This window comes from Streptomyces sp. NPDC097981 (assembly GCF_040302565.1).
Classification (GTDB): domain Bacteria; phylum Actinomycetota; class Actinomycetes; order Streptomycetales; family Streptomycetaceae; genus Streptomyces.
The window spans coordinates 1-57671 of record NZ_JBEORW010000027.1 but is presented as its reverse complement, the minus strand read 5'-3'; the positions used below and the strand labels follow the sequence as shown (position 1 = coordinate 57671).

The following is a 57671-nucleotide window of genomic DNA, read 5'->3' as shown; positions in this document are numbered from 1 at the left end:
TTGAGGACCGCGAGGAGCGCGACCAGCAGGTCCGCGGAGCGCTCGACGCACACGCCGACCAGGCTCTCGGGGCCGACGCCGGTCTCGGCGAGGGTGGCGGCGAGCAGATTGGCCCGGCCGTCGAGTTCGCCGTACGTCGTGGCCCGGCCGCCCGCCTCGACGGCGACGGCGTCCGGGTCGCGGCGGGCCGCGTCCTCGAAGGCGGCGTGGATCGGCCGCAGGTCCGGGTAGCGCTCGAAGTGCGCGTTGGCCGCGGCCGCGGCCTCGGCCTGGCGGTCCTCGGAGAGGAGGGCCAGCTCGTCCAGCCGGGCCTCCGGGCGGGTCACGGCGTCCGTGAGCAGGGTGAGCAGGGCGTCGGTCCAGCCCGCGGCACCGGCCCCGGACGGCAGTCCGGCGAGCCCCACACTGCCGCGGAGCCCGGTCCCGTCGGCATCGACGAGGCACTGCACGCGTATGCCGTGTTCCGGCCCGGTCCGCACCGCCGTCCCGGCCGCGTCCGCCGGGGCGGCCGCCGCCGACCAGTGGAACAGGATCCGTTCGGCTGTCGTCTGCCGCGCCGCCCCGGCGGCGGTCGCGGTGTCGGAGTCTGAGTCGGCGTCGGCCGGTCGGGCCGAGGGGCCCTCCGCGAGGCCCTTGTCGACCGCGCGCAGCAGTTCGGCGAAGGTGAGGTCTCCGGTGGCCGTCACCGGGATCACCCGCTCCTGGCCGGCCGCGGTGCGGATCTCGGCGTTCTCCCGGCGGGTGTGCCGGAACCGGGTGGCGAGGACCGCGGCGAGCAGTACGGACGGCACGTCCACGCCGTGGCGCCGGGCGGCTTCGGCGAGGGCTCGGCCGGCCGCCGGCCCCACGTGGAACGGCACGTCGGCGGGGGCTGCGGCCCTTGTGTCCGCGGCCTCGTTTCCTGTGGTGGTCACTGAATTCCCCTTTCGGCCCGCGTGCGTCACAGCGAGGCGGCCGGTTGCGTGAGGTGCGTCGAGTCGGTCGAGTGCGTCGAGTCCGTCAGGCCGGACAGGTGCCGGGCCAGTTCGCCCAGGTTCTGCGTGGTGTAGAAGACGATCAGTTCGATCTCCACGCCCAGCCGCTGCTTGATGCGGGCGCTGAGGTGGGTGACGAGCAGCGAGTGCCCACCGAGGGAGAAGAAGTTGTCGAGCAGGCCCACCCGTTCGATGCCGAGGGCGTCCGCCCAGATCTCGGCGAGCTCCTTCTCCAGCGGGGTGGTCGGCGGCACGTGGTCCGTGCCGTCCCGGGCATCGGCGTCCTGCGCTGCGGGCAGGGCGGCCCGGTCGACCTTGCCGTTGACGTTCAGCGGCAGCTCGTCGAGGAGGACGAACGCGGCCGGCACCATGTAGCCGGGCAGCCGCCGCGACAGGTGCTCGCGCAGTTCCCCGGCCGGTACCGGCCGGGTGCAGACCAGGTGGGCGACGAGCCTGCGGTCGCCGCCGCGCTGCTCGACGCCGACCACCGCCTGCTCCACATCGGGGTGCTCCGCGAGGTGTGCCTCGATCTCGCCGGGCTCGATGCGGTGGCCGCGTATCTTGACCTGCTGGTCGGCACGGCCCAGGCAGACCAGCTCGCCGTCCGCGGTCCACCGGACCAGGTCGCCGGTGCGGTACATGCGGGCACCGGCCGGCCCGAAGGGGTCGGGCAGGAAGCGGTCGGCGGTCAGCCCGGGGCGGCCCAGGTACCCCTGCGCGAGGCCCTCTCCGCCGAGGTACAGCTCGCCGACGACGCCGACCGGGACCGGCCGCTGCGCGCCGTCGAGCACGTACGCGCGGGTGTTGCGGATCGGGCGTCCGATCGGCGGGGTCCCGTCGGCTCCCTCGCGGGAGTACCAGGCCGTGGCGTACACGGTGGCCTCGGTCGGGCCGTACAGGTTGCCCAGCAGCCCGGCGCCGACCGCGCGGCCGATGTCGTTGGCCGCCTTCGCGGCGAGCGGTTCGCCCGCCAGGACCAGGGTGTCCGCCTCGGCCCGTACGGCGCCGGTGGCGACGAGCTGGGCCAGCGCCGAGGGGACCCCGCTGAGCAGGGTGGCGCGGTACGGGCCTGCGGCCGGGTCGGCGAGGGCGAGCAGCGACGGCAGGATCTCCACGGAGCCGCCGCAGAGCAGCGGGCCGAACATCTCGAAGACGGAGACGTCGAAGTTGAGCGAGGTGGCGGCCAGTACCCGGTCCAGGGCGCCGCCGCCGAAGGCCTCCCCCGCCCAGGCCGCCAGGTTGGCGACACTGCGGTGGGCCACGACCACGCCCTTGGGGCGGCCGGTGGAGCCGGAGGTGTAGATGGCGTAGGCGGGGAGCAGCGGGTGGAGCGGGGCGGTGCGCTCGGTGTCGGTGAGGGCGTGTGCGGGCCGGGCGGCGACGGCGGCCGCGGTCTCGGGATCGTCCAGGACCAGAAGGGCGGGGGCGGCGCCGTCGGATATCTGGTCGCGTACCTGCTCGCAGGTCAGCACGAGGGCGGGTGCGGAGTCCTCCAGCATGAGCGCGATCCGGTCGGCCGGGTATCCGGGGTCGACGGGGACGTACGCGGCGCCCGACTTCAGCACGGCGAGGACGGCGACCGTCATCAGCTCGGTGCGCGGGAGGGCGATGGCCACGAAGTCCCCGGGCCCGGCGCGGAGTCCGGTCAGGATGCGGGCGAGCCGGTTGGCCTGCGCGTCCAGCTCGGCGTACGTGAGGCAGGCCGCGCCGCAGTACACGGCGGGCACGTCGGGCGTGACGGCGACCCGGGCCTCGAACAGCTCGGGCAGCGTCTGCTCGGGCACCCGGGCGACCGGGCCGGCCCACTCCTCCAGCACCCGTGCGCGCTCTGCGCCGTCGAGCAGCGCCAGCGCGTCCACGGCGGTGTCCGGGTCCTCGGTGACGGCGTGGAGCAGCCGTACGTAGCAGGCGGCGAAGCGTTCGACGGTGGCCCGGTCGAACAGGGCGGTGGAGAACTCCAGTTCGCCGGCCAGGGTGTCGGCCGGGCCGCCGGCCGGACCGCCGCCGGTCTCCCGCAGGTAGAGGCTGAGGTCGAACTTCGACATCCAGGTGTCGGGCTGGTGGGCGGCCGGGGTGATGTGCGGGCCGGAGTCGCCGGGGCTGTCGCCGGCGGCTCCGGCGGCCGCCGGGTAGTAGCCGAAGGCGACCTGGAAGACGGGGTGCCGGGAGACGTCGCGGTCGGGCTGCACCTCGTCGACGAGCAGCTCGAAGGGGAGGTCCCGGTGGGCATGGGCGCCGAGCACCGACTCCCGCACCTGGGCGAGGTGCGCGGTGAAGGTCTGTCCGGCGGTGGTGCGGGAACGGACCGGGAGGGTGTTCACGAAGAGGCCGATGAGCCGCTCGGTCTCGACGCTGGACCGGTTGCCGGAGAAGTAGCCGACGCACAGGTCGTCCTGGCCGCTGAGCCGGTGCAGGAGGGCGCTGTAGGCGGCCATGGCGGTCATGAAGACGGTGGCCCGGCTGCGCTCGGACAGGGCCCGCAGCCGGGCGGTCAGCCCGGCGTCGACGGTGAAGGCGACGGCGTCGCCCGCGAAGTCGGGGACGGGCGGGCGGGTGCGGTCGGTGGGGAGTTCGAGGGCGTGCGGGGTGCCGGCGAGGTACTGCTTCCAGTAGTGGAGGTGGTCGCGCAGGGCGACGCCCTGGAGTTCCTCGCGCTGCCAGGCCGCGTAGTCGGCGTACTGGAGCGGCAGCTCGGGCAGCGGCGAGGGCCGCCCGCGCAGGAAGGCCTCGTAGAGCGCACCGAGTTCACCGATCATGACGTCCACGGACCAGCCGTCGAAGGCTATGTGGTGGACGGTCAGGGCGAGTACGTGGTGGTCCGGCGCGGACCGGACCAGGGTGGCCCGGAGCAGCGGCCCGGTCTCGATGTCGAAGGCGGTCTCGGCGTCGCGGCGGACCAGGGCGGCGGCCTCCGCTGCCGGGTCGGCGGTGTCCGAGGCGTCGACGAGGGCGAAGGGGCAGCGGGCCGCCTCGTCCACCACCGGGACCACCGAGCCGCCGCCCAGCTCGAAGCCGGTGCGCAGGGTCTCGTGGCGGCGGACGATCTCGTCGAGCGCGGCGCGCAGCACGCCGGTGTCCAGCGGACCGTGCAGGTCGAGCGGGACGGCCACGTTGTAGAGCCCGCCCACCGGCTGGAGCAGGTGCAGGAAGACCATCCGCTCCTGGGCGAAGGAGGCCCGGGCCGGCTCGCCTTCGAGGCGGCGGCCGATGGTGCGGGCGCCGCCGGCGGCGGTGGCGATCAGTGCGGCGAGCTGGGCGACGGTCGGCTGGTTGTAGAAGTCGCGTACGGAGACCTCGGCGCCGCAGGCGCGGCCCAGCCGGGCGAGCACCTGGGAGACCAGCAGGGAGTGGCCGCCGAGGGCGAAGAAGTCGTCGAGGGCTCCGACGCGTTCGATGCCCAGCACCTCCTGCCAGATCTCCGCCACCAGGTGTTCGACGCCGGTGCGGGGCCGTACGTACGCGGTGCCGCTGTCCACCGCGGTCGTGTCGGGGGCGGGCAGGGCGCTCCGGTCGGTCTTGCCGTGCCGGGTCAGGGGCAGGGCGTCGAGGGTCAGGAAGACGGAGGGGACGGCGTGGCCGGGCAGCCGGTCCAGCAGGCGGGCGCGCAGTTCGGCGGGGCCCGGCGCCGCGGCCGGGTCGGCGGGGACGACGTAGGCGATGAGCTGCTTGAAGCCCTGGGCGTCGGTGCGCGCGGTGACGACGGACTCGCGGACTCCGGGGGTGCGGCGCAGGGCGGTCTCGATCTCGCCGAGTTCGACGCGCATGCCGCGGATCTTGACCTGGTGGTCGGTGCGGCCGAGGTACTCGACGGCGCCGTCGGGTCGGCGCCGCACCAGGTCCCCCGTCTTGTACATGCGGGAGCCGGGCGGGCCGTACGGATCGGGCAGGAACCGGTCCGCGGTCAGGTCCGGCCGCCCCGCATAGCCGCGCGCCAGGCAGGGACCGGCCGCGTACAACTCCCCGGCGACCCCGTCGGGCACCAGGCCGAGCGCCTCGTCGAGCACGTAGACGCAGGTGTTCCAGACGGGGTGGCCGACGGGGGCCACCGCGGGCCAGGTGCCGGGGTCGGGGTCGACGGGGTGGGCGGTGACGACCTGGATCTCGGTCCCGCCGTAGTGGTTGTGGAGGCGGCGGCCGGGCCGGATCCGGCAGAACTCGCGGATGGCGTCGCTGAGGACGAGTGCCTCGCCGGCCTGGGCGATGTGCGCGAGGGCGGGCAGGGTCCGGCCCTGCTCCAGGGCGGCCCGGCACATCAGCTCGATGACGATGTTCGGCGCGAACAGGTCCGTCACGCCGTGCTCTTCGAGCCAGGGGGCGAACTCCTGCGGACTGCGCCGGACGTCCTCGGGAACGATCGCCAGCGCCGCACCGGCCAGCAGGGTGAAGAGCATCTCCTGGACGGAGACGTCGAAGCTGAGCGCGGTGAACTGGGCGGTGGTCCGGCCGGGTCCGGTGGGGAGGTCGGCGAAGTGCCACTCCATCATGTTGAGCAGCGGGGCGGTGGGCATCAGGACGCCCTTGGGGCGGCCGGTCGAGCCGGAGGTGTACAGGAGGTACACGCCCGAGGCGCCGGTCACCTCCACCGGGGGGTACGCCGCGCCCGGCTCACAGGCGGAGAGTGCCGGGTCCAGCACGAGCAGCGGTGTGCGCGTGCCCGCCAGGCGCTCCGCGCCCGCCGCATCGGTGACGACGACTGCGGGCGCGGCGTCCTCCAGCATCAACAGGATGCGTTCCAGCGGGAGGTCCGGGTCCACCGGCAGGTACACCCCGCCCGCCTTCAGCACTCCGACGAAGGAGGTGACGGCGAGCTCGGAACGCGGCAGCAGCACGGCGACGACCGACTCTGCGCCCGCGCCCCGGGCGGCCAGTGACCGGGCCACCCGGTCCGCCCGCGCGTTCAGCTCCGCGTACGAGAGGTGTGCGGGGCCGTCGATGACGGCGGTTTCCTCTCCCCACGCCCGCACCCCCTCCTCGAACCATCCCGCCAGCGACCTCGTGCGGATCGTGGCGGCCGCTCCCGCGGCGGGCGCCTCGGCGGTGAGGGCGCGGGTCTCTGCGGGAGTCAGGACGGGCAGGTCGAGGATGCGGGTGCCGGGTGCGGCCGCGATGCCTTCGAGCAGGCTGACGTACAGCCGGGACAGCCGCTCCACGGTCCGGGCGTCGAAGAGCCCGGTGGCGTACTCGAAGCTGCCGTACAGGCCCTCGGGGGTGTCCGAGACGAAGAGGGAGAGGTCGAACTTGGCGGTGGTGCTGGGCTGTTCGAGGACGGTGAGGTCGAGGCCGGGAAGTTCGAACTCCTGCTGCCCCTGGTAGGAGAACATCACGTCGAAGAGCGGCTGGCGGGACTGGCTCCGGCTGGGCCGCAGCGCCGCGACCAGCCGGTCGAAGGGCAGGTGGCGGTGGTCGTAGGCGCCGACCACGCTGCCGCGCAGCTGTTCGAGCAGGCCGTCGAAGGTGGGATTGCCGGCGAGGTCGGCGCGGATGACGACGGTGTTGGCGAAGTAGCCGACCATGCGGGCGGCGTCGGGGTGGGCCCGCCCGTCGACGGGGATGCCGACGCAGACGTCGTCCTGGCGGCACCAGCGGCTCATCAGGATGTGGAACCCGGCGAGCAGCACCATGAACGGGGTGGCCGAGCAGGTCGCGGCGACCCGGCGCAGGGCCTCGACGAGTTCGGTGGGGAGGGTGAAGCTGACCGAGCTCCCGGCGAAGTCGGCCTGCTCGCCGCGGGGGCGGTCCAGCGGCATGTCGAGACCTTCGGGGGCGCCGTCGAGCCGGTCGCGCCAGTACGCGACCTGCGAGGCGAGTTCGCCGGTGCCGAAATGGCGGCGCTGCCAGAGCGCGTAGTCGGCGTACTGGGCGGGCGGCTCCGGCAGCGGGCTGGGCCGGCCCTCGTGGAAGGCGCCGTACAGTTCCTTCAGTTCGTCGAAGACGAGCCCGAGGGAGGGCCCGTCGACGATGATGTGCTGGGCGTTGACGGCGAGCACATGGGTGGCGGGGCCGAGCTGCTGGAGCTGGACGACGAACAGCGGGTCGTGCTCCAGGTCGAAGTGGATGTCGAAGTGCCGGTCGAGTTCCCGCTGGGAGCGCTCGGCGCGGTCGGCCTCGGGTACGGCCCTCAGGTCGACGCGTTCCAGCGTGACCCGCTCACCGGCGGCCGGCAGCTGGGCGACCGTGCCCTCGGTGGCCCCGAACCGGGTGCGCAGCACCTCGTGGCGCCGGACGGTCTCGTCGAGCGCGCGGTGCAGTGCGGGGACGTCGAGGGCGCCTTCGATGCGGACGACGACGCCCACGTTGTAGCTGGAGTTCAGACCGAGCCGGTCCAGGAACCACAGGCTCTCCTGTCCGTACGAGAGCGGCAGCAGACCGGAACGCGGCTCGGCGGTCAGCGGCTCGGCCGGCCCGGCTTCCCCGGGGCCGGCGGGGACGGCGCCGGACCCGTCGGTGGCGGGGCGCGACAGCAGCCGGAGGATCTCCTCCTTGTGCGTGCGCAGTTGTGCCAGCCGCTCGGGGGTGAGGGAATCGGCGGGCCGGAAGCGCAGCCGGCCGTCCTGTACCCAGAGCTGTACTCCGTCCGCGGTCAGCCCGTCCAGGAGTTCACGCGCTGCTGTCATGGTGGCCCATCTCCTCTTGTGGCTCTGCGGTCAGTGCGGGCGGAAGGCGAGCGGCAGCGAGGTCAGGCCGCCGAGGATGTGCGAGGCGATGTGCTGCGGCGGCCCGCTGACCTCGATCTCCGCGGGCAGCCGGGCCAGTTCGTCGAGCATGACCCGGATGGTCAGCCGGGCCAGGTTCGCGCCGATGCAGAAGTGGCCGCCGCCGCCGAAGGCGACGTGGTGGTTGGAGGTCCGGTCGAGCAGGAACCGGTCGGGCTGGTCGAAGACCTTCTCGTCCCGGTTGAGGGAGGGCAGCCAGACGGTGACCGCGTCGCCCTCGGCGATGGGAACCCCTTCGAGCACGGTGTCGCGCTGGGCGGTGCGCAGGATGTGGGTCACCGGGGCGGTCCAGCGCAGGAACTCCTCGGCGGCGGTCTTCAGTCTGAGCTCGCCGGCTCGCAGGGCCGCCCACTGCGCAGGGCTCTCCAGCAGGGCCAGCATCCCGGCGCCGACGGCCTGGCGGGTGGTCTCGTTCGCCGCGACGATGACGTTGTCGCAGGTGAGGATGACCTCCTCGTCGGTGATGTCGAGGCCTTCCGCCTGTGCCGCGACGAGAGCCGACACCAGGTCCCGGCCCGGATTGCGCCGCTTCTCCTCGATGATCTCGGAATAGTGCTTGAGGATTTCGAAATGGGCGAGCTGCGCCTCTATCCCGTCGATGTCCGTGGAATTCTCGGCGGCTTCCGTCGTCACCTTGGCCAGCATTTCCACATCGTCCATGGATATGCTGAGCAGTTCAGCGGAGACGGCCAGAGGTATGCGGGCCGCGATGTCCCTGACGAAATCGCAGTGGCCGGTTTCCACCACTCCGCGCAGGGCGCCGCGTACGACGCCGCGGGTGCGCTCCTCCATCGTCGCGATCGCCCGGACGGTGAAGAGGCCCATGATCGCCTTGCGCAGCAGGTCGTGCCGGGGCGGGTCGCTCAGGGCCATCATCGTGCCGGCGCCGGGGTAAGGATCCTTGAAGTTCGGCCGCAGGAAGATCCCCTTGGTCGAGGTGAACCGCTCCCAGTCGGTGAGGACTTCGAGTCCGGCGGCGTGCGTGGTGACCGCCCAGTAGCCGCCGTGGTCGCCGTATTCGTGCCATGACACCGGGCTCTCCCGACGCAGCCTGCGCCACACCGCGTGCGGATCGCCGTGGGAATAGAGCAGTGGGTCGGTGAGCGCAGGCAAATCGGTCAGCACGGTATCCCCCTGAATTCAGCGACGGTGTTTGCTCTGCCTCCGACGAGAGAATATCCAGTGTTCGATGGCGCAACCGGTGCAGTCGAACGCGGGGGTTGTGGCGGACCGTGCGCTGTAGATTGTCCGGGACCCGGCCGTGCCGGGTCTCCCGGACGGGGTTCGTTGCCTGAACTCAGCGACTGAAACGGTTACCAGATGGCCACTCAATTATCGGACCGCATACCAGCCCTGTTGCACCAGGTCGCCTTCCGCAGGTTCTGGACGGCGCAGACGATCTCGTTCCTGGGCGACCAGGTCAGCACGATCGCCCTGCCGCTGACCGCGGTGCTCGCGCTGAACGCGTCCGCCGCGCAGATGGGCTTCCTCGGAGCCCTCGCCTCCCTGCCCAACCTGCTGTTCTCGCTGCACGCCGGCGGATTCGTGGACCGGCACGGCAAGCTGAAGCGGGTCATGGTGCTGTGCGACCTCGGCCGGGCGGCCGCCCTGATCACCGTGCCGGTCGCGTACGCGCTGGACGCGCTGACGCTGGGGCACCTGTGGACGGTGGCCTTCGTGACGGGCACCCTGGCGATGCTGTTCAACGTCGCCAGCAACAGCATGTTCGCCGCCCTGGTGGACCGCGCGGACTACGTCCAGGGCACCTCGCTGACGCGGGGCAGCTTCTCCTTCTCCTGGGTCGCCGGACCGGGGCTCGGCGGCATGCTGGTGCAGGCGGTGTCCGCACCGGTGGCGCTGTTCGCCGACGTGTTCTCGTTCCTCGCGTCGGGCTTGCTGCTGCGCTCGCTGTCGCCGCGGGAGCCGGAGCCCGCGAAGGAGAAGGAGCCCTCGCACATCCGGGAGGGGCTGCGGTTCGTGGCCCGGACCCCAGTGCTCCGCGCCAAGTTCCTCGGCGGAGGCGCCCTCAACCTCTTCTACACGATCTACTTCACCCTCTTCCTGCTGTTCATCGCGCGGGAGCTGAAGCTCACCCCGGGGATGATCGGCCTGGCCCTGGGCCTGGGCGCGATCGGCGCGCTCGCCGGGTCGTTCGTCACCGGCTGGTTCACCCGCCGGATCGGCCTGGGGCTGACCTTCATCGCCGGGTCGGTGCTGTTCCCCGGCGCGCTGGTGCTCGTACCTTTCGCCTCGTCGAACCAGTGGGTGGCCTTCGGGCTGGTCGTCGCCGCCGAGCTGCTGTCCGGCATGGGCCTGATGTTGTGCGACATCGCCGGGTCCTCGATCCAGCAAGCCCTGACGCCGGACCGGTTCCGCTCCCGGGTGCAGGGCGCGTACCTGGCGCTGATCAACGGGGTGCGGACCGCCGGCGCGTTGGTCGCGGGCGGGCTCGGCACCTGGATGGGGCTGCGTCCGGCGCTGTGGCTGGCGGTGATCGGGGGCGTGGCCAGTGTGCTGCCGCTGCTGCTGGCGCCGGTGGCCCGGATGCGGACGCTGCCCGAACAGGCCGACTGACCTCCTCACCCTCCCTCCGTCACCGTCCCGCCGAAGGAGACCCATGTCTTTCCTCGCCGACCAGTTGATGGGCGAAGCCCGCCGCCGCCAGGTGCGGTTGTGGGTGGATACCGCCGGCACCCTCCGGTACGCGGGACCCGCACCCGCCCTCGACGACCGGTTCGTGACCCTGCTGCGCACCCAGGCCGAGCCCATCGCCGACCGGATCGGCCGGGAGCCGCCGGACCGCTGGTTCAAGCGGATCGGCCCGGACGGCGGGGAGGTGCTGCTGTACCTGATCCCGGCAGCGGGCGCCGGGCCCGGCCGCTACCAGCCGTGGGCCGCGGCCGCCCCGGCCGGGCTGCGGATCGAGGCCGTCCTCACGCCGGGCCGGGAGGAGCGCTTCAACGAGGCGCCGTTCACCGAGGTCGGGGTGCTCGCCGACCGGATCGCCGAGCAGATCCTCGGGCATGCGGGCGAGCGGCCGTTCGCCCTGTTCGGGCACAGCACCGGTGCGCTGGTGGCCCGCGAGGTCACCCGGCGCCTCGCCGGCTCCACCGGCGCCCAGCGTGCGCTGTTCGTCGCCGGTGCGCTGCCGCCGCACCTGGTGGGCGGACGCACCTCACCCGAGTCCGACGAGGAGCTGATCGCGAACCTGGCCGCCTGGCAGGGCACCCCGGAGGCGCTGATGGCCGATCCGGGCTTCCTGAAGACGTTCCTGCCGACGCTCCGCGCGGACATGCGGCTGTTCCATTCCTGCGGGAGGGAACTGTCGGAGGACGAGCGGATCGACGTACCGGTGACGGCACTCGGCGGGCTCCAGGACGAGACGGCGCCCGCCGGGCACTGCGCGGCGTGGGAGCCCTGGACGCGCGGACGGTTCTCCGTGCACATGTTCGAGGGCGGGCACTTCTTCCCGGTCAGCGCGGCCCGCGAGGTCCTGGAGACGGTGATGCGGGCACTCGCGGCCCGGCCGGCCCCGGCCTGACCGCCGCCACCTGCAGGAAACGGGGCCCCGGCATTGCGCCGGGGCCCCATCCGCATGTCCGCGGCCTGCGGCTAGAACGCCGCCCGCTCCAGGGTCGCCGTCAGGCCGTCGGTCAGGCCGCGGGCGGTGGCGGGGTCGAAGACGTCGGTGGCGTACTCCAGGACTCCCTCGATCCCGGCGGCCTCGCCGTCGGGCGTGAACCGTTCGACGACCTTGAAGCACAGGTCGAACTTGGCGACGCCCAGCTCCACCGGCTCGAAGCGGGCGGTCAGCCCGGCCGGCTGCGGCGGCTGCGCCTCCTCGACCTGGAAGGCCAGCATCACCTGGGCCAGCGGGTGGTGCGCCAGCGAGCGGGGCGGGTTGACCAGGTCGACGACGTACTCGAACGGCAGGTCCTGGTGGGCGAACGCGGCCAGGTCAGCCTCCCGCACCCGGTCCAGCAGCCCCTCGAATCCGGGATCCCCGGAGGCGTCGACGCGCAGCACCAGGGTGCTGACGAAGAAGCCGACCAGTTCGTCCAGGGCCGGGTCGCCCCGGTCGGAGACCACGGCGGCCACCACGACGTCCTCCCCCGCCCCCCGCTCGGCCAGCAACTGTGCAAGCGCCGCGTGCACCACCGTGAACGTGGTCGTCCGCCGGCTCTGCGCCAGGGCCCGCAGCGCGCGGTGCGCGGCGGGGCCGACCGCGAACGGCACCGCCGCCCCCTCGCCCGAGCGAACCGGCGGCCTCGGCCGGTCCAGCGGCAGCGGGATCGCGTCGGGCAGCCCCGCGAGCCGCTCCTCCCAGTACCGGTACTGCTTGCGCAGCAAGCCGGACGGATCGCGGTCGGCACGGCCGAACAGTTCGCGCTGCCAGGCGGCGTAGTCGGCGTACTGCACCGGGAGCGGCCGCCAGTGCGGGGCGGCGCCGCCGGTGCGGGCCTCGTACGCGGTGGTGAGGTCGCGCAGCAGCGGGTGCAGGGAGACACCGTCGCAGGCGACGTGGTGGGTGACGACGAGGAGCAGGTGCTCGTCGTGGTCCAGGTCGAAGAGGGTGGCCCGGATGGGGAGGTCGGCGGCCAGGTCGAAGGGGATGCGGGCCTCGGCGCGGACTGCGGCGTCGAGGTCCTCGGGGGCGATCCGCACCTGGTCCAGGCGCGGGGCGGCCGCTTCTCCCTCCCGGACCCGCTGGACGATCTGCCCGTCCTCCATGACCAGTACGGTGCGCAGGACGTGGTGGCGGTCCGCCACATCGGCCAGGGCCCGGCGCAGCGCCGGTACGTCGACCCGGCCGGTCAGGCGCAGGGCGACGGGCTCGTTGTAGCCGGGCCCCGGTCCTTCGAGCTGGTCGAGGACCCACAGGCTCTGCTGGGCGAAGGAGGCCGGGGCCGGTCCGCGGCCGGCGCGGGCGGTGAGCGGCGGCCGGGCCGGTTCCACCTGGCGGAGCAGGGCCGCCAGTTCCGCGACCGTGGGGTTGCCGAGAACGTCGCCGAGGCTGAGCTCGACCCGGAAGGCCTTGCGGACGCGGGCCGTGAGGTCGCCGCCGAGCAGTGAGTTCCCGCCGATGTCGTAGAAGCTGTCGTGGATGCCCACCGAGGGCAGTGCGAGCACCTCGGCGAAGATCCGGGCCAGCCGCTCCTCGTCCTCGGTGCGGGGCAGGCCGGCGGGGTCGGCCGGGTCGGCGCCCGCGAAGACGGGCGCGGGCAGTGCGCGGCGGTCCACCTTGCCGTTGGAGTTGAGCGGGAAGCGGGGCACCACGGTGAAGGAGGCGGGGACCATGGCGGGCGGCAGCGTACGGCGCAGCTCCGCACGGACGGCGGCGCCGAGCGTGGCGGGATCGGCGCCCGGGGCCGGGACCAGGTAGGCGTCGATGCGGCGCAGGCCCGCCTCGCCCGCGGTGACCAGGACGGTGTCGCGGACTCCGGGGGTACGGCGCAGGGCGGTCTCGATCTCGCCGAGTTCGACGCGCATGCCGCGGATCTTGACCTGGTGGTCGGTGCGGCCGAGGTACTCGACGGCGCCGTCGGGCCGGCGCCGCACCAGGTCCCCCGTCTTGTACATGCGGGAGCCGGGCGGGCCGTACGGATCGGGCAGGAACCGGTCCGCGGTCAGGTCCGGCCGCCCCGCATAGCCGCGCGCCAGGCAGGGGCCGGCCGCGTACAACTCCCCGGCCACGCCGTCCGGTACGAGCCGCAGCGCCTCGTCGAGCACGTACACGGACGTGTTCCAGACGGGGTGGCCGACCGGCGCCGCGGCGGGCCACTGCGCCACCGGGGCGGGCAGGACGTACGAGGTGACGGCGTGGGTCTCGGTGGGTCCGTAGTGGTTGTGGAGGCGGCGGCCGGGCCGGATCCGGCAGAACTCGCGGATGGCGTCGCTGAGGACGAGTGCCTCGCCGGCCTGGGCGATGTGTGCGAGGGCGGGCAGGGTCCGGCCCTGCTCCAGGGCGGCCCGGCACATCAGCTCGATGACGATGTTCGGCGCGAACAGGTCCGTCACGCCGTGCTCTTCGAGCCAGGGGGCGAACTCCTGCGGACTGCGCCGGACGTCCTCGGGAACGATCGCCAGCGCCGCACCCGAGAGGAGGGTGGAGAGCATCTCCTGGATGGAGATGTCGAAGCTGACGGAGGTGAACTGGACGGTGACGCGGCCGGGCCGGCTCGGCAGCTCGTCGAGGTGCCAGGCGAGGAGGTTCATGACGGCGGCGACGGTCATCAGGACGCCCTTGGGGCGGCCGGTCGAACCGGAGGTGTACAGCAGATAGGCGCCTGAGGCGCCGGTCGTCTCCGCCACCGGAACCACCGGGCCCTGCGCGCAGGCGGACAGCTCCGGGTCCAGCACGAGCAGCGGTGTTCGCGTGCCCGCCAGCCGCTCCGCGCCCGCCGCATCCGTCAGGACTGCGGCGGGCGCGGCATCCTGCAGCATCAACCGTACGCGTTCCCAGGGAAGTTCGGGATCGATCGGCAGGTAGACCCCGCCCGCCTTCAGCACCCCGACGAAGGAGGTCACCGCCAGCTCCGAGCGGGGCAGCAGCACCGCCACCACCGACTCCGCGCGGACTCCCCGGGCGGCCAGCGCCCGGGCCACCCGGTCCGCCCGCGCGTTCAGCTCCGCGTACGAGAGGTGTGCGGGGCCGTCGATGACGGCGGTCTCCTCTCCCCACACCGCCACCCCCTCCTCGAACCACCGCGCGGGCGAGTCGGTGCGTACGGGCCCGTGGGGGCCTTCGGAGATCAGGCCGGCCGCCTCGCCGGGCAGCAGGATGCCGATCTCGCCGAGGGGGGTGTCGGGCTCGCGTACCGCACGGGTGAGGAACCGGGCCAGGCGGTCGCAGAGGCTCTGGGCCAGGGTGTGGGCGAGCGCGGACACGGGGTGGGTCAGCTCGATGCGCAGGGCCGGTTCGGTGCGGAGGGTGAACCACAGTTCGTCCGGGCGCGCGGGGGTTTCGTCCACGGCCGCGCCGATCCGGAAGAGCGGGCGGCCGGGGGTGCCGCGCAACGCGTTGACGGCGTCCGCCACCACGTCGTGGGGGACGCCGTCCTGGGCCGCCGCTGCGGCCTGTTCCGCGCGGTGGACCGCGGCCGCCAGCGGTCGCAGTCCGGCCGCGGCGGAGACGGCCACGCGCAGGACCCGCACCTCGCCGGGGCTGCTCGGCGCCGCGCCGCCGAGCGGCAGGTCGGTGCCCGCCCGCAGTGCGGTGAGCAGGCCCGCCACGCAGGCGGTGAAGACGGTGGCGAGGCTGCCGCCGGCCCCGGTGGCGAGGCGGGCCAGCTGCCCGCCGAGCCCCGGGTCGAGCCGGCAGCCGACGGTGGCCGCCCGCCCGCTGCCGCCGGCCTCGCGCAGGCCGGGCAGGTCGATGTGCTCCGGCAGCTCGGCCAGGGCCTCGTACGAGGGGTGGGGCCGACTCGGCTGGGTCGCCATGGTGTTCTTCTCTCGTTCCGGGCCGCGGCACCGCGGCCACAGGGGTGGGCTGCGTGGAGGTGTGCGGTCCGGTACGGGCCGGCTCAGCTGACGAGCACGGCCTTCATGACGGCTCCGGCGGCGACGTCCGCCAGGGCCTGCGCGTTCTCCTCCAGTGCGTACGGGGTCACCAGCCGGGCCAGGTCGAACCGGGCGGTCAGCGCGGGCAGTAGGGAGACGTATTCGACGAGGTGGGCGCCGGTGAAGGCCCAGGAGCCGACCACGTCGAGCTGCCGGTAGACGATCTGGTGCGGATTGACGGTGGTGTCGCCGCTGTCGGTGTACTGGCCGACCACCAGGTACGAGCCGCCGCGCCGGGCGAGGCGCAGGCCCTGGTCGATCGCGCCCGGCGCCCCCGTCGCCTCGATGACGAGGTCGGCGCCGCGGCCGCCGGTCAGGTCGAGCACCTCGGCGAGGGCCGCGTCCTGGTCGGCCGCCTCGACCACGTTGACGTGGTGGTCGGCGATCCCGGCCTCGGCGGCGGTCGCCAGTCGCGGTCCGGGGCCGCCCGCCAGGATCACCCGGCCGGCGCCGGAGAGCTGGGCGAGGGCGGCGGCGGCCAGTCCGACGGGTCCGCTGCCCTGGACCACCACGGTTTCGCCGAGCCGGACGGGCCGCCGCTCGAAGAGGGCGTGCACCATGGTCGGTCCGGCGCAGGCGAAGGCCATGGCGGCCATCGGGTCGATACCTTCGGGCATCTTCACGACCGTGGTGCCGGGGCGCAGCGCGATGTACTCCGCCCAGGAGCCGGACAGGCCGGGTTCCTGGTCCACGGGCCGGTTGACCCCGTACGTGCGGCGCTGCTCGCACAGGGTGGGTTCGCGGTGGATCCGGCAGGGCACACAGGTGCCGCAGGCGATGGAGGAGGCCCACATCACCTGGTCCCCGACGTGCAGCGGGGTGCCGTGGACGTCGGCGGCGGCGCGCGCGCCGATCTCATGGACGACGCCGAGCCCCTCATGGCCGAGGACCAGCGGGGTCGGCACTTCGAGGTGGCCCTGCTGGAGGTGGAGGTCCGTGCCGCACACCCCGCCGTAGCGGCAGGCGACGATCAGGCCGCCGTCGGGCGCCGGCGGGACGGGCAGCTTCTGCAGTTCCAGCGGGTGGCCGAACTCGGTGAGCACGACGGCTCGTGCGACGGCGTTCACACCATCACCTCCAGCTCCGCGGCGAGGTCCTGGTGGGTGATCTCCAGGGGGGCGGTGTCGCGGCCGACGACGTGGGCGGGGCGTGGCTCGCCCAGCGGCCGGGGCACGTTGGCGACGTCGTTGTACGTGACGATCAGCAGACGGCGCGGGAAGGGCGCCATGTTGGGAGCCGAGCCGTGCACGATCTCGGGGTCGAAGAGGACGACCGTCCCCGCGGCCCCCTTGGCGCTGACCAGCCCGTGGCGGTCGACCAGCCCGGTCATCTCGCCGGGGGTGAGGGCGATGTCCTCGGGGTCGACGTGCTGTTCGGAGACGGCCGGGCCCTCGCCTCGGCCCTTCTTGACCAGGCCGTCGCGGTGGGAGCCCGGGCAGAAGATGACCGGCCCGTTGAACTCGTCGATGTCGTCGAAGAAGACGCCGACGTTGACCAGGCGTGGCTCGGCGAGGTTGTCGGCCATCTGCCAGGCGGTGAAGTCCTGGTGCCAGGACCAGCCGGAGCCGGAGAACGGGGCCTTGGCATTTATCTTGAACTGGTAGATGTAGGCGTCGGCGTCGAGGAGCTGGCGCACCGGACCGAGGATCCTCGGGGTGCGGATCAGGCCGGCGAACTCGGGCTGGCGCAGGTGGGAGGCGTAGACGGCGCGGATCTCGGCGCTCTCGCGCTCCACGACGCGCTGCTCGCCCGGTATCGCGCTGTCCCGCAGGAAGGCGGCGCGCAGGGCGTCGACCTCCTCCTGGCCGAACAGCTGGTCGAGGATCAGGAAACCCTGACTCCGGTATGTCCGTATCTGCTCGTGACTGAGCTGCATATGATCACTCTGCTCATGGATGGGGTGTGTCAGGACCAGATTTCGAGCGGACCGCGGCCGGTCACGCCCATGAAGAACGAGAGGCTGACCCGGCGGCCGGCGCCTGCGATCCGATTGACCGCGTGCAGGTTGCGCGAGTCGAAGATGACCGCGTCACCGGCGCGCGGGCTCACCACGGCCACCGGCTCGCCCTCCACGACCTTCTCGTCGTAGCCGTAGCCGTCCCGGTAGGTCTCGTCGGCCGGCCGCCAGCGGCGCCGGTACACCCGCGTCTCACCGCCCGACTCGGGCATGGACAGGTACCAGTTGAGGGTCAGGAAGCTGGCGGGCGTCTCGTCGAGGATGCCGGGGAACTCCCGGACGATCTCGTCGAAGTGCAGTTTCGCGCCGCTCGGGATCTCGCGGATCATGCCCGCGAACAGCTCGCGGCCCCGCGACCGGGCGGGCACCACCTCGCCGCCCCAGGCACGGGAGACGCGGTCGACGGCCAGGTCCAGCGGATCGGAGCCCCGGTGCAGCCGGCCGCGCAGGCGCACGGCCTCGTCGGCGATCCGCCAGTACTCCTCGGTCAGGGTGTGCGCCCCGTAGAAGTCGTACGCGGCCGGCCCGATCTTGGCGATTGGCGGGAAGATCAGGTTCTCGTCGTAGGCGCTGAACTCCCGGTGGTCCAGGCCCTCCATGATCGCCGCGCACTCCTCGGTCGAGGAGAAACCCCGGATCCGGACGGTGCCCAGGGTGCCGACCGCGAGCCGCAGGATGTGGTCCCGGGTCAGCCCGTCGACGGTCTCGGCGTCGAACAGGGTGAAGATCGGGGAGGCGTTGGTGCTGACGTCGAGCAGGTCAGGCATCGTGTTCCTCCATGAACCGGCGCAGGCTCAGCGGGCGCATGTCCGTCCAGAGCTCCTCGATCCGGCTCAGGCACGCCTCCTTGGGCGCGGGGTCGCCGACGGCCTCCCAGCCCGGCGGCACCTCCCTGCCGGCGCGCCACACCGAGTACTGCTCCTCGTGGTTGCGGACCACCAGGTACAGCTCCGCCGCGGTCAGGGTCTCGTTACTCATGAACGCCTCCAATGGCGATCGGGATCAGGGGGCCGCCGGTGAGGTCGCGCCGATCGTCCTCGGTGATCAGGCTCAGGCCGACCGCGTACTCGATGAACTCGCGCTCTCCCCGCTCGGTGGAGCGGGCCAGTTCGACGGCCGCGCGCCGGCGGTCGCTCTCGTCGCGGTCCTGGGAGAGCTTGAACCGGCCCACGAGCTCGTCGATCTCCAGCTCGAAGCCGACGATGCCGCCGATGATGCGATCGATGCGCGGGTCCTCCGGGCGCAGCCGGTTGTCGGTCTGGGAGTGCTCGGCGATGCCGATCAGGCCGCGGACCAGTTCGTCGCGGTCCTCGATCACCCGGACCCGGCCGCGGGCGTGCACGGACATGGAGTTCCAGGTCGGCAGCGGGTCACCGGCGAACACGCCTGGTGCCATGTACGCGTTGGGGCCGTGGAAGACGGCCAGCATGCGGCGGCCGTCGAGCAGCGCGGCGTGTTCGTTGGCGCGGTCGAGGTGGCCGAAGAGCACGCCCTTGGGGCCGCGCGAGGGGTCGAGGACGAGCGGGAGGTGGGTGGCGTACGGCTCGTCGCCGGAGCGGGCGGAGATCAGGGTGGCGAAGCGGAAGCGCTCCATCAGTGCCTGGAGCTTGTCCTGGTCGTGCTCCAGGTACCAGCGGGGCGGATAGCCGACCCCGGCCTGCGCGGCCGTCCCGGCCCCGGCTGCACCGGCCTTGGCGGCACCGGCTCCGGCTGCACCGCTCCGGGCGGCAGCGGCCTCGGCGGCGCGTGCCGAGAGCACCGGGCAGCCGCCGATGTCCAGGGCGGGCAGCCGGTCCGCGATTCCGTCCACGATCTCCTTCGCGCGGAACGGCAGCAGCGACAGCAGGGTGTCTCCGAGGCCGAACTGGGACTCGCCGAAGCCCTGGAGGTACAGTCCGGCCCGCAGCCGCGGGCTCGTGCGGGCGCGGTAGTCCCGGGCGAGCGAGACGTCCTCACCGCTTTCCCCCATGACCAGGTGGGGCAGTACGTCCCCGAAGATCGCCGGGTCGAGGGTGCGGTCGTAGCCGGTGGCGAGGACCACCCCGTCGCACTCCAGGCGTTCGTCGGGGCGGCTGCCGAGCCGGCCCTCGATGGTGGCGACCAGCCCGTCGCCGTCCTCGTGCACGGCCGCGAACCGGGAGAACGGGTGGATGTGCAGCCGGCGGCGGCCCTTGACCTCGTCGAGGTAGTCGGTGTTGAAGAGCCGCTCCAGCAGATCCTCGCGCACCACCCCGTAGTTGGCGTCGCGCAGCTGCCCGGCGACGACCGCGCGGTGCCCGGGGTCCATGCGGTAGAAGGCGTCCGCGCTGCCGGAGTAGAACTGCTCGTTGACGAACGGACTGTTGTCGGTGGGCTGGAGCGTGTAGCCCGAGACGATCAGGTGTACCTCGGCCCGGTCGTACTGGGCCAGCAGGTACTCGGCGATCTCGCCCGCGCTCTGGCCGCCGCCGGCCACGAGGAAGCGGAGCGTCTGGTCGTGGTCCTTGAACTGGGCGGGGAACCGGGTCAGGAACTCGCTGGAGTGCACCACGGTCGGCACCTTGGCGACATCGGCCGGCTGCCGGCCGGGCCGGCCGCCGCCCGCGTGCACCACGTTGCGCGCCCAGACCGTGGTCCGGCGCCCGCTGGCGACGTCCTCGGTCTCCACCCGGAACAGGGTCAGGTCGGTGCCGCCCGGGGCCGCCTCGGGGGTCACCCGGTTCACCTGGGCGCCGAAGCGGACCTGATCGGTGAAGTCCCTCGCGACCCACTTCAGGTAGTCGTCGTACTCGATGCGCGTGGGCCGGAATTCACCGAGGTTGACGAACCGCTCCAGCCGCCCCTTCGCCTTGGTGTACTGGAGGAAGGAATAGGGGCTGGACGGGTTCCGCAGGGACACCAGGTCCTTCAGGAACGATATCTGCATCCGGGCCCCGTCGATCAGCATGCCCGGGTGCCATTCGACTCCCGGCCTGCGTTCGACGAAAAGGCAGGAGAGCGGAATATTCTGTTCCCGCGCGCATACGGCGAGGGCCAGATTGGAGGGCCCGAACCCGATGCCCACCACGTCGTACGGTTTGTCGGCGGCCGTACCCACGGCGGCTGGCCCGTGGTTGCCGGTCGTCTCGCCATCGTTTCTCACGAAAACTCCTCCAGGGTTTTTTCCGCTCTTGCCCGGGGCGATGACCCGAGAATGCCGTATCGCCCGGCGGAAGCGATCGACTGTTCTGCACGGTCGAACACGCGCCGGAGGAACTCCTAGACGCCGAGTCGGCTCTTGACCTCCGCGAAGTACGGAATGTGCCGGTAATCGCGGGCTTCCGCGTCGTAGTCCGTGTACTTGTGCGTGAACTCCAGCAGGCGCGCCTTGACCGCCTCGACCGGTTCCCGGTGGATCCGGCTCTCGATGGTCTCGATCGCCGAGAGGAAGTCGCGCAGGACGTCGGGGAGGTCCGGGGTGAGCCGGATGCGGCCGGCGTCGAGGCGGATGCCGCCGTGGCCCTCCAGGTAGTTGAACAGCAGCTGGGAGGCGACCGCGTCGTAGTTCGGGCGCGGAATGCCCTCCACCGCGTACCGCAGCAGGCGCTCGGCGAGGATGAACTCGTACGCCGCCAGGGCCTCTTCGCGCGGCAGTTCCTTGTCGTGGAGGCAGACCAGCATGCCCGAGACGTCGACGCGCAGCTCCTCCAGTCCGGCCAGCGCCTTCGTCTTCTTCGCCGGCAGGAACTCGGGGATGGGCATGTCGCCCTGGCGGTGGTGGTACTCGTGCAGGCGTACCCACCACGAGGAGGCCTGCTCGATCTTCCGGTCCGGGGCGCCCTGGATCAGCGGGAAGCTGCCGGGGGCCATGACCTGGTCGATCAGCAGCCGGGTGATGCGGTTGTGCCGTACCACGAACTTGTCGATGAAGTAGAAGATGAGGTCGTCGGGCTGCTGTATGCCGTCGAGGTGGTTCTCCGGGAACAGCGCCACCACGACGCGCGAACCGAAGCCGCTCGTCTTTCCGGTGATGTTGACGGGCATGGTGTTGCTGTCGTAGCGCTCGGCCAGGTACGGGTCCGTCGGCAGGGTGTCGTACGTGAGGTAGTCGAGGCTCAGCCTCGGGAAGTACGAGGCGTCGAACAGCGAGAACACGTGGTGGTCCCGCCGGCTGTTGATGTGGGCCTTGGTCGCCTCCAGCCGGCTTCCGGGCCGGAACACGTCCAGGTCGTCGAGGAACGCCTGGACGGCGGGCAGCCGTCGCAGGACGCGGCTGGAGCCGATGCGGCGGGAGAGCTCCTTGAGCTCGGTCTCGTCGCGGAGGAATTTTCGCTCGGGGAGGCTCGCGCGGATCTTCTCGACCTCCGCGAACACCTCGGTCATGTCAGCCATGGATTGCCTTTCCGAGACGGGTCCCGGCGGGTACGGCGGACCGCCCCGCGGGAGGGGTGAACGGCGCTGCCGACGGGCGGGTCAGCACGCGGCGCGGTGGCGCTCTTCCAGCGCGGCGGCGAACTCGGACCAGGCGTACGCGTACTCGCGTGCGAGGGTCGCGACCGAGTCGATGTTGTGGGACGGCACGCGCTCCGCGATCTCGGGGCAGGCGGCGACGCCGCGGTGGCACCCGTCCAGCCAGCGGATCAGCCGCCGGCCGATGTTGTTGTAGCGGAGCGAGGGGTCCTTGGTCAGCGCCGCGATGATGGCGGCGGGGTTCGCCGGGGCCTCGCGCTCCGGCTCCGGCCGCACCCGTACGGCGGCCGACGGCTCCGGCTCCGTCTCCTCCTCGGGCTGGACGCGTCGGCGCCGGGGCACCGGTTCCTCGCCGGCCTGGACACGCTTGCGCACGTCGTGGACCGTGGACGGGGAGACGCCGACCTGCTGGGCGATCTCGCGGATGGAGGCGTGCGGATCCCGCATCAGCAGCTCGTACACCTTCATCCGCCCGCTGGACCCGTCGACCGGGCGGACCCGTCCGTCCTTGCCGACCCGGACGCCGGCCGCCCGGCCCGCCGGGGCGGCGAGGGAGCCGCGGACGCGCCCGATGGTCCCGGCCGACAGGCCGGTGAGCGAGGCGATCATGCGGTTCGACCAGTGCGGATGGCTGGCGACCAGCCGTGCGGCGGCGGCCGTGCACTCGGCCCGGGACAGCATCAGGCCCCGGCCGCGCAAGGTGTTCAGGCGTACCGCCAGGACGAACGCGTCGGCGGCGGAGCCGTCGAACATCCGGGCCCCGATCTCGTCGCGGCCCGCCAGGACGGCGGCGCGCACCCGGTGGTTGCCGTCGATGACGCGCATGGTCGGGCGGTGCACGATGATCGGCGGCAGCGTGTCACCGACCGCCGCCAGGGTGCGGCAGTGGTCGTCGTTGGTGCCCCCGGTGCGGGGCGATCCGGCCAGGCGCAGGGCCCGGACGGGGACCGGGGTGACCGGTACGTGGTCCAGGCTCAGCGCTTCCGGGCTGAGGACGTCGAGGGCGGTGTCGACGTCTCCGTGCGTGTGGGTGTGGGTGTGGGGATCGGTGTGGGTGCCGGTGGATTCCGGCGTGTCGAGGGGGATGCTCACTGGTTCCTCCGGGCGATGACGCCGCGGTGCCGTAAACACGGGGAAAGGGGTGCGTTCAGCGCTCGGACAGGCGCACCGCACAGGATTCGATCGAACAGCCGGCCAGGCTCGGGGTGGCCATCACCGTGTGCCAGCACAGCGCGAGTGCGGATTCCGCGACCTCGCCCTCGTTCTTCCCTTTCATGAACAGAACTGCCGAGAAGCCCTCGGCCGAGTCGACGACACGTACGTGTTCGAGTCCGTCGGCCTCTCGGGTATGTGCCCAGAACGCGTCGGTCAGCACAGCTGCGTCGATGTGCCGATTTGCCTTTTCAGGACCCGCGTTGACTACGACAACGGCCGCGTACATAGGGCATCCTTCGGCCGCCGGCGCGGTGACGGTCAGCCCCAGCCGAATCCGTCCCCGTCGGCGTTGGTAGAGGTGGTGGTGGCGCCCAGGTCGGAAACTGCCACCATGACGGGGTTCTCCTCGGAGCGGTTGAATTCTTCGGCCGAACTCGCGACAGGAACGACGACACTGGCGATCGCGGTGATACCGATGAGGGTCCGGGCGATGAGGAGCGGCGCGTTCTTCACGGTTTTCCTTCCGGGATGACCGACCTGCGGAATTCTCCGCCGGGTTCGGTGGGGGGTGTTCCTGCATCTGGAAGAAATACTGGCCCCGGGGATTGTCCGTGTCAGTACGGGTCGCGTTGCACCAACAGGCCAGGCACCTTGGAGACGCCCCGGCCGCCCCGGGCAACGCCTCCGGCCTCGTCAATCGCCCGGGTGTCCGCAACCGGCCATGCAGCAACATGCCATCGCGCGCTCGACCGGTCTTCGAGCGGTTCTCCAGCGGGCTCGGGCGGAGGCCGTCACACGCGGAAGCCGCCCCCGGCGGCTGTTGCCGGGGGCGGCTTCACATTGCTTTCCTGCAGGTCAGGCAGCTCGGACGGGTCAGGCCGGGCAGATGCCGCGTTCGTGGTCGACCGTCGCCGTGGCGCGGGAGTACTGCCACTGCGGGGTCAGGAGACCGGCGTCCAACTGTCCGGCCGCCGCCGGGCTCTCGACCACGTAGCCGAAGTCCTGGAGCCAGGCCGGATAGAGGTTCTTGGAGCCGATGTAGAAGGCCGAGTCGTCCACGGAGACCACCTTGTGGTGCTGTGCGTACGGGTGGCCGTCCGCCCACTTCGGGCTCTGCGCGCTGCGGAACGTGGCCAGCTGGAGGTGGGAGCACATCGTGGCCTTGGCGGTGCCCTGGTCGCCGGTCAGCAGGGCGAGGCGGTCGCGGAGCGTGTCGCTGATCTCCGAGAGCGACTTGATCTGCGAGTACCCTCCGCTGCCCACGGCGCCGCGGTTGGCGGGGTCGCTGACGACGATGCGGACCTTCACGCCGGCGGCCATCCGCGCTGCGAGGGCGTCGTAGACGCGGATGTCGTAGCGGGGCAGCGGCGGGCACGTCGCGTTGAGGTCCTGCTGGGAGATCTCGATGTGGCGGTTCGCGCTGGAGATCAGCGTCCGCAGGGCGCTCTCCTCCGGGTTGACCGTGTCGTAGTCGCGGTCGGCGTTGGTGTTGTCGTGCAGACCGACCACGCACTTGGTGTCGGGGGCGCTGGGCAGGGTGGGCCGGAAGGGCGACGTGGGATCGCTCCGCTTGATCCCGACGCCGAGTCCGCCGACGGCGACGGCCGGTACGTCGCCCGGGGCCGCCGGGGGCGTGGCGGGGGCGGTGTCCTTGGCCAGCGTGGGCGTGCACCCGGCGCCGTTGGAAGACGCGAACCAGACGCTGGCGATGTTGCCCTTGTTCTGACAGGTCCAGGTCCACAGCTCGTCCAGGTAGCGGCCGGCCGAGGCGGCGGCCGGCCCGCGCAAGGCGAGGTCGACGTCGGCGACCGGGTGGGCGCTCTCCAGGTAGTCGCCCTTCCAGTCGTTGATGCCGCCGGTGATCACGGACCGGCCGTCGACCACGAGGATCTTGGAGTGGTTCCACGAGAACGCCGTCTTCGAGGTCGTCATCGAGGCGATGTTGAGGTCGACGTTGCGGGCGTCCGCGCCGAGCCTGGCGACGAGCTCGTCACGGTACTTCGAGGGCAGCACGTTCGCGTGGTAGACCGGCGCGGCCCCGACGAGGACGCGCACCTTGAGCTTGTTCCCGCGCGCGGCCGCGGACTTGAGGCCCGCGACGACGGCGTCCTGGAACGCGCCGTCGGGGAACGGCGCGAGGGTCGATATGTCGACGGTCTGCGTAGCCTGGGAGATGTTCTGCGTCATCTTCGAGAGCAGCTGCTCGGTCCCGGGCCGGGCGGCGCAGGTGTCGTCGCCCCAGCAGCCGGGGGTCTGGAGCAGCCAGTCGGCACCGCCGGGCGTCGAGGCGTCGAGGATGTTGCCGCCGGTGCGCTCCCACACCTGGCCTTCGAGGCCGGGGGAAACCTGGCGGAGGGTCTGCTCCACCGCGTCGAGGTGGGGCGCCGGGGCGGCGGCGGGCCCGGATCCGGGGGCCGGGGCCGCCGAGGCCGGGACGGCGGCGAACAGGGCCAGCAGGGCCGCCGGAGCCATCGCGCGGGTGGCGAGAGCGGACGGGCGGTGAAGGGAATGGCGGTGCAATGTGACTTCCTTGCAAGAGGCATCGCCGTCGCCGCGCGGGGGCGACCGGCTTGATCAACTCGCGGAAGTTACCACCGAGTCACAAGGGTCGGGGATTCGCTGATACCGGATTCGGCCACGACACGGCGTCAGGCGGGCCCGGAGAACCTGGAAGAGGGTCAACATGGCCGGATTGGACAAGTGGTCGATGGAGCGACCACGATGATGCGCGCTAGATCGCGGCAGCTCAGGGGGGCAAACCGGCCAGATGGTGACGTTCCTCCGCTCGATCGGCCACGTCCCCGCTTCCGACACCGGAGAGTTTTCGCCATGAGCTTCGGCGACCCGAACAACCCGTACGGCCAGCAGCCCCCGCAGGGTCAGCCCGGCTACCCGCAGCAGGCCCCCCAGGGTGTGCCTCCGCAGTACGGCTACCCGCAGCAGCCTCCCCAGGGCGTCCCGCCGCAGTACGGCTATCCCCAGCAGACCCCTCCGCCGTACGGCGCCTACCCGCCGCCGGGGATGCCGGGCTCCGGCATGCCGCCGTTCGCCCACTGGGGCCAGCGCGTCGGTGCGTACCTGCTCGACGCCCTGATCATCGCGGGTCCGATGTACGCGCTGGGGTTCATCGACCTCGCCGGCAGCAGCGACCCCGCCACGGCCCAGCCCGGCATCTTCTTCACGATCGGTGTGCTGTACGCGATCGGCATGGGCATCTTCCAGCTCTACAAGGAAGGCAGCACCGGCCAGACGACCGGCAAGAAGGTCCTCGGCATCAGCCTGCGCCGCGAGGCCGACGGCGTCCCGCTCGGCTTCGGCATGGCGTTCGTGCGCAAGCTGGCCCACGTCCTCGACGGCCTGCCCTGCTACCTCGGCTGGCTGTGGCCGCTGTGGGACGAGAAGAAGCAGACCTTCGCCGACAAGGTGTGCAGCACCGTCGTCATCCAGGTCCCCAAGGGCTGAGCCGCCCCTCACCCTTCTCCCCACCCGGCAGCGGAGCCCGTCCGCTGCCGGGTGGGCGTGTCTGCGGCCGCGCCGCCGGGCATGCGCCGCGGCCGGGAAGTCCGGGTCAGCCGGCGTGCGGCGGCCCGGGCGCGCCGGAGCTGCGGCCCGGTATCGGCTTGGCGAACACACGTCCCATCTGAAGACCGGTTGGATCGTGGCACTCTCCGAGAAAGGGCACAAGACACGCGGCCGGCGGAGCTGAGCGAGCGGAGCGGCGTGTCCACCGCGACCATCAAGTACTGCTTGCGGGAAGGGCTGCTGCCGGCCGGACGGCGGTCAGCGCGACGACGGCCGAGTACGACGAGGGCCACGTACGCCGGCTGCGGCTGATCCGTGCACTGCTCCAGGTCGGCAGGATTCCGGTGGCGAGGGCCCGGGAGGTGCTCTGCCACGTCGACGACGACTCCCTGGGCCGGACGATCCGCCTCGGCGCCGCCCTGTGGGCCCTGCCGCACGGGCCCGAACCGGACGACGCGGACGAGGCGGTGGCCACCGCGCGCCTGGAGGTGGACCGGCTGCTCGACATGCTGGGCTGGACGACCGCCCGTGAGCTCGGATCCCTCTCCCCCGTCCACCGGTCGCTGGTGGTGGCGGTGGCCTGGCTCATCCGGCCGGGCTACCCGTGGGGGGGGCGAGGTGATGGCCCCGTACGCGCAGTTGATGCACCGTGCGGCGATCCGCGACATGGACTTCGTGGATGCCTGCCCCTCCGAGGCCGAGAAGGCCGAGACCGCCGTGGCGGCGGCGGTGCTGCCCCAGCCGGTGATGAAGGCGCTGCACCGGCTGGCCCAGGAGGAGGAGTCGGCCCGGCGGTACGGGCTGTGAGCCGGGGGGCGGGCTCCCTGACCCGCCCCCGTCACCGTCACCGGCCCCGCCCCGCCCCGCCCGCGGCCGGCGCCGTTACGGAGCCCCCGTCAGAGCCGACCGCAGCCGTCGGGCCTGGGTGGCCAGTTGCGAGGAGCCGGTCCGCGCGGCGGCCCCGGCCAGCCCCGCCGGGACGGGACCGCACGCACCGCAGCGCTCCACACAGTCCGCGGCCACGGCCAGCAGCTCGCCCGTGCCCCGCGCGACGGCGCCCGCCAGCAACGGCGGCAGCGCCTCCGCGAGCACCGCCCAGGTGGTGGCGTACGCGCCGGTGGCGGCGGCCGTGCGCGCCGCCTCGGCCAGCCGGCTGGGCTTCACCGTGCCCAGGGCGATCAGTTCGGCCAGATCCCGCCCGGCCCTCGGCGCGTCCAGCTCGCCCCGGGCGGCGAGGAGCAGCAGCGCGTCCACCGCTGCGCGGCGGTCCTCGGCGTGGCGTGCGCCGAGGCCCGTGGCCACCGCCAGGTGCAGGGCGGGGCCCGCCGGCCCGCCCAGCTCGGCCAGCCGCGGCAGCGGCGACCCTCCCGCACCACGCGCCCGGGCCGTGGTGCCCGCGGTCACCCCGGGCAGCAGCCAGGCAGCCTGCGTCTCGCGGTCCTCGGGCAGGACGGCCCCCTCGAAGAGGCCGCCCGCGCAGGCGGGGGCGCAGCTCCGGCCCGCCTCGGTGTGGGCCCGGCCCAGCCCGCGGAAGGCCACCGGGAACTCCTCCCGGACCACGCACCGTTCCCCGGTCTCCAGCACGATCCGGCGGGCCGCCGCGCGGACCGGCCGGACCGCGCGGCGGGGGCCGGCCTGCGGGTGCGGTTCCGGATCAGGTGCCGGGTCCCGGAACGGATCCGTCACCCGGCGCCGCACCGCGGGCGGTTCGCCCGCGCCCGTGAGCCAGGCCGCCAGCCGTGCGCCCTCGCGCGTGCCGAGCGCGGCCGCCCCGGGTGCCGCGCCGGCGTCGCGCCGCACCCGCAGCAGCGCCTGGGCGAAGTCGGCCGGGGCGGGGTTCGCGCCGAGCCGCCGGTACGCGGCGAGCCGCGCGACGAGCTCTCCGGGCTCCAGGGACCCCGTCTCCCAGGTGGGGGTGGCGAGGAGGAACGGCAGCGGGTCGGTGAGGGCGCGGTACGCGGCTTCCGCCAGCCGGGAGTCCGTCACGGCGCTCATCGCGGCGTGCACGCAGCCGGGCCGGCAGCCGTCGCCGCCCGCGGCGCGCTCCGGTCGCAGGTCGTGCGCGCGGACCCGGCCGAGGAGGGCCGCCGCCATCAGTTCCAGCCCGGACAGCCGCACCGGGTCGACCGGTCGGCCGCCCTCCGGATGCCACCAGCGGCCGCCGAGGGCCGGCCGGAGGGCGTCGGCCAAGGCGGCGCGGTCGTGGTAGGAGTGGCGGACCAGGCCGTCGAGGGCGGACTCGAACACGGCGGCGGCCGGCTCCCCCGACCCGACGGAGGCCGCCACCAGGGCGACGGTCTCGGCGAGCGTCGGCGCCGCGTCGCCGAGGCGTCGGTGCACGGGCGCCGGGGGCAGCACCTCCTCGTACGCCGGCTCCGCGCAGGTGCCGGCCGGGGAGCCGAGCAGGTCTGCGGCGGCGCGCCGGTGAGCAGGGCTCAATTCCACGGCCTGGAGGGCGAGTTCGCGACGCAGCTCCCGGTCTCCGGGCCGCAGGTGCCTGACGAGGAGCCCGAGGGCACGCTCTTGGAGGGCCGTGTCCTCGTGCCCGAAGGCGGAGGCGACGGCGGGCAGCAGCAGGTGCCGGTCAGCCGGATCCCGCCGCAAGGCCTGTCCGAGGAGCGCCAGTTGGGTCCGTACGAGCTTCTTCTCCGGGCGTCGGAGCACCGCGCGCGACATTTGCGCGAGCCGCTGTGCGGGCAGCTCTCCCGCCTCGTCGAGCCTGACGAGCACCTGCTGGGCGTGTCCGGCGAGCGGCGACGGCGCACCGGCGGCCATCGCGATCCAGTCGGCCGTCCGCTCGCCTTCCTCGGCCGGGGTGAGGTCGAGCCGCTCCAGCATGGCGAGGAAGAACTTCAGCTGGTTCTGCCGGCCGCCGCGCAGCAGGCGCGCGATGCAGCCGTCGACCAGGACGCGGCGCTCGACGATCCGCTCCTGCGCGAGCGCGGCCAGCTCGGACGGCCAGTGGTTCGGGGCCGTCGGATCGCTGCACCAGTGCAGCGCCTCGGGGGACTCGGCCGTCACGAAGAGCAGGGGCACCAGCTCCCGCGCGTACGGGTCCTGGCGCAGGACCACCGACAACGGGCTGTGGGTGGAGCGCGCGCGGTCCATCGTGAAGATGGACCGGACCCAGCCGTGCACGAACGCGTCGGTCGTGGGGACGGGGCAGCCGGCGAGCCGGACCAGCTCCCGGATGAGCGGGTAGTCCTCCTCGGCGGTCGCGGTGCGGTCCGCGAGGTGGTGGGCGAGTTCGCCGAGCCAGTGGGGGTCGCGGTCGGCGAGCAGGTCGAGCAGCAGGCCGGTGGGCGGCTGCCGCCCGTCGCGCAGATCGGACGCGCCGATCCAGGAGGCCGCGTCGGCCGCGCCGGTGTGGCAGCCGGCGCCCGCGACGAGCAGGCCGGAGCGGATGCGGTCGCGCTCCTGCCAGCGGTTCCAGTCCCAGCCGCGTATCTCGCGCCGCAGATCGGCGAGCCGGGCGAGCAGTTCACGGCGTCCGGGCTCCGTCAGCGGCTTGAGCAGACCGGGCAGCAGCCCGGTGCGGCCTTCGCGGACCGCGTCGAGTATCGGGTTCATCGGGCCCTCCGGTGGTGGGTTCGGCGTGGGTGGTGGCGTCGGCCGCCGCGCGCGGCGCCGTGCGGACGGCCCGTGCCCGGTGGATGCACGGACCCCGGCGCCCGGGGCTGCCCGGTCCGGGCCCCGGCCGGCCGAGGCCGGCCACCCGGGGGCGGTGTTCGCCCGGAGCCGACGGGCGGCGGTGGTGTCCGGGGCCGGGGCGACCGCGCCTCTCAGTGAGCGGGGCGCGGGCGGCGAGCCGCCGGGGGTGGTGGCGTTCGGCGCGCCGGGAAGCGTAAGGCAGTTCGCGGGGAAGTACGCGATACCGGCCGCCAGCTCGTCATCTGCCGGCGCCTTTCGGCCGCCGGCACACCGGAAACGACCGAAGAACATCGCCCGCCCACCGAACCCCGCCCCCGTCCCTCCCTCGGGCCGGGCGCCTTCGTTCTGGGGCTGCCGTCCTGCGGGGACGCCGGCCCGGGAGGACACCCGATGCCACGATCCGACGGGCCCCGGCGCCCGGCACTTCGCCTCGCCGGACCGGGCCCTGGTCTCGGGAGGAGACCGACTGGTACGCCGTCGCGGACGCGCTGCCACCTGCCGACGCGCGAATCCTGAAGCCATGTCAGGTTCGTTCCCGTTTCACGGAATTGACCGGCTGTCAGTCCTTCCGGCTGCGGGGGGCGAGCCGGTCGACGACCTCGGCCAGGTCCTCGCACACCTCCTCGATCTTCAGGCGGATGTTGTTCTGCTCGGTGACCAGCGCGGACAGCAGCAGCGCGGTCAGGGCCGCCGAACCGTTGAGCGCCTGGAGGTTGCCCATGATCTCGAAGAGGCTGTGGTCGGCGAACGGTCCGACGCGCTCGGTCGCCGCCACGATCGCCACGACGGACAGGATCAGCACGCAGGGAGCGCTGCCGGCCAGCTGGAAGCGCACCGCCGACCAGATCAGCAGCGGGAAGACGAGGAAGAGCAGCGACAGGGAGTTCCGGGTGGTCACGAGCGCCACGGACCCGGTGGCGACCATCAGTGCCAGCGCCTCGGCGACGCGGTAGGGGTCCCTCGGCACCACCGCCCTGGGCAGGACGAGCAGCAGCGGGGTCACCACGAGCACCCCCATCGCATCGCCGGCCCACCACGCCGACCACACGGGCCAGAACCGGTTCGGCGCCAGGTCCCCGTTGGACACCAGCACGACGGTGCCGATGGTCGCGCTGATCAGCATCGGCAGCAGCCCGCCCAGGAAGACCAGGGCCAGCCCGTCCCGGAGCCGGTCCAGCTCCGTGCGGAAGCCCACGCGGCGCAGCAGCAGGTACGCGCACACCGGTGCGAGGGTGTTTCCGGCGATGATCCCGGCGTCGGGGGCGTGGAAGCCGCTGAGGTGCGCGATGGAGAGGTACGCCCCGAGGGCGATGCCCGGCCAGACCCGCAGGCCGAGCCAGAGCAGGGCGGCGACCGCGATGCCGGTGGGCGGCCACAGGGGCGTGACCACCGCGCCCTCGACAACCACGCGCAGCAGCAGGCCGATCCGCCCTGCGACGTAGTAGGCAACGGTGACGGCGAGGATCTCAACCAGGGTGCGGGTGAGTCGTCGCCATTCCTCGGTGGGCACCACAGCATCAGACAACAACCGCCCCCTCCGGGCGGAGCGTGACACGCGCTACCAGGGCCGGGGTCCTGCCGCGTCATGGCTGAGCACGAGCACCGCGGCGTCGTCCGCGTGGCCGGTGGAATCGGCCACCTTCATGATCTCGGCTGCGATTTCGGCGGGATCGGCGCCCGCCGCCTCCCTGACCACCCGGGCCACCCGGGCCAGCCCGACGTCGATCGGGAACGACGGTCCTTCGACCACGCCGTCGGTGAGCAGGACGATGGAGCCCGCCTGGTCCAGCCGGCGCCGGGTCACCGCGTATCCCACACCGGGCTCCACGCCCAGCGGCGGGCCGCCCTCGTCCTCGGTGATCCCGTAACGGCCGTCTACGGTGGCCCAGACGGACGGCACGTGGCCGGCCCGGGCACTTTCGAGCTCCCAGGTCTCGGGGTCGAAGCGGAGCAGGATGCAGGTCGCGAAGAGCTCGCAGTCCATCGACAACAGGACGTCGTTGGCCCGGCTCAGCATCTCGCCCGGGTCCACAACGACGGTGGACACCGCGCGCAGGCCCACGCGGACCTGCCCCATGAAGGCGGCGGCCTCGACGTCGTGGCCCTGTACGTCGCCGATGGAGAAGGCGAGCGCACCCTCGGTCAGCCGGAAGCCGTCGTACCAGTCGCCGCCGATGTCGAGGCCGTGCCGGGCGGGTACGTAACGGGCCGCGCTGCGCAGCCCGGGCAGTTCGGGCAGTGCGGCCGGCAGCATCTCGCGTTGGAGGGCCTCGGCGAGCTCCACCCGGGCCTGCTGGAGTTCCGCACCGGCCCGCGCCCGGGCGGTGAGCCGTCCCAGCGTGGTCAGCAGGTCGTCGGCGCTCACCGCCTTCGGGGCACGGCGCGGGGTCACGGACCGCTCCCGGGTGCATCCATATGTCCCTGCTCTCGGCTCTCGGCTCTCGCTGCGGACGCTGCGCCAAAGACCCGACCACATCATATTTCCCCGCTCCGGGGGCCGCGACAGATCGGGGCCGCGCGCGCCCGCCCCGCTGCGGCGGCCACCCGTCGGCCGGGTCGGCCGACCACAGGGCGTGAGCTATGTTTGAAGACGAGTGACATGAGAGGGAGGCCCATCGGTGTCATCGGGGCAGCAGGCACGCGCACAGGCGGCTGCGATCACGTCGAGTGGGCAGGCGCCGCCGGTCCATGAGCGCGCCCCCGGCGACCGGGTCCGCGCCCTGTTCGACGGCCACCGGCTGTCCCCGGGGCAGCGGCGGATCGCCCAGTACCTGATCGATCACCTCACCGAGGCCGCGTTCCTCTCGATCACCGAGCTCGCGGAGCGGGTGGGCGTCAGCCAGCCGTCGGTGACACGTTTCGCCACCTCCCTCGGGTTCAGCGGGTACCCGGCCCTGCGCGACGCCCTGCAGCCCATGGCGCTGAGCGCGGTCGCGGGCTCCCCGGAGACCCGGGAGCAGTTCCGCCGCAACGAGCTCCAGGCAGCCGTGGACGCCGAGATCGCAAATCTGGAGAGCGTACGGCGGCTGCTCGCCGACACCGACCAGCTGCTCGACATAGGCCGCGAACTGGCCCGCTCGGTGCCGCTGACCATCCTGGGCCTGCGGATCTCGGTCTCGCTCGCGGAGTACTTCGCGTACGCGGCACGGCGCATCCACCCCGATGTCCGGCTGGTGACGCGCGGAGGCAGCGTCGCCTTCGACGCCCTGCTCCAGTCCCGGGAGGCCGGGGGGACCTGGGCACTGGCCTTCGCCATGCCCCGGCACGCCAAGGAGACGCTCGCGGCGCTCCGGGCGGCCCGCGACGCCGGGCTGAAGATCGCGCTGATCACGGACACCACCCTGGGGCCGATGGTGGACGAGGCGGACGTGGTACTGACCGCCGGAACCGGGGCGCGGCTGGTTTTCGACTCCTACGCGGCGCCGGGCATGCTGTCCGCGGCCCTGCTCCAGGCGATGGCCGATGCGGATCCCGAGCGGACTCAGGCGCGGCTCGAAGGGTACGAGCAGGTCGCCGACCAGCACGGTTTCTTCCTGTAAGACCGATTTACAACCGGTATGAGACAGTCCACTTTCATGGCGTCGGCGCGTATGTAATTTTTCATTCTCTTGTTTACTCGACGGTATATATGTTTACTAAGCAGCGCGCCGGATCCACCAGACGCCAAGGAGAGCGACCCCACGCCCTCCCAGAACGGACACCCGCGCGGGACGCTCCTCCTCACGTCCCGCCTCGGCATCCGCTCCCGGCACTGGGATCCACCAGAGCGCTTGTGGCGGCCTCGGTCAACCCCTGGGCCGAGGCCGCCCACCAACGTCTCGATCAGAGTTCGACACCATTCGGAAGCGACGAGAATGCGCCAGACGGCCTCTACCACGCTCAGCCCGGACTGGCCTTGTCAGGTCAAGGCCCCCGGTACCCACGACTGGGAACGAACGGCCATGCGCTGGCTGCGGGATCTGCTCCCGGCCCGCTACGGCAGCTACTCGACGCTGACCCGCAGCCCGGTCCTCCTCGCCCGGCACGCCCAGCTCCAGCTCCAGCACGAGATGCGGGCGGTCCGGGTCGCACTGGAGACCAGTCGGGCCGAACTGCCCTCCATGGGCGTCGCCGAGGCCGTCATCGAGAACTCGATCCGGATGTACGCCGTCGAGCTCCAGCAGCTGGGCCGGCTCTCCCGCGCCGTGCGCCTCGTCAGCGACGCGATGCGCGTCAGCTCCAGCTGACGGGTCACACCCAGTTGACCTGCGCACGACGCAGCAGGGGGTCGTCCACCAGCTCCCAGAGCGGGACGGCGTAGTTCCCGAAGCCGTAGCGGCCGCCGTAGTGCAGGCCGAGGACGCGGTGGTCGGTCAGGTCAAGGACCGGGGAGCCGCTGTTGCCGCCCAGGGTGGAGCAGTCGTGCTTCACCGTGAGCTCGCCGGGAACCAGCCCCGTCGTCGTACCGGGCTGGAGGCGCTTCACGTTGTAGACGTCCATGAAGATGCGGCGCATGGCCTCCGGTTCGTTGCGGCGGCCGTCCTCCGCCGGGTAGCCGATCACGTACACCGGCCGGCCGGGGACGTCGGCGGGCGGATCGGCCGCCACGGCCAGCGGGGTCGTCGGAGCGCGGCCGCCGTCCGCGGTGTCGACGCGCAGCAGGGCCATGTCGACGTCGGGGTGGATCCCCACCACCTCGGTGACCGCGAATTCCAGCGAGCTGTCGCCGGGAACGGCGGCCAGTTCCTCGGCCAGGTCCAGCCGGGCACCCATGCCCGCCCGGAACGTCCAGCCCGCTCCGTAGCCCGTGGCGAACTCGGCCGCCACATGACGGTTCGTCATGACGACGTCGGGACCGACGAGGAACGCGGTGCCCAGCCAGTCCAGACTGGCGTGCCCCGTGACCTCCACCCGGCCCACCCGCGCGATCGAATTCCGGATCCCGGCACGCTGGCCGTCGAGCACCGCCCAGTCGCCCTGCTGCGAGGGGAAGTCCTGCCCCTGGATCAGCAGGGCGGGCCTGCCTTCGAGGAGGACGATCGCCTCGACGCCGAAGTACTCGTCGTCGTCTACCTCGTCCGCCCGGCCGGCCGCAAGTTTCTCCAGCCCGCTGACGCCGGCGGTCAGCACCCTCGCCCGCTCCTGACGGACGAACTCGCCGATCTGCCCGGCCGGGGCCCGGTCCGCCGGCAGGTCCTGCGCGGACTCGGGGATCTCCGCGTCCAGTCCCCTGCGTACCCGTTCGGCGACCTCGCGCAGGTCTCCGAAGACCTGCTCGGGGCCGGTCGCCACCGGTGAGCCGCCGCTGCCATGCATCTCACACCACCTCCGCCCCTCCCTGCTCCGCCAGCGCCGACTGCGCCGCCGTGATCTCGGCGTGGACCTCGGGGGTGTGCTCCCGCAGGTGGCGCATGACGCTGCTCATCTGGGTGCCGACATTGACGAACGCGGTGGTCTTGCCCTGGAAGTTGACGTCCTCGACGCGCCGCGTCCCGCGGTGGAGTGCAACCACCCGCCAGTCGTCGGTGAAGACGGGCGATCCCGACGAGCCGCCCCGGGTGTCGGTGAAGTAGCGCACGTCGTTCTCGTTCGCCTCGTAGACGAGGTTGTTGCGCAGGGCGACGCGCTTGGGCTGGCCGCCGGGGTGCTGGATGATGTTCACCGCCACCGGCTGCTCCACCGTGACCGTCAGCGGCTCGGTGGCCACCCGCAGGGCGGGCCGCGGCGGCTGTCCGGTGAGCCGCAGGATCGCGTAGTCGAGCTCCTCGTCCCAGGCGACCAGGCCGCTGGCCGCCACCTCCTCGGTCTCCGTGTCGTCGGCGCCGTAGTCGAAGCGCGAGCGGGAGTTCTGCGCCTGGAGCTGGAGGTCCGCGGCGTCGACGATGCCCCGGTCGGTGGCGCTGCGGGTCCGGGCGTTCACCACGTGGTGGTTGGTGACGAGCAGGTCCGGGGCGATGAGCCAGCCCGTCCCCGAGTGCGGGAAGCCGTTCGGCTGGAGCGGGGCGCCGGCCCGGTACGGCAGGACCTTGATCCGGGCGACCGACGTACCGGCGACCTCGCCACCGCGCAGGAACTCGAAGGGCACCGTGTCGTCGCGGTTGACGATCTCTTCCTTGGTCTCCCCGGCGGGCAGCCCGGCCGGCACGTCGGGCTCACCGGCGGCGTCGCGCGCCACCGCGTCCAGGGCCTTCTGGAAGGCGGCGAGCGGTCCCGCCTCGGCGGTCTGGGCCACGGCATTGCGCAGCCAGATCTCCAGCGGTACGGAGCCGTCGATGAGCCGCTCCACGCGGTTCATCTCGTTGAGGTCCGAGCGCACCTGCAGGCCGGGGGCCGCCATCAGCGGCAGCGTGCCCTGGTACTTGAGCATGATCCCGTCGAGCAGCAGCCGCCGTACGGAAGGATCGGCCAGGCCGGCCTCCTGCGCGGCCTCGACCAGTCGGCCGACTTCCTCGATCGGGAGATACGCGTCGCTCATCCGGGCTCAGGCCGCTCGCGGGCCGTTCCTTTCGACAGTGGGGACCGGTAGCGGCGCGGCCGGTCCGGGGGTGCCGGAGCCCATGGCGGCCGCCACTGCGGACACGAGTGCGCCGCTGCGGTCGCGCAGCACGAGGAGCCGCCGGGCGAGCCCGTCGAGGGTGCCCCGGCTGCGGGCCGCGCGCAGGATGCCGGCCATGCCGGTGTACGTGGCACCGGCGGGCCCGGCGCCGTCCTGGCGGGGCTCGTGCGGCAGGACCACGGCGTCGGAGTTCGGCGCCGGGGGCCCGGGCGGGGACGAGGACGGAGACGGGGACGGAGACGGGGACGGGGGAGGCGACGCCGCGGGCCCGGCCGGCGGTACGGGGCCGACGGCGTTCTGCAGGATCTTCGCCAGGGCGAACCGCAGCTCGGGCTGCTCCGCGAGCACACGGCCGATCGTCTCGGCGAGCGCGTCCAGGGCCGCGTCGTCGGCGTCCGGCAGTCCCACGACGTCCAGGGTGTGACCGAGCGCGGCCGGATCCTGCCGGGAGACCTCGGCCGCGACGGCCCGGACCAGGACGGGCTGCTCGGCCAGCGCCTCGTCGGGCAGCTGCCGCAGCCGCCGGGCCAGACGCCGGTCGGTCTCGAAGTCCCCTTCGGGCGAGACGGCGAGCCGGGCCCGGGCCAGCATGGCGCCCATCGCGTCGAAGTCGCGGCCCAGGCCGGTCGCGATGTCCTCCGCCTCCACGAGGTCACGCTCGGCTTCCTGTACGTCGCCGTCCTCCTGCGCGAGGTGCGCGGAGAGCAGCAGCAGGTCCAGCTGCGCATCGGCGTCGCCCGCCTCCTCCGCCCGGCCGACGGCCTCCTGCGCCGTGGTCCTGGCCTCCGCGCGCCGTCCGCTGCGGGCCAGGGTCTCGACGAGCAGCGGGTGGAGGGGGCTGCCCGGTGTCCAGGGGCGGCGCTCGGTGAGCCGGGCCGCGGCCTGGTCGGTGTAGCCCTGGGCGAGCAGGTTCTCGACCTCCCGTGCGGCGATCCGCTCCCAGTCCTCCTGGTCGGCGTCGCGCATCACCTGGTCCGGGGTGTGCCCGCCGAGGCGGCCGGTCAGGAAGGCGGCCGACCGGGGCGCCATGTCCTGGTCCGCCCGGTCGAGGTAGCGCTCGACGCCGGGCAGCCAGCGCTGTTCCACGGAGCGGGGGTTCTCGTTCAGCCGCAGCCGGTGGTAGATCTCCTCGGCGCGGGCCTCCAGCCCGTCGCGGGCCGCGTAGTACTCGACCGCGCGCCGGCCGACGCTGTGCATCATGTCGGTGCGCGCGGTGTCCGACAGGCGCAGCATGATGGCCCGCAGGTCGGAGCGGTGCCGCAGGGCACCCGGGCCGGCCGGCTCCATCAGGTCGAGCCGGGCCAGCTGCCCGAAGAGCTGTCCTGCCCGCTCCGGGGAGTCCACGCCCAGACCGCACGCCGCGGCGAGGACGTCCCGGATCAGCTCGGGGGTGACGGTCCGAAGCGCCAGGCCCGCCTGGGCGAGCACGCGGACCTGCTGGTCGGCGATGTGCTTGAGGATGCGGTCGTACAGGATGCCCTGGATGAGCATCTGGTCGACCGTGCGGTAGAAGTACCGGCGCCGGGCGGGCAGGCTCTCGACGAGCTCGCTCGGCGAGCCCTCCTCCCGGCGGGAGAGCACGGCCGCGTGCGCAGCCAGCTTCAGGCTGAGCGGGTGGCCGCCGACCCGCTCGGCCAGGGCCCGGGCCAAGCCCTCGTCCTCGACCCCGCAGGACATCAGGAGGTCCACGGCGGCGTCCGGTTCGAGGTCGCCGAGCGCGATCGTCTTCAGCTCGACGGCCCGTGCCGGGTGGTTCACGCTGGCCCGTCCGGCGACGATGAACCGCAGGCGCGGATACACCTCCTGGAGGGCCACCCACATGGCCCACATCCGGCCGAGCACGGGGTTCGCGCGGTACTGGGCCTCCTCGAAGGAATCGATGACGATGACCAGTGGCGGGTCGCCGCCGTCACCGCCGCCCGCGTCCTCCAGCGCCCCGACGAGGCATGCGGCGACCCGCCGGATGAGGTCCGTCTCGCGGGCGCGCGCCGTGGTGTGGAACCGCTCCGCGGCTCCGCGCCCGGCTCCCGAGCGGGTCGTGGAGAGCTGGTACAGCTCGTCGATGGTGTTCTGCTCCTCCCGCTGGGTGCGGGCGGTCGTCTCGCACTCGCCGGCCAGCGCGTCGAACGCGGCGCGGCGCTCGGGGTACTGGACGCCGAGCTGCCGGGCGATCTCGGCGACCAGGGTGACGGGCTCGTGGACCGAGAGCGTGGGCCGCTCGAAGTCGACGTAGGCGAAGGGGAAGCCGAAGGGGACGTCGACGAGGAACTTGGCGAGCAGCGTGCTCTTCCCCATGCCGCCCGGCCCGTGGATCAGCAGGGGTGGCTCCTTGACCGGGCCGGCCCCGTCGGCGGGGTCCAGGCCCTGCAGCTCCGGCTGCGGGGCGTCGGCCGGGCCGTCCGCGGGCAGTCCGGTGTACGCGCGCAGCTGCTCCAGCTCGGCGGTGCGCCCGCAGAACCGGCCTTGGACCAGGCGTTCGAACGGCTGGCGCAGCCGGGCGCGCTCCAGCAGCTGCTGGATGTGCTCGGGGTCGGGAACGTCGCGCGCGTGCGGGATCTGCCGGAGCCAGAGCACCGCCTGGAGGATGTCGGCGAGCCCGTCGACGTCCTGCTCCCCCGGCGCGGGCGGCGTGCCGCAGAGGTAGGCGAGCGCGAACCGTTCCGGTCCGGGGCCCTCGGGGACCTGGCCGAGGTTGGCCTCCAGGCCCAGGCGGGCGGCCTCGGGGCCGGCCATGCCGCGCAGTGCCGCCTCACGGACCTCGTTCCTGAGGACCCAGCTGGTACGGGGCTGCATGGCGAGGGTCGTGCAGTCGTGGACGAGTTCCAGTGCCGCCCTGCCGCCGGCCGCCGCCTCTCCGGGGAGCCGCAGCTGCGTGGGGTCGAACCCGGTGAGCAGGCTCGCGGCCTCCCGGTACGCGCTGCGGCTGTCCGGGACGGCCGGCGCGGGCCCGGGCGCCGCGGCGAGCAGTTCCCCGCGCAGCCGCCCGGCGAAGTCCTCACCGGGCTGCAACGAGCCGTGGACGCGGATGGTCTCCTCGGCCGCCGTGCAGATCTTCCGCATGTAGCTGTCGTCCCCCGGGCCCCGCGCCGCGTCGAGGACCGTCGAGACGGCCACGTCGGCCAGCGCCTCGATCTCGGCCGTGTCCCGCGGCACGGGCCCGGGCGCGTCCGCGAAGAACGTCCGGAAGAACGTGCGCAGATCGTCGGGGCCGGCGACCCGCGCGGTGTCCCGGCACTCGTTCTTGCGGATGTCGTGCGGCAGCTGGCGCACCGTCGGCGCGTAGCCGAGCAGCACAAGCCGGGGCGCGGTCTCCTCATGCACCGGGGCGTACTCGTAGACGGCCAGGGCGAGCAGGCCGATGCAGTCCCAGACGTCGGAGTTGACGTCGAGCTTGTCGCAGTCGTCGAGGACGAGCCAGAACTGCTCCTCCGCTGCCGTGGCACGGCTGACGATCCGGTGGACGGCATCGTCGAGCCATGACAGTGGATCGTTCAACTGTGCCGTGTTCAACGACGAGATGTCCTCGTCCCAGACCTCGACGTACTCGGCCAGCCGCCGGACCAGCTGCGCGGCGGTCGACGTCCGCGACAGCGTCACCCGCACCGGGCGGAACCCGCAGTGCTGGCCGAGGTGGCGGATCAGGTTGTACGTGTACGAGCGCCCGCTGTCGGCCTCGCCGTCGACCACCAGCACGGTCTTCTCGGGGTCGGCGACGAATTCCCGCAGGCGCGCGCGGAGGCCGGCGCGGTCGATGAAGACCTCGGTGCCGTTCTTGAGCACGCCGGCCATGAAGTGGTCCTGGACGGAGGAGTGCACCGTCTCGTCCTCCAGCAGCCGGGCCCGGAACCGCACGGCCTCCGCGCCGGCCGGCAGGGAGCCCAGCTCGTCGAGGCTGACCAGGACGTCGAGCAGGCGGAGCTGCGCCGCGATGTCCTTGCGCGAGGCACGGACCAGCGTGGTGGCGTTCTCCGACGGCCTGTGGGTCAGCGGCAGGTCGCCGATGAACTCCGGGGGGAACCCGTGCTGGGCGAGCCTGTCCTGCGGGTCCGGGGTGTCGAGGAAAAAGTCACGCACCCAGGTGGTGACGAGGCCCCATTCCGTATCGGTGAGCGGCATACCGCACCTACCTGGCCGCCCCTGGAGGGCAGCAGACGGACTGATTGCTATCTGTCATCGTTTCACTCGGTCTGTCCGGCGGCAAGGCAGCCGACCGCCGGGCGGCAGGGGGGGCGAGCCGCCGCGGCACGCCGGCCGGCATTGCTCCGGCCGCCGCGCCCGATCGGGCGGCCCTGCGCGGCATGCGGTTGGGCGGGCCGTCCGCCGCGGCATCCATGCCCGAGGCATCACCCCATCCGGCGCTGTCGTGCCCACCGCATCCCAGGAGGACCCCATGCCCGCAGGCCTGTCCATCCACGTAGGACTCAACAACGTCGACCCCCGCAAGTACGACGGCTGGGACGGACAGCTCGTGGCGTGCGAGAACGACGCCCGCGACATGGCGGAACTGGCCCGGGCCGCCGGGTTCGGCGACACCGTGATCCTGACGAAGGACGCCACCGTGGACACGGTCACGACCGCCCTGCGCAAGGCGGCCGGGGAACTCCGGGGCGGCGACATCCTGCTCTTCACCTACTCGGGCCACGGCGGGCAGATGCCCGACACGGACGGCGACGAGCCGGACGAGCTCGACGAGACCCTCGTGTTCTTCGACCGCCAGTTCCTCGACGACGAGCTCCACCGGGAACTGCAGCGGTTCGACAAGGGCGTCCGGGTCGTCACGCTCCTCGACTGCTGCCACAGCGGCACCTCCATCGAGATGATCGACGACCCTGCGCCGGGGGAGGCGGTCCGGCTCATGCCGGTGCTCAAGCAGCAGCAGATCTTCGAGCGGGACAAGGCATTCTTCCAGAAGCTCCAGCGCGAGCTGAGGAGTACGAACGGCAACGGCGCGGAACCCGGCGTCGTGCTCATCTCGGCCTGCCAGGACGACCAGGTCGCCATGGACGGCCGCGTCAACGGCAAGTTCACCGAGACGCTGCTCCGGGTCTGGAACGGCGGGGAGTTCAGCGGCGGCTACGAGACGTTCCACCACGACATCAAGAAGCGCATGCCCGCCACCCAGGTCCCGAACTTCTTCACCACGGGCAGCCCCGACGCCGGGTTCCTCGGCCAGAAGCCCTTCACGATCTGAGCCGGTGGCCGGAGTTCGGGAATGCGGGTGACCTCGGGCGCGGTCCGTCGTTGAACAGGGCGGTCAAGCGAAGTGCACCAGCGAAGTCCCGGGCCTCCCCGCGAGGCCCGGGACTTCGTGTGCGAACACCCGCGCCCCGGGCGGCCGCCTGCCGGCTCAGATGAGGCCGTTGTCCCTGGCGTAGAGGGCGGCCTGGGTGCGGTCGCGCAGCCCCAGCCGGCTCAGGACCCGGGAGATGTGGTTCTTGACCGTGCCCTCGCTGAGGTAGAGGCGGGAGGCGATCTCCTTGTTCGTGGCGCCTGCCGAGATGAGGTGGAGGACTTCCGTCTCCCGGGGCGTGAGCAGTTCGGGGGCCGGGAGCCCGGCTGCCAGATGGGCGATGACCGTCTGGTCGAACTGGGCCACCCCCGCGTGGGCGAGACGCACGGCCCGCGCCAGCTCGGCGGCGGGCAGGTTCTTCAGGAGGTAACCGACCGCGCCGGCCTTCAGCGCCCGGGTGACGTACTCGTCGTCGTTGAACGTCGTCAGCATCACGATCTTGCACGTGGGCAGGCTGCGGCGGAGCAGCGCGGTGGCGGCCACGCCGTCGATCCCGGGCATCCGGACGTCCATCAGCACCACGTCGGGGCGGCAGGCCGGGGCCTTTTCGGCGGCCTCGGCGCCGTCGCGCGCGCTGCCCGCCACCTCGATGCCCGGCTGGATGCCGAGGAGTGCGGTGATGCCCTCCCTCACGAGGTCCTGGTCGTCGACGACGAAGACCCGCACGTCCGCATTCCCGCTCCCGTCCGCATTCCCGCTCCCGTTCTCGTTCCCGCTCCCGCTCTCGTTCCCGTTCTCGTTCCCGTTGCCGTTGCCGTTGCCGTTGCCGTTGCCGTTGCCGTTGCCGTTGCCGTTGCCGATCACCATGGGACCCCGACCGTGAGGACCGTGCCGCCGGCCGAGCTGTCGACAGCCACGGTTCCCTCGGCGAGGCGGACCCGCTCGCGCAGTCCCGTCAGCCCGAAGCCCTCGTCGGCCCCATCGAACCCGGTGCCGTTGTCGATCACTTGGAGGCGGGCTCCGCGCTCGTCGTAGGCGACGTGCACCCCGATCTCGGTGGCGCCGGAATGCCGGCACGCGTTGGTCAGCCCCTCCTGCGCGGCCCGGTACAGCACCAGCAGCGGCCTGCGCTCGGCGCCCGACATCTCCAGGGTGATGCGGCGGCTCCCGCCGTCCAGGTGGTGCACGAGGTCGGCGAGCGCGCGGGAGAGGCCGACCGGTTCGGACTCCGACTCGGGACCCAGGGTGCGCACGGAGGCCCGTACCTCGTCCAGGGCGCGGTTCGCCGACCAGCGGGCATGCGACACCGCCTGCGCCGAACCCTGCGGATCGAGCGAGGCGAACGCCTCGGCCTTCTCCAACTGGATCCCGATCGCGGTCAGATGGTGGCCGAGGCTGTCGTGGATCTCGCGGGCCAGCCGGTTGCGTTCCCGGGCCGCGGACAGCTCGGCGACCTCGGCGAGGGTGCCCTCCAGCCGGGCGCGTGCCTGCTGCTCGCGGACGGCCACCGCGGCCATCGCGACGGCCAGGACGACCCCCAGGGCGAACATCAGCAGGTCCGAGATGTACTCGGCCCGTACCTGCCAGTGCGGCACCCACAGGGTGAACGCGCCTGCCAGCGCCGCCACACAGCCGACGCCGAGCCCGATGGCGACGGTGGATCCGTACGCGAAGAACGCCAGGAACGGCACGAGGACGAACAGCACGCGTGACAGTCCGGACTCGTCGACGGCCGCAACCGCGCAGAGCAGCAGCACCCTGAGGACGAACACCGCACCCGGCGGGATCCGCCGCCCCCGCCACTCCCGCAGTTCACGCCGGTCGAGGGCGGTCAACGCACCGAGCAGGGCCGCGAATGCGGCGGTCCGGGCCCCCGGGCCCGGACCGATCAGGGCGTAGTAGACACCCCCGAGCAGCACGGCGCCATACAGGACGGCAGGTATCCAGGGAACGGGCCGCACCATCGGGCCTCCTCAAGGCTCATGAAGGCCCGAAGGCTCTCTCTCCCGGCAGCGTACGCGGCTCGCGCCGCGATCCCGCATCCGCGCGAGGAACCGGCGCAAGGTGTGGCCGAAGGTCATGTGACCTCCGGCCACAGCCGATCGGGCCGTCTCTCACTTACCCACGATGACCTGCGCTTTCCAGAATTCGAGGCATCACATCCCCCATCGAGAAGAGGGCGTCGTGCTCCACCGTCTCGCCATCGCACCACTGCTGCTCGCGACCGCCCTGACCGTGCCCGCGGGCACCGCCCACGGGGACCGCTGCTCGGGCGTCCGGGTCCCGGGATCCGAGTACTCGGTCTCCACCTGCCTGGCCGACCTGACGACCACGGGAACCACGAAGACAGGGCACACCGACGAGGAGGACTGGAAGGGACTGGTGGCGGAGAACACCGTCACACCGTCCGGGGTCCCCGGGGTCCAGATCGACGGCTACTTCCCCGACACCTCCACCACCAACACCGACCACGGCTGGAACCACGACAGCCAGTTCGTCATCCGGCTGCCCAAGAACTGGAACGGCGGGCTCGTGGTGGCCGGCCCGCCCGGGACCCGGAAGCAGTACGCCAACGACCAGATCATCAGCGACCAGGTGCTCGCCAAGGGCTATGCCTACGCCGCCACCGACAAGGGCAACACCGGCGACGAGCTCTACAAGGACGGCGACCGCCTCGGCGACGCGATCATGGAATGGCACCGCCGGGTCACCGAGCTCACCGTGGCGGCGAAGAAGGTCACCGACCGGCACTACGGGCGCCCGCCGCGCGCCACGTACGCCGCCGGGCTCTCCGCAGGCGGATACCTCGTCCGCTGGCAGCTCGAACACCACCCCGAGCTCTACACGGGCGGCATCGACTGGAACGCCCTCACCTTCACCAAGGAGGGCAGCCTGCTCACCACGCTCCCGCCGGCGCTGCGCGCGTTCCCCCGGTTCGCCAAGGGCGACCAGGCCGCGCACGACGAGATGATCGCCGCGGGCTATCCGAAGGGTTCCGAGAAGCAGTGGGGCTACCACTACCTCAAGCAGTGGGACCTCCTGCAGCGCGTGGTCCGCGAGGAGGTCGACCCCGGCTACGACGGCGACCGGCAGGGCGGCACCCCGTTCTGCCCGGCGGGAACCGGTCCCAGCTGCGACACGGACTACGACTTCGCCTCGCGCCCGGAGTCGGTGCACCGGGCGGTCGAGCGGATCTCGCTGACCGGTGGCATACAGCGCCCGCTGATCAGCATCCAGGGCACGCTCGACGCGATGACCCCGCCGGCCGCCTTCGGTGACGTGTACGACCGCATGGTCACCGAGGCAGGGCGCGCGCCCCTGCACCGCTACGTCTACGTCCCCGGCGGCACCCACACCGACGGGCTGGTCGCGATCGACAAGGACGCCTACAAGCCGATGCTGCCGTCCTTCGTCGCGGCGTTCGGCGAACTGGAGACCTGGACGCGGCCGACCACCCGCTCCTAGGCCGTCCGGCAGGGCGGCGCGGCGGCGACCGCCTCGGACCCCGGGACACGGAACCTGCTGGTCAGAGGGGACGGCAGCTGACAGACTGAAACGGCTTCAGGTCAACCCAGGAGGACACATGGCACAAGAGTCGGACACCCCGCAGGACGAATCGCCGGCCGAGGAGGCCAAGCGCAAGTTCCGGGAGGCCCTTGAGCGCAACGCCCGCAGCGCCCATGCACAGCAGGCCCACCAGAGCCGGGCGAAGATCCAGGGCACCAGCGGTGGTGCGGGCGGCAAGAACAAGAAGACCCGCCGCAAGACGGGCTGACCGGCCCCGCCCTCCTCCTCGACGCAGTCCCTGCATACCGCAAAGGGGCCGTCTCCGGCTCCCGGAGAGCCGGAGACGGCCCCTTTGCGTACGGCCGGTCCGGGCCGGAGCACTGGGCCACTGGGGTGACACGCGATAACCAAGCGCGCCGATCAAGGGCAAGGGCGACGAGACGGCCTCGCACATCCTCAGCAACATCCCGGTGCTCTCCGCCAATCTCTCCGCCGGCAGCTGAGCGACCCTACCCGACGACCGGCAGGGCCCGTACGCACGACGACGCGTTCGGGCCCTGCCCGGTTTTGCGCAAAACGAATGAAACCTGGTCTAGACCTTGACAGGTCCAGACCAGTTCGCTTCAGTGGCCGTTGTCTCCCCCACGGCAATTCCCCCCACTGAAGGAGCAGTTACGTGATACGTGCGCTTCGCCGCCGCGCCCTCGCCCTGGCCGCCGCCGCGGCCGCCACCTTCGGCCTCGCGGTCGCCCTCCCCGCCTCCCCCGCCTCCGCGGCCGCCGCCTGCGTCACCCCGTGGGCCTCGTCCGCCGTCTACACCAACGGCATGAGCGCCTCGTACGGCGGGCACAACTGGCAGGCCAAGTGGTGGACCCAGGGCGAGACGCCCGGCACCACGGGGCAGTGGGGCGTCTGGTCCGACCTCGGCTCGTGCGGCGGTGGCGGCGGCCAGGACCCCGACCCCGGCACGCCGTCCGGGTTCGTCGTCTCCGAGGCCCAGTTCAACCGGATGTTCCCGAACCGGAACCCCTTCTACACGTACAACGGCCTGGTCTCGGCCCTGTCGGCCTACCCCGCGTTCGCCAACACCGGTGACGACACCGTCAAGCGGCGCGAGGCGGCCGCCTTCCTGGCGAACGTCTCGCACGAGACGGGCGGGCTCGTGTACATCGTCGAGCAGAACACCGCCAACTACCCCCACTACTGCGACGCGAGCCAGCCCTACGGCTGTCCCGCCGGACAGGCCGCCTACTACGGCCGCGGCCCCATCCAGCTCAGCTGGAACTTCAACTACAAGGCCGCCGGCGGCGCCCTCGGCATCAACCTGCTCGCCAACCCGTACCTCGTGGAGCAGGATCCGGCCGTCGCCATGAAAACGGCCCTGTGGTACTGGAACACCCAGAACGGCCCCGGCACGATGACGGCGCACGCCGCCATGGTCAACGGCGCCGGGTTCGGAGAGACGATCCGCTCCATCAACGGCTCGCTGGAGTGCAACGGCGGCAACCCGGCCCAGGTCCAGAGCCGGGTGAACGCGTACCAGAGCTTCACGCAGATCCTCGGCGTGACGCCCGGCGGGAACCTCGGCTGCTGACCCGTCCGGCCGCCGCTCCGCGCCCCCTCAGCGGGTGCGCAGGGCGGTGGCCAGCTGGGCCCGGGAGCGTACGCCGAGCTTCTGGTAGATCCGGGTCAGCCGCGCCTCGACCGTCTTGACGCTGACGAAGAGCTTCGCGGCCGCCTCCTGGTTACTGGCGCCCTCGGCGACGAGCAGGGCGAGGCGGGTCTCGCCCTCCGTCAAAGCGGCCATGACCATGGCGGCGCCGCCCCGGGCGGGGGCCGGCTCCCGGTGCTCCGCGGCGAGTTCCGCCCAGGGCTTGGCACCGGCCTCGGTGAACACGTCGGCCGCCGCCCGCAGTGCGGCGCGGGCGGGCGCCCGCCGGCGGCGGCGCCGTTCCACCCGGGCCAGGGCGAGCAGCGTACGGCCGCGCTCCACCGGGAGCCGGAGCGCGTCGAACCGGTCCGCCGTGGCTCCCAGCAGGTCCACGGCGGCGTCGGCATCGCCTTGCGCGGACAGGCACAGGCCGCGGGCCCGGTCGAGTGCGGCGACCACTGCGGTGCGCCCGAGGCCGAGGGCGACCGTACGGACGGCACCGAGGAGTTCCGCGGCCTCGTCCGGCGCGTCCGCGGCCACGAGCGCCTCGGCCAGCTCTCCGTGCCAGCGCAGGATCGAGGGGTCGACGACCTGCTGAGCCGCTTCCAGTCCGGCGACCCGGCGCAGGGTGGACACGGCCTTCGCGGCCTCGCCCGTCGCCAGTTCGGTCAGGCCCAGTGCGTACAGGCTGCGCGAGAGGAAGACCTGGTCGCGCTCCTCCTCGGAGGCCTGGATGCCGCGCCGGGCGTAGCCGGCGGCGCGCGCGAAGCTGCCGCCCATGGCCTCGGCCATCGCGGCGGCGTACCAGGCGGGACCGGGCGAGAGGCCAGCCTCGATGGTCAGTTCGACGGCACGGCGGGCGTGCGAGGACGCGGCCGCGCACCGGCCGCGCCGCAGTTCGACCTCGGTGAGGCTGCGCAGGACCTCGAAGACGTCCTCCGCGGATCCGGTGCGCCGGACGGCGGGCAGCAGGACGAGCAGCTGGTGCCGGGCGTCGGCGAGGCGGTCGTCGAACAGGGCGTGCCGGACGGCGAGGTACTGCGGCGCGTTGCGCATGCCGAGCGGCACTTCGGGGGCGGGCAGGGCCAGGGCTTCGGCCAGGATGTCCTCGGCGTCCGGGTCCCCGAGGATGCGGCCCATCCGGGCCCGTACGGTCAGCGCCATGGCCTCGGCGACCTGGTCGCCGCCCAGGGCGGCGAGCCGGCCGGCCTCGGCCGCGGCGTCGCGGGAGCGGACGGGGTCGCCGTCGCTGAGGTTGTACTTCGTGGCGATGCGCAGCTGTACGGCGGCCTGGAGGGCGGGGTCGCCCGCGGCGTCGTCCATGGCGTGCGCGAAGGTCTCGTCGAGGGCGGCGAGGGCCTGTCCGGCGGCGTCGATCACGGCAAGCCGGGCCCGTACCCGGTCGGCAGGCGAGGCATCGCGGGCCAGCACGGCGCGGGTGGCGCGGCGGGCGAGGTCGGCGCGGCCGGCCCAGCCCGCGTCCTCGGCGGCGGCGACGAGACGGGCCAGTTCGTCCCCGGGCCGGTTGACGGGCGTACGTTCGGCCGCGAGCAGGCCGAGCTCGGCAGCCAGGGCGCGCTGACCGCGTCTACGGCAGGCCGCGGCGGCCTCGGAGATCTCGGCCGCGAGCCATTCGTCGGGGGTGTCCACGGCCAGGGCGCGGTGGCGTACGGCCTGGACGGGGTCGTCGACGGCGGCGGCGAGCGCGGCGTGTCCGGCGGTGCGTTCCGGCCAGCCGGCGTCGGCGGCCAGGGCCATGGGCAGGGCTCCGGCGGTGAACGCGACCACGCCGTCCTCCCCCACGGTGACCAGCGCGGCCCGCTCCGCCTCGGCGAGCTCGGCCTCGGCGTCGGGGCGTCCGGCCCGGCGCAGCAGGGCGGTCGTCGGGCGGGCCGCGAGGGCGGCGAGCAGCAGGGTGCGGCGGGCCTGGGCGGGGGCCTCGGCGAGGAGCCGGCGGGCGACCTCGCGGGCCTGGCCGGACAGGGGCAGGGCGTCGGCGTGGTGGGCGCTGCCGTCGCGGGCCTCGGCGGCTTCGGCGAGGGAGCGGCCGAGGGCGAGGGCCAGGCGGGGGTTTCCGCCGCTCGCGTGGTGGATGCGTCCGGCGAGGCGGGCGGGGAGGCCGTGGCGTGCGAGGAGTTCGGCCACCTCGTCGGCGCCGAGCGGCGGGACCCGGATCGCGGGGGTGCCGAGGCCGCACAGGGGGCTGCCGACCGGGGCGCCGCCCTGGACGCATTCGGCCACGAGGACGCGTACGCGGGGCGGGGTCAGGCGCAGGGCGAAGCGGAGCAGATCGGTGCTTTCCGCGTCCAGCCACTGGGCGTTGTCGAGGACGAGCAGGACGGGGGTGCGGGCGGCCAGGCTGCGGAGCACCTCGACGACGGCGAGGCGCAGCGCGACGTGGTCGCGGCCGGCGCGGGGCGCGTCGGCCTCGCGGCGCAGGAGGGCGATGGCGGTGCGCTGGGGCCCGGAGAGCCGTTCCAGCGCGGCGCCGGGCACGGAGGCGAGGAGTGCGGCGGCCGAGGCCTCCGGAATCCACTGGTCGGTGGCCTCGGGGGCGAGGCGGAGTACGGTCTCGTGGCGGACCTCGGCCGCCGCTGCGACGGCGGCGACCACCTCGGTCTTGCCCGCGCCGGCGGGTCCCGTCAGGACCGCCCGCCCGTGCGCGGTCAGCGCCCGTTCGACGTCCTTGATCAGTTCACCGTGTCCGACGGTCGTGTCAGCGTTCCCCGTCGCCGCCACCACGCACAGCCACCAGCCTCTCGGTCCCCACTCTGTGCCTCTCCTGTGAGACGCGACAATACGAGGTCGGAAGCCGGGTGCACACGGATTGTGACGCAGAATTCAGTCAGCCGTAATGAAACGGCTGCGGACCTGCCGATACGAGGTGTATCAGCAGGTCCGCGGGGCTCAATGGTTCGTACTATCGGGCCCTCAGAAGCCGAGGCTCCACGAGTCGATGAAGCCGGTGTCGCCGGCCGCGTTGTCGTTGACGCGGAGCTTCCAGGTGCCGTTCGCGACCTCCGAGGAAGCGTCCACGGTGTACTGCTGGTTGATGTTGTCGGTGCTGCCGCCGGCCCGGTTGTGCAGCGTGTAGATGCTGCCGTCGGGGGCCACCAGGTCGACCTTCAGGTCACCGATGTAGGTGTGCACGATGTTCACGTTGACCTTGAGGGCGGCCGGGGCGTTGCCCGCCACTCCGCTGACCGTGATGGGGCTCTCCACGGTCGAGTTGTCGTTGATGTTCACGTTCGTGGTGTTCTCGAAGCCCGGGGCCGGCGGCGCCGTCACGGCGGCGACGGTCGCGGCCGCGTCGGCGAGACCGGCGCCGCAGCCACCGGTGCAGGTGCCGGCGAGCGGGCGGGCGTTGGCCTTGATGGCCGACTCGACCTGCGCCGGGGTCAGCGAGGGCTTGGCGGCGACGACGAGCGCGGCGAGGCCCGCGATGTGCGGGGCGGCCATGCTGGTGCCCTGGTAGGGCTTGTAGATCTCCGCGCCCGGGGTGGTGGCGCCGTTGTTCAGGGTGGAGAGGATGCCGTTCTCGGGCGTGGTGACGGTGCCGGGCGTGTCGGTGGCGCGGCGGGTCTCACCGCCCGGCGCGGCGATGTCGACCTTGCTGCCGTAGTTGGAGTAGAAGGAGCGGTCGCCGGTGCGGTTGGTGGCGGCCACGGAGACCACGTTGTTGCAGCTGGCGGGCGAGAAGCCGGACGCGTCCGCGTTGCTGTTGCCGGCGGCGACCACGACCGTGGTGCCGCGGGCGACGGCCGCGTTGATCGCGTTCTGGTAGGACGCGGTGCAGGCGCCGGAGCCGCCGAGGCTCATGTTGATGACCTTGGCCGGGGTGGCGTTCGCCGGGACGCCCGCGACGGAGCCGCCGGAGGCCCAAGTGATGGCGTCGACGATGTCGGAGGTGGTGCCGCCGCACTTGCCGAGCACGCGGACGGGCTGGATCTTCGCGTTGTACGCGATGCCCGCGACGCCCTTGGCGTTGTTGGTGGCGGCGGCGATGGTGCCCGCGACGTGCGTGCCGTGCCAGGAGGATCCGCTGGCCGGGGAGCCGGTGCCGCACTCGCCCGCGGCGCTCCAGTCGCCCTGGTCGGAGGGGTCGTTGTCGCGGCCGTTGCCGTCACGGGCGGCGGTCGAGTCGCTGATGAAGTCGTAGCCGGCGACGATGTTCGGGGCCACGTCGGAGTGGGCCACGTAGCCGGTGTCGATCACGGCGACGGTGACGCCGGAGCCGGTGCTCTTGTCCCAGGCCGCCGGAACGTTCATGCCGGCGGTGGGCTCGAAGAGGTCCCACTGCTTGGCGTACTCGGTGTCGTTCGGGGTGGACATCGCGTAGGCGCGGGAGTCCGGCTCGACGTACGCGACGTCCGGGTCGGCACGGAACTGGGCCATCACGTTCGCCGCGTCGGCCGGGGCGGTCGCACCACCCAGGTTGACGAGGGCGGCACCGGTGCCGAGGCGGCGGTCGAACTTCGCCTTCTTGCCGGCCTTCTTGCCCTTGGCGGCCGCGTCGTCCGCGGCGGCCTTGTTGGAACTGGCCTCGGTGGCGGAGGACTTGTAGCCGACGATCAGGTTCTGCACCGGCGCGGCGGCGGGGGAAGCGGGCGCTCCCGCGGCCGGGAGGGTGGAGGCGGCGGCCGGGGCCGGCGCGGGGGTCGAGCCGGTCAGGGCGACGGAAGCGGTGGCGGAGCCGGCGAGGAGGGTGACGGAGATCGCCACCACGGATATGAGCCGGCTTCTCTTTGCGTGCACTGTGTTCCCTTTCGCGTGCCGTTTCCGGGCAGGCCGGAGCGGGCGGTTGGAGCTGTGTGGGAGGTGAACCGGCGGCTACGGGGGCCGGGGACGGGTTGGTCATGCCCGTCCCGGCCACCGCTGCTCGCCGCGTCGTCCCGGCCGCTTCGGCGGGGCAGGGACAACGGCGGTGCGGGCGATCCTTCCCGCCGCACGGCTTCGCACCATGTGGGGTTGGCGCGGGGTCCGTTCGGAGTGGATAAAGATCGCCGGTGGGCAGACAGTAGGCAACGCGGGGATGAACCCGATACCGGGAAAACCCTTGTCGACCCCCCTGACGCCCCCCTGACACCTCCCCCGGACCCTACCTCCCGCCCCCGCCGTACCGACCCCAGGGGTGCCCGGTCCGGCGCGGCCGGATTGCCTGTCGGGACACAGTCGGGCGCTGCCCGTGGGCCAGGCCCTGAGCAGGAAGGTACGAACCCCCCGAACCAGGACAACCGGACAGCCGAAAGGCCGGCCCCGGACTACGGGACCGGCCGAGCGGGAGGGCGCCTGATCAGCGTCGTGCGCGTCGCGGCATCAGCGGGAGGGGCAGACGCGGCCTCCCGATCCGTCCTGGAGGTACGCCGCCCGTTCCTTCCAGAGCAGCACGGTGCTGTCGTCGCTGCCGGTGGCGAGGACGTCCCCATGGGGGCTGAACACCACCGAATACACCGGTCCGTCATGACCAGTGAGCTTTTTTGACATGGCTTGGGTGTGTACATCCCACAGCCGAACAATGCTGTCCGTACTGGCGGTGGCCAGGGTGCCCCCATCGGAGTCGAACGCCATTGCGCCCACCGACATCTCGTCGGTGTCGGCGAGCTTGCCACGGATCTTGTGGGTGGCCACGTCCCACAGCAGCACGGTCGCGTCACGACCACCGGTGGCAAGGGTGCGCCTGTCGGGGCTGAACACCACTGATGCCACTACGTCGGAGTGGCCGGCCAGCTTGGCGCGCTCCGCACCTGTCGCCACGTCCCACAGACGTACGGTGGTGTCGTCGCTGCCGGTGGCGAGGGTACTGCCGTCGGGACTGAACGCCAGCGCGTTCACCCTGCCGGTGTGGCCCTTCAGGATGTGCAGGACCTTGCCCTTGGCCACATCCCACAAGCGCACCGTCTTGTCGTCACCGCCGGTTGCAAGGATCCCGTTCCGGGAGCTGAACGCCACCGCGTTCACCACGTCGGTGTGGCCGTTCAACGGGGCGTGCTTCTGACCGGTGGCCACGTCCCAGAAGCGCACCGTGGTGTCCTTGCTGCCCGTGGCGAGGGTGCGGCCGTCGGGGCTGAACGCCACGGACTGCACCGTGTCGGTGTGCCCGGTGAGAGTGGCACGGGACGTGGCAGTGAGCACATCCCACAAGCGCACCGTGTTGTCGGCACTGCCGGCGGCAAGAGCGCCGCTGTCGGGGCTGAAGGCCAGCGAACCCACCGCGTCGGTGTGGTCGGGCAGTGTGTTGCGGAGCTTGCCGTCTGCCACGTTCCACAGCCCGGCCTTCTTGTCGTCGCTGCCGGTGGCGAGGGTGCGCCCATCGGGACTGAACGCCACCGAAAGGACCACGCCGGTGTGGTCGGTCAGCTCGTGGCGGGTCGTACCGGCCGCCACGTCCCACAGCCTCGCCGTGGTGTCCCAGCTCCCCGTGGCGAGAGTGATCCCGTCGGGGCTGAACGCCACCGACCACACCGTGCCCGTGTGGGCCGGCAGGTGCAGCCGCAGCGGGAGGGCCGCCGCGTTGTGGAGGCCCTCGACGGACTCGGAGGTCGGGCTGGTGCGGTATGCCTGGATTGCGAGCAACGAGGCCACGTCGGGGTTCGTACTGAGGAGTGCGCCGGCCTTCGTGGCGAGCTGTCGTGACGACGCGGCCTCACCCCTGGCGTCGGCTCGCTGCCACTGCCAGATGGCTCCTCCCCCGGCGACGAGCGCGAGGGCGAGCAGCGTGGCCAGGATCATGTTGAGGCGTCTGCTGCGCCGGATGGCGGCCTGCTGGCGCTCCTGGCTCGCGGTGAGGAAGGCTGCGATGTCGCCGGGCAAGTGCCGCTGGTGCGACCATTCCAGGCCTTCCGCGAGCGCTGTTCCCGCAAGCAGGTCTCCGGGGATGCTGCCTTCCACCCAGCGGGCGCGCCGTTCACGGGTGTGCTCGAACCACTCCTGGAAGCGGTGGTCCTGGCTGACCCACTCGCGCAGCGTTCCCCAGTCCTGGATGAGTGCGTCGTGGATCAGCTCGGCGACGGGCGGCCCGGCCGGGGTCTCGGGGTGACCGGGGGTGCGGGGCGTGTGCGTGGTGATGATGCGGTCGTGGGTGAGGGCCGCCAGCACCTGGTCGAAGGCCTCGCCCCCGTCGGGCGGGGCGTTCGGGTCTGCTGCCAGATCGCGCAGTTCGTACAGCGGGACCTGAGCGCGGACGGCAGGGATGTGGTGGGCGACGTCCGCCGGTCGCACCAGGGAGGTCAGGATCCGCCGGGCGATGGGCCGGTGCTCCGGGGGCAGCTGGTTGAGGGCCGTGTCGCAGAACGTGGTCAGGCTGCCGGTGACCCCGCCGATCCGCCGGTACGCCTCATGCGTGAGGTACCCGTCCTGGCGCCTCTGCCACAGCTGGCTGAGCGTCAGCTCCAGCAGGGGCAGCACCGTGACGGGTGCCTGGCGGGTGGCAGCCTCGTCCGGGGTGATGGCCAGGACATCGCTGATGATCTGCTCGGGCAGCCCGTGCTGGAAGCGGGCCCCATGTCCTGCGCGGGCAGGGTGATGATGTCGTGCAGGTCCTGCCGGCTCAGGGCGCCCGGCACGTTGAGCAGACCCGGCATCGCCGCCTCCAGCATGCGCGCCAACGCGGCGAGCTGGGGGTAGAAGTCGTCCCGCATGATCAGGATGACGCTGAGCTCGGCGTGTGATCTGACCGCAGCGGTGATCTGGTTCGTGGCGGCCAGCCGGCGCTCGTGCTGCGGACCGGCGGCGGACTGGGCGAGGAGCTCCTCGAACTGGTCGATGACCAGGACCACGCGCCGGTAGGAGGGTTCGGCCTGCAGTTTGCGGGTGACGGCGGCGGCAATGCCGAGTGTGGTGGCCTCGGGGAGGCCGGCGCGCTCGATCTCGACCAGCAGGTCCTCCCGCGGCCGGGCGAGGACCGGCAGCCACCGGTCGCTTCCCGGCAGTTCACCGGCTGCCAGCGCGGGCAGCACCCCGGCCTCGACGAGGGACGACTTGCCCGAGCCGGAGGGCCCGAGCAGCAAGGTCAGCCGCTGCTGCTGCCCCAGGTTCGCCAGCACCTGCCGCACCGCGTCCTTCCGGCCCTCGAACCACCGGACCTCGTCCGCGGTGAACGCCTCCAGGCCCCGGTACGGGCACACCTCCCGCTCGGCCAGGTCGGGCCACACCCTGCGCAGCACCTGGGTAGGGGTGGCGTAGGCGATGCCCTGCCCCCGCCCGTACCTGTCCGGGGCGATGATCTCGGCGAGCATGCCGATGACCAGCCCGGTCACCTCGTCGAACACCGGACCACCACTGAACCCGGTGGTGAGGTCATTGGCGGCGGTCAACTGGAGGCGTTCGCCCCTGCCGTCGGCGGCAGGCAGCAGGTCACCGGCCTCCCCGTATCCGAAGTGCCCGCCCGCCTGGGCCTGGGCGGGGAACCCGGACAAGTGCACCTCGTGCCCCGGCAGCCTGCCGCGGAGCCCAGCGGCAGTGCCTCGACGTCCGCCGGGGCGCCGTTCAGACGTACGAAGGCCACGTCCTCGTCCTCGGGGCGCGCCACGCCCCCTCCACGACGTGTCCCTCGGCCTGCGGTGCACCCGCCGCGTGCGGGAAGACCAGCCGTAGGCTCGCGCCCGGCCCGGAGCCGGCCGCGGTCACGACGTGCGCACAAGTGGCCAGGACGTCCTCGGCGACCAGGAAGCCCGCGCCGGCCACCTGTCCGTCGGATCCCAGGATCCGGGCCACGGCGGGCGGCAGTGCCGGCGTGCCGTCGCCCACCCGGCTCCGGGTGGCGCCGCCCACCGGATCAGCCCTCGCTCTCGTGCGGGGCCGGGGGGTCGGGGTCCTTCCGCGTCCACGTCATGGTCACGTTCAAGTGGCACTGGGCGCCGGTCTTGGTGATCACGGCCCCGGCCTCGACCGCGAGGTCGACGCCGAACCCGACGACGATCTGGTCGGGCCGGGCCTTGCGCAGCTGTTCGAGCGTGATGCGCGCCGCCTCCGTGACCGGTACCAGAGCCTCTTGCAGAGTTTCGGGCAGGTCGTGGATGGCCTCGCTGAGGCGGCCGGCCTTCACGGGCCCCTCCAGCCCGGCCGGGGCCTCGATCAGGAGACTGCCCCCGCTGTCCAACGGGATCCGTGCCAGAGGTGCCACGACTCCTCCTCCGCCTGACGAACGCGCCGCAGCCGCCGGTCCCGCGGAAGACGGACGTCGAAGTGCCCGCAGCCGGTGCAACACCGCGTGGGACCGGAGCCGCCCGACCACGAGCGGGTGGGCGGTGGGCCTGGTACCGGCGCATGCGGTCGACGCTCGCGTACGGGCCCTCTACGGGTCGTAACCATCATGGGCACATGCATCACGTGCCGCATCCCGGGACGTGCCGTCCCAGGTCGCAGGCCGTTCGGAGCGGCTACCGCCCGGAGCCGCTACTGCGGCGGGGAGCCGTGGTGGCTGCGGAAGTACGTCCAGCTCGTCTCGTTGGGTTCGGACCACTTCTCCGGGGCGTGCGCGAATTCGGGGTGGCGGGCCGCGATGTGGGCGCGGGTGCGTTCGGGGACCTCGGCGTAGGAGCCGAGCTTGCGGCCCCGGCAGTGGAAGGTGAGGCCGCCCGGGCGCTGCCCCTGCTCCATCCACGGGAGCCACGGGGACATCCGCATCCAGGACATGGTGCACGGGACGCTCGGCTCGTCGGTGGTGAGCACCGTGCCCGGCGCGAAGAACTGGAAGAGCTCCAAGGCCCGGTACGTGTCGTCGGCGGAGTTCAGCGGGTACTGCGCGACCGGCAACGGCGACGGGTAGGCGAGGGGGATCTCCAGGCTGAAGCAGACCTGGTCCCCGAGTTCGGTCAGGGGGACCGGGAAGGGCCGCAGCCTCAGGTTGGCCGGATCGTTCCAGATGTGGACCACCGGTTTGCCCTCCCAGGTGTCCAGGATCTCCCGGGACCGCGGGTCCAGGTAGAACGCCGCTTCCCGGGTGAGCAGTTGGAAGCCGCCGCCCTCGCCGTCCTCGACGAGGCGGGCCACGTTGAGGCCTTCGAAGCCGAAGAGGTGCCGGTAGGGCTCCTCCGGGGCCCAGGAGTAGACGTCCCCGGACCACCAGAAGGTCACCTCGCGGCCGTCGAGCGAGGCGCGGGTGCGGGCGAACGCGTGCAGGAGCTCAGCGGGTGTCATGCCGGGTACTGTGGACGGTCCTGCACCGGCTCTGCAAGCACCCGGGCGGCGCCCTGGCCGACATGTGGATGGAAGGTTGACGCTGCGGCGTGCAGCGGCAACCGTGACCCGCATGAAGAACGATCGCCGACTGCTCACGCTGCTCGTCTGCCTGGTGCTCGGCATCGGGCTGACGGCCGCCGTGCTGGGCGCCGCCCGGGTGGCACGTCCCGACGGGGCGTCGCATTCCGGGGTGAACGCCGGTGACTACGTGGACATACGGGATGTACCGTCCGGTCCCGCGGATCCGTCGGCCGGGCCCGACGCCTCGACGGGCACCATGACGGTGGACTGCGGGCGCAACGAGGAGCGCCACTACAACGAGGACAACCTGGTGGTCTCGCCGGGGCTGCGCTCGGGCGCCCACCACACCCACGCGTACGTGGGGAACCTGTCCACGAACGCGATGTCGACCGACGCCTCTCTGGCCGCCGCCGCGACCAGTTGCCGCGGCGGGGACCGGTCCACGTACTACTGGCCGGTCCTGCGCCGGCCGGACCGGCCGGCTTCCAGGGCGGGCGGCCACCCGCACGAAGGCCCGGCGGGGCACGGCAACTCGGGCGAGATCGTGCCCGAGGCGGCGGTCTCCGTGGAGTTCCGCGGCAGCCCGGT

The 57671-nt window shown here is 72.7% G+C and carries 39 protein-coding genes and 2 pseudogenes (1 of these 41 running past the window's edge); 12 read left to right on the top strand and 29 right to left on the bottom strand.

Annotation, left to right across the window (positions count from 1 at the left end):
• The 3 genes in view from ABTY04_RS24950 to ABTY04_RS24940 are tightly spaced (at most 30 nt apart) and all read right to left on the bottom strand, a layout consistent with a single transcriptional unit that may run on beyond the window.
• Positions 1–914, bottom strand: the 5' portion of a protein-coding gene (locus ABTY04_RS24950; protein WP_352215605.1) for a non-ribosomal peptide synthetase. 1591 nt of this gene lie to the left of the window's left edge; the window shows 914 of its 2505 coding nt (coding positions 1–914); its start codon is at positions 912–914; its stop codon lies beyond the left edge, outside the window.
• Between the two features lie 26 nt (positions 915–940).
• A complete protein-coding gene (locus ABTY04_RS24945; protein ID WP_352215604.1) occupies positions 941–7588 on the bottom strand; it encodes a non-ribosomal peptide synthetase in 6648 nt (2215 codons plus the stop codon).
• Between the two features lie 30 nt (positions 7589–7618).
• The gene (locus tag ABTY04_RS24940) at positions 7619–8812 is read right to left on the bottom strand and encodes a cytochrome P450 (RefSeq protein ID WP_352215603.1); all 1194 of its coding nucleotides are present in this window, start codon (positions 8810–8812) and stop codon (positions 7619–7621) included.
• A gap of 195 nt (positions 8813–9007) precedes the next feature.
• Here ABTY04_RS24940 and ABTY04_RS24935 point away from each other — a divergent pair, with 195 nt between their 5' ends.
• Positions 9008–10261 carry an MFS transporter gene (locus tag ABTY04_RS24935; RefSeq protein ID WP_352215602.1) on the top strand — a complete coding sequence of 418 codons (1254 nt, stop codon included), beginning with the start codon at positions 9008–9010 and terminating at the stop codon, positions 10259–10261.
• A 43-nt stretch (positions 10262–10304) separates the two neighbouring features.
• Positions 10305–11228, top strand: a complete 924-nt coding sequence (locus ABTY04_RS24930; RefSeq protein ID WP_352215601.1) for a thioesterase II family protein — start codon at positions 10305–10307, stop codon at positions 11226–11228.
• 71 nt (positions 11229–11299) lie between these two features.
• On the opposite strand, the gene ABTY04_RS24925 is transcribed toward ABTY04_RS24930, so the two are convergent.
• The 11 genes from ABTY04_RS24925 to ABTY04_RS24875 all read right to left on the bottom strand — a co-directional run bounded on the left by ABTY04_RS24925 (position 11300) and on the right by ABTY04_RS24875 (position 25307).
• Positions 11300–15127: a non-ribosomal peptide synthetase gene (locus ABTY04_RS24925; protein WP_352215600.1), complete on the bottom strand. Its 3828-nt coding sequence runs from the start codon at positions 15125–15127 to the stop codon at positions 11300–11302.
• Between the two features lie 83 nt (positions 15128–15210).
• Entirely contained in the window at positions 15211–16314 is a 1104-nt protein-coding gene (locus tag ABTY04_RS24920; protein WP_352215599.1) for a zinc-binding dehydrogenase, read from the bottom strand.
• On the bottom strand, positions 16311–17123 hold the full coding sequence (locus tag ABTY04_RS24915) for a phytanoyl-CoA dioxygenase family protein (protein WP_352215598.1): 813 nt from the start codon (positions 17121–17123) through the stop codon (positions 16311–16313). Before ABTY04_RS24915 ends, ABTY04_RS24920 begins: the two co-directional genes overlap by 4 nt.
• A 29-nt stretch (positions 17124–17152) precedes the next feature.
• Positions 17153–17971 (bottom strand): 2OG-Fe(II)-dependent halogenase WelO5 family protein, encoded by an 819-nt coding sequence (locus tag ABTY04_RS24910; RefSeq protein ID WP_352215597.1) that lies wholly within the window; start codon positions 17969–17971, stop codon positions 17153–17155.
• Positions 17964–18182 (bottom strand): MbtH family protein, encoded by a 219-nt coding sequence (locus ABTY04_RS24905; RefSeq protein WP_352215596.1) that lies wholly within the window; start codon positions 18180–18182, stop codon positions 17964–17966. The genes ABTY04_RS24910 and ABTY04_RS24905 overlap by 8 nt, the downstream gene beginning before the upstream one ends.
• The gene (locus ABTY04_RS24900) at positions 18175–20325 is read right to left on the bottom strand and encodes a SidA/IucD/PvdA family monooxygenase (RefSeq protein WP_352215595.1); all 2151 of its coding nucleotides are present in this window, start codon (positions 20323–20325) and stop codon (positions 18175–18177) included. Before ABTY04_RS24900 ends, ABTY04_RS24905 begins: the two co-directional genes overlap by 8 nt.
• Positions 20326–20441: 116 nt before the next feature.
• Positions 20442–21554, bottom strand: coding sequence for a DUF6421 family protein (locus ABTY04_RS24895; protein ID WP_352215594.1), 1113 nt, complete (start codon positions 21552–21554; stop codon positions 20442–20444).
• 81 nt (positions 21555–21635) lie between these two features.
• Positions 21636–22724, bottom strand: coding sequence for an AsnC family transcriptional regulator (locus ABTY04_RS24890; protein WP_352215593.1), 1089 nt, complete (start codon positions 22722–22724; stop codon positions 21636–21638).
• A 55-nt stretch (positions 22725–22779) separates the two neighbouring features.
• Positions 22780–23073, bottom strand: coding sequence for a hypothetical protein (locus ABTY04_RS24885; protein ID WP_352215592.1), 294 nt, complete (start codon positions 23071–23073; stop codon positions 22780–22782).
• Between the two features lie 32 nt (positions 23074–23105).
• Positions 23106–23300 (bottom strand): hypothetical protein, encoded by a 195-nt coding sequence (locus tag ABTY04_RS24880; RefSeq protein ID WP_352215591.1) that lies wholly within the window; start codon positions 23298–23300, stop codon positions 23106–23108.
• Positions 23301–23660: 360 nt separating this feature from the next.
• Entirely contained in the window at positions 23661–25307 is a 1647-nt protein-coding gene (locus ABTY04_RS24875) for a phospholipase D-like domain-containing protein (protein WP_352215590.1), read from the bottom strand.
• Positions 25308–25616: 309 nt separating this feature from the next.
• Between ABTY04_RS24875 and ABTY04_RS24870 the strand changes: the two genes are divergently transcribed.
• The 3 genes from ABTY04_RS24870 (at position 25617) to ABTY04_RS24860 (ending at position 27116) form a co-directional block, all read left to right on the top strand.
• Positions 25617–26249, top strand: a complete 633-nt coding sequence (locus ABTY04_RS24870; protein WP_352215589.1) for an RDD family protein — start codon at positions 25617–25619, stop codon at positions 26247–26249.
• A gap of 81 nt (positions 26250–26330) precedes the next feature.
• Positions 26331–26621 (top strand): MerR family DNA-binding transcriptional regulator, encoded by a 291-nt coding sequence (locus tag ABTY04_RS24865; protein WP_352215660.1) that lies wholly within the window; start codon positions 26331–26333, stop codon positions 26619–26621.
• Between the two features lie 309 nt (positions 26622–26930).
• Positions 26931–27116, top strand: a complete 186-nt coding sequence (locus ABTY04_RS24860) for a hypothetical protein (RefSeq protein WP_352215588.1) — start codon at positions 26931–26933, stop codon at positions 27114–27116.
• Positions 27117–27191: 75 nt separating this feature from the next.
• Here ABTY04_RS24860 and ABTY04_RS24855 read toward each other — a convergent pair whose 3' ends face one another.
• The 3 genes from ABTY04_RS24855 to ABTY04_RS24845 form a co-directional block, all read right to left on the bottom strand.
• Positions 27192–29879, bottom strand: coding sequence for a DUF6493 family protein (locus ABTY04_RS24855; protein ID WP_352215587.1), 2688 nt, complete (start codon positions 29877–29879; stop codon positions 27192–27194).
• A gap of 640 nt (positions 29880–30519) precedes the next feature.
• Entirely contained in the window at positions 30520–31473 is a 954-nt protein-coding gene (locus ABTY04_RS24850) for an MASE1 domain-containing protein (protein WP_352215659.1), read from the bottom strand.
• A 45-nt stretch (positions 31474–31518) separates the two neighbouring features.
• Positions 31519–32352, bottom strand: a complete 834-nt coding sequence (locus ABTY04_RS24845; RefSeq protein WP_352215586.1) for a PP2C family protein-serine/threonine phosphatase — start codon at positions 32350–32352, stop codon at positions 31519–31521.
• Between the two features lie 226 nt (positions 32353–32578).
• Here ABTY04_RS24845 and ABTY04_RS24840 point away from each other — a divergent pair, with 226 nt between their 5' ends.
• Together ABTY04_RS24840 and ABTY04_RS24835 are read left to right on the top strand one after the other, a co-directional pair.
• On the top strand, positions 32579–33499 hold the full coding sequence (locus ABTY04_RS24840; protein WP_352215585.1) for a MurR/RpiR family transcriptional regulator: 921 nt from the start codon (positions 32579–32581) through the stop codon (positions 33497–33499).
• Positions 33500–33814: 315 nt separating this feature from the next.
• Entirely contained in the window at positions 33815–34186 is a 372-nt protein-coding gene (locus tag ABTY04_RS24835; RefSeq protein WP_352215584.1) for a hypothetical protein, read from the top strand.
• Between the two features lie 4 nt (positions 34187–34190).
• Here the strand turns inward: ABTY04_RS24835 and ABTY04_RS24830 are convergent, their stop codons facing one another.
• The 3 genes from ABTY04_RS24830 to ABTY04_RS24820 are packed head-to-tail and all read right to left on the bottom strand — an operon-like array spanning position 34191 to position 40611.
• The gene (locus ABTY04_RS24830) at positions 34191–35255 is read right to left on the bottom strand and encodes a trypsin-like serine peptidase (RefSeq protein WP_352215583.1); all 1065 of its coding nucleotides are present in this window, start codon (positions 35253–35255) and stop codon (positions 34191–34193) included.
• A 1-nt stretch (position 35256) separates the two neighbouring features.
• Positions 35257–36414, bottom strand: coding sequence for a trypsin-like peptidase domain-containing protein (locus tag ABTY04_RS24825; protein WP_352215582.1), 1158 nt, complete (start codon positions 36412–36414; stop codon positions 35257–35259).
• A gap of 6 nt (positions 36415–36420) precedes the next feature.
• A complete protein-coding gene (locus ABTY04_RS24820) occupies positions 36421–40611 on the bottom strand; it encodes a hypothetical protein (RefSeq protein ID WP_352215581.1) in 4191 nt (1396 codons plus the stop codon).
• Positions 40612–40885: 274 nt separating this feature from the next.
• Between ABTY04_RS24820 and ABTY04_RS24815 the strand changes: the two genes are divergently transcribed.
• On the top strand, positions 40886–41686 hold the full coding sequence (locus ABTY04_RS24815) for a caspase family protein (RefSeq protein WP_352215580.1): 801 nt from the start codon (positions 40886–40888) through the stop codon (positions 41684–41686).
• Positions 41687–41842: 156 nt separating this feature from the next.
• On the opposite strand, the gene ABTY04_RS24810 is transcribed toward ABTY04_RS24815, so the two are convergent.
• Positions 41843–42592, bottom strand: a complete 750-nt coding sequence (locus tag ABTY04_RS24810; protein WP_352215579.1) for a response regulator transcription factor — start codon at positions 42590–42592, stop codon at positions 41843–41845.
• A complete protein-coding gene (locus ABTY04_RS24805) occupies positions 42586–43689 on the bottom strand; it encodes a sensor histidine kinase (protein ID WP_352215578.1) in 1104 nt (367 codons plus the stop codon). The genes ABTY04_RS24810 and ABTY04_RS24805 overlap by 7 nt, the downstream gene beginning before the upstream one ends.
• 220 nt (positions 43690–43909) lie before the next feature.
• Between ABTY04_RS24805 and ABTY04_RS24800 the strand changes: the two genes are divergently transcribed.
• The 3 genes from ABTY04_RS24800 to ABTY04_RS24790 all read left to right on the top strand — a co-directional run bounded on the left by ABTY04_RS24800 (position 43910) and on the right by ABTY04_RS24790 (position 46826).
• Entirely contained in the window at positions 43910–45190 is a 1281-nt protein-coding gene (locus ABTY04_RS24800; protein ID WP_352215577.1) for a tannase/feruloyl esterase family alpha/beta hydrolase, read from the top strand.
• A 118-nt stretch (positions 45191–45308) separates the two neighbouring features.
• Positions 45309–45500 carry a DUF5302 domain-containing protein gene (locus ABTY04_RS24795; RefSeq protein ID WP_352215576.1) on the top strand — a complete coding sequence of 64 codons (192 nt, stop codon included), beginning with the start codon at positions 45309–45311 and terminating at the stop codon, positions 45498–45500.
• A 408-nt stretch (positions 45501–45908) separates the two neighbouring features.
• Positions 45909–46826 carry a glycoside hydrolase family 19 protein gene (locus ABTY04_RS24790; RefSeq protein WP_502996712.1) on the top strand — a complete coding sequence of 306 codons (918 nt, stop codon included), beginning with the start codon at positions 45909–45911 and terminating at the stop codon, positions 46824–46826.
• Positions 46827–46853: 27 nt separating this feature from the next.
• Here ABTY04_RS24790 and ABTY04_RS24785 read toward each other — a convergent pair whose 3' ends face one another.
• The 7 genes and pseudogenes from ABTY04_RS24785 to ABTY04_RS24755 all read right to left on the bottom strand — a co-directional run bounded on the left by ABTY04_RS24785 (position 46854) and on the right by ABTY04_RS24755 (position 57020).
• Positions 46854–49625 (bottom strand): AAA family ATPase, encoded by a 2772-nt coding sequence (locus ABTY04_RS24785; protein ID WP_352215575.1) that lies wholly within the window; start codon positions 49623–49625, stop codon positions 46854–46856.
• 189 nt (positions 49626–49814) lie between these two features.
• Positions 49815–51638 (bottom strand): S8 family peptidase, encoded by a 1824-nt coding sequence (locus ABTY04_RS24780; protein WP_352215574.1) that lies wholly within the window; start codon positions 51636–51638, stop codon positions 49815–49817.
• Between the two features lie 561 nt (positions 51639–52199).
• Positions 52200–53612, bottom strand: coding sequence for a WD40 repeat domain-containing protein (locus ABTY04_RS24775; protein ID WP_352215657.1), 1413 nt, complete (start codon positions 53610–53612; stop codon positions 52200–52202).
• 213 nt (positions 53613–53825) lie between these two features.
• Positions 53826–55117, bottom strand: a pseudogene (locus ABTY04_RS24770) (nSTAND1 domain-containing NTPase); the annotation flags it as partial.
• A gap of 250 nt (positions 55118–55367) precedes the next feature.
• Positions 55368–55652, bottom strand: coding sequence for a trypsin-like serine peptidase (locus ABTY04_RS24765; protein ID WP_352215573.1), 285 nt, complete (start codon positions 55650–55652; stop codon positions 55368–55370).
• A 4-nt stretch (positions 55653–55656) separates the two neighbouring features.
• Positions 55657–56004 carry a CU044_2847 family protein gene (locus tag ABTY04_RS24760; RefSeq protein WP_352215572.1) on the bottom strand — a complete coding sequence of 116 codons (348 nt, stop codon included), beginning with the start codon at positions 56002–56004 and terminating at the stop codon, positions 55657–55659.
• A gap of 272 nt (positions 56005–56276) precedes the next feature.
• Positions 56277–57020 carry a DUF1838 family protein gene (locus ABTY04_RS24755; protein WP_352215571.1) on the bottom strand — a complete coding sequence of 248 codons (744 nt, stop codon included), beginning with the start codon at positions 57018–57020 and terminating at the stop codon, positions 56277–56279.
• Positions 57021–57132: 112 nt separating this feature from the next.
• Here ABTY04_RS24755 and ABTY04_RS24750 point away from each other — a divergent pair.
• Positions 57133–57671 (top strand): annotated as a pseudogene (locus tag ABTY04_RS24750) (DUF1996 domain-containing protein); the annotation flags it as partial.

Excerpts from the sequence above, each read along its gene's own strand:
- ABTY04_RS24945 (WP_352215604.1), bottom strand. The coding sequence starts at position 7,588 with ATGACAGCAGCGCGTGAACTCCTGGACGGGCTGACCGCGGACGGAGTA.
- ABTY04_RS24935 (WP_352215602.1), top strand. The coding sequence starts at position 9,008 with ATGGCCACTCAATTATCGGACCGCATACCAGCCCTGTTGCACCAGGTC.
- ABTY04_RS24930 (WP_352215601.1), top strand. The coding sequence starts at position 10,305 with ATGTCTTTCCTCGCCGACCAGTTGATGGGCGAAGCCCGCCGCCGCCAG.
- ABTY04_RS24925 (WP_352215600.1), bottom strand. The coding sequence starts at position 15,127 with ATGGCGACCCAGCCGAGTCGGCCCCACCCCTCGTACGAGGCCCTGGCC.
- ABTY04_RS24915 (WP_352215598.1), bottom strand. The coding sequence starts at position 17,123 with ATGCAGCTCAGTCACGAGCAGATACGGACATACCGGAGTCAGGGTTTC.
- ABTY04_RS24910 (WP_352215597.1), bottom strand. The coding sequence starts at position 17,971 with ATGCCTGACCTGCTCGACGTCAGCACCAACGCCTCCCCGATCTTCACC.
- ABTY04_RS24905 (WP_352215596.1), bottom strand. The coding sequence starts at position 18,182 with ATGAGTAACGAGACCCTGACCGCGGCGGAGCTGTACCTGGTGGTCCGC.
- ABTY04_RS24895 (WP_352215594.1), bottom strand. The coding sequence starts at position 21,554 with ATGGCTGACATGACCGAGGTGTTCGCGGAGGTCGAGAAGATCCGCGCG.
- ABTY04_RS24885 (WP_352215592.1), bottom strand. The coding sequence starts at position 23,073 with ATGTACGCGGCCGTTGTCGTAGTCAACGCGGGTCCTGAAAAGGCAAAT.
- ABTY04_RS24870 (WP_352215589.1), top strand. The coding sequence starts at position 25,617 with ATGAGCTTCGGCGACCCGAACAACCCGTACGGCCAGCAGCCCCCGCAG.
- ABTY04_RS24865 (WP_352215660.1), top strand. The coding sequence starts at position 26,331 with ATGCGCCGCGGCCGGGAAGTCCGGGTCAGCCGGCGTGCGGCGGCCCGG.
- ABTY04_RS24860 (WP_352215588.1), top strand. The coding sequence starts at position 26,931 with ATGGCCCCGTACGCGCAGTTGATGCACCGTGCGGCGATCCGCGACATG.
- ABTY04_RS24855 (WP_352215587.1), bottom strand. The coding sequence starts at position 29,879 with ATGAACCCGATACTCGACGCGGTCCGCGAAGGCCGCACCGGGCTGCTG.
- ABTY04_RS24835 (WP_352215584.1), top strand. The coding sequence starts at position 33,815 with ATGCGCCAGACGGCCTCTACCACGCTCAGCCCGGACTGGCCTTGTCAG.
- ABTY04_RS24830 (WP_352215583.1), bottom strand. The coding sequence starts at position 35,255 with ATGCATGGCAGCGGCGGCTCACCGGTGGCGACCGGCCCCGAGCAGGTC.
- ABTY04_RS24825 (WP_352215582.1), bottom strand. The coding sequence starts at position 36,414 with ATGAGCGACGCGTATCTCCCGATCGAGGAAGTCGGCCGACTGGTCGAG.
- ABTY04_RS24820 (WP_352215581.1), bottom strand. The coding sequence starts at position 40,611 with ATGCCGCTCACCGATACGGAATGGGGCCTCGTCACCACCTGGGTGCGT.
- ABTY04_RS24815 (WP_352215580.1), top strand. The coding sequence starts at position 40,886 with ATGCCCGCAGGCCTGTCCATCCACGTAGGACTCAACAACGTCGACCCC.
- ABTY04_RS24810 (WP_352215579.1), bottom strand. The coding sequence starts at position 42,592 with ATGGTGATCGGCAACGGCAACGGCAACGGCAACGGCAACGGCAACGGC.
- ABTY04_RS24805 (WP_352215578.1), bottom strand. The coding sequence starts at position 43,689 with ATGGTGCGGCCCGTTCCCTGGATACCTGCCGTCCTGTATGGCGCCGTG.
- ABTY04_RS24795 (WP_352215576.1), top strand. The coding sequence starts at position 45,309 with ATGGCACAAGAGTCGGACACCCCGCAGGACGAATCGCCGGCCGAGGAG.
- ABTY04_RS24775 (WP_352215657.1), bottom strand. The coding sequence starts at position 53,612 with ATGATCCTGGCCACGCTGCTCGCCCTCGCGCTCGTCGCCGGGGGAGGA.
- ABTY04_RS24755 (WP_352215571.1), bottom strand. The coding sequence starts at position 57,020 with ATGACACCCGCTGAGCTCCTGCACGCGTTCGCCCGCACCCGCGCCTCG.